Raw genomic sequence first — 57,671 nt, 5'->3', positions numbered from 1 at the left:
TACGGAATTCCGGGTAATATTCGCACTCAATTAGTTTCTTACTTTCCCCTCCACCAACAAGCGAGCCAATCTTTACTCGTCGGCATTGTTACCTACGATATTACCGATCGCAAAAAAGCTGAAGCCTCCCTCGCAGCTAGCGAAGCCCGAAATCGTGCTTTTGTCGAAGCCCTGCCCGATATGATGTTTCGCCTCGATCGCAACGGAACCTTTCTGGATTTTGTCGCGCCGCGCTCCGAACTTCTCATACCGGCAGAAGAATTAATTGGTAGCAATGTCCGTAACTCTCTACCGGAATCGATCGCCGAGCAAACCCTAACTTACGCTCGGCAAGCCCTAGCAACGCGGCAGCTAGAATGTTTTGAATATCAACTGCCCGTCCGAGAGCGCATTGTAGACTACGAAGCCCGCTGTGCTGCGGTCAATGCTGAGGAAGTATTGGTCGTCGTCCGCAATATCAGCGATCGCAAACGAGCCGAGGCCGCCCTAGCCGCCAGCGAAGCCAGGAATCGCGCTTTTATCGAAGCCATCCCCGATCTCATGTTTTGCATCGATCGCGATGGAAACTATCTCGATCTCATCGCTCCGGCCTCGGAACCCATGCTTCTACCCATTGAGGAACTGATCGGTCGTAATGTTCGCACCCTAGTCCCGGAATTTCTAGCAGACCTTACCCTCGCTTATACGGCGCGCGCTCTAGAAACGCGGAAACTGGAATCCTTTGAATATCAACTGACCATCGACGGTGAATTGCTCGATTACGAGGCGCGCTTTTCGGCGGTGAGTTCTGAAGAAGTCATGGTCATCTCTCGTAATATCAGCGATCGCAAACGAGCCGAAGCCGACCGAGACCGATTGAATCAAATTATCGAATCAACATCCGATTTTGTGGGCAACGCCGATCTTCAAGGAAACGCGCTTTATCTAAATGGCGCTTGGCGAAGAATGCTCGGTTTAGCCCCAGAACAAGAGCTTGCTGGACTGACTGTTGCCTCCTCTCACCCGCAATGGGCGCTCGATATCGTGCAAGAGGAAGGCATTCCGAGCGCAATGCGGGATGGAATTTGGCAGGGAGAAACGGCGTTCCTCGATGTCGAAGGTCGAGAAATTCCGGTCTCGCAGGTGATTATCGTTCACAGAACGGAGGATGGTACGCCCAAATCCATTTCAACCATTGTGCGGGATATCAGCAATCTCAAGGCAGCAGAAGTTAAATTGGAAGAAAAGGCAAAGCTTGCAGCCTTTCGCGCTGATGTCGATGCAGCCCTCACCCAAGAAGAGAACATTTCAGGGATGCTGTCTCGCTGTACGGAAGCGGCCGTCCGCCATCTCAACGCTGCCTTTGCGCGAATCTGGACGCTGAATCCTGAAGATCGAGTCTTAGAACTGCAAGCGAGTTCGGGGCTTTATACACATCTCGACGGATCGCACGGTCGCATTCCTCTCGGTCAGTATAAAATTGGTAAAATTGCCGAGCGAGGCGAACCCTATCTGACTAATGATGTTTTCAACGATCCTTTCGTGGATCGCGAATGGGCCGAACGCGAAGGTTTGGTCGCCTTTGCCGGTTATCCTTTGATGGTGGAGGGTAGCGCGATCGGCGTTATCGCGCTCTTTTCAAGACAAGAACTGCCCGAAACAACCATTGAGGCTTTAAATATTGCTTCCGACGAGATTGTCATCGGTCTTCGTCGCAGACAAGCTGAAGATGCTCTGCGCCAGCGAACCCAAGAACTAGAACGTACCCTAAGCGAACTCCAAAGAACTCAAGCCCAACTGATTCAAACCGAAAAAATGTCGAGTTTGGGGCAAATGGTAGCCGGAATCGCTCACGAGATTAATAATCCCATTAACTTTATTCATGGCAATATCAGCCATGCCAAAATTTACATCGGTGGATTGATCGAACTGGTTAAATTGTATCGAAAAACTTATAGCAATCCCACACCCGAAATAGAGGAAAAAATTGAGGAAATCGAACTGGATTTTGCGATGCACGATCTCTGGAAACTTCTCGCTTCGATGAGAGTGGGAAGCGATCGCATTCGCAAGATCGTTCTGTCGCTGCGCAATTTTTCTCGCCTCGACGAATCCGCCATGAAGCCGGTCAACCTTCATGAGGGGATCGACAGTACCTTGTTAGTTTTGCAACACCGACTTCGTAATATTCAAGTGCAGCGAAACTATGGAACGCTCCCCTTAGTAGAATGTTATGCCGGACAGTTCAATCAAGTTTTGCTCAATATTTTGAGTAATGCGATTGAAGCGTTGGAAACGGATAGCAACTGGGATAAACGAGAGAGCGAGACAACCGCTTGCATTAAGATTACCACCGAGCGCCTTTCTGAAGAGTGGGTGGCGGTTTCAATCGCGGATAATGGCCCGGGGATGCCGGAAACCGTTCGCCAAAAACTCTTCGATCCGTTCTTTACCACTAAACCCGTCGGAATGGGAACCGGACTGGGTTTATCGATTAGCTATCAAATTATCGTTGACAAACATCGGGGCAAATTAGACTGCATTTCGGCTCCGGAACAGGGCGCGACTTTAAAAATTGAAATTCCGATTCACCAACCTAAAATGGCGTAATAACCGTATTGGCAGCCTCGGCTAATCGCAGAACGATCGGCGTATAATCGAGAAGTATCAAAGGTTTCAGAACTTTCGCGCGACCTTAATTTATCTCGATTTAGCCCTGATGGAGCGAACCTATAAAGCGACGGGAATCAACTTAAAAACTATGCCTTTGGGGGAAAGCGATCGCCTGCTGACGGTGCTAACCTCAGAATACGGTCTGGTGCGAGCGGTTGCGCCGGGAGCGAGGAAGCCAAAGTCAAGCTTGCGAGGGCGTTCTGAGTTATTTGTGGTTAATGAATTGTTGGTGGTAAAAGGGCGATCGCTCGATAAAATTGTTCAGGCGGAAACGCGCGAGTCTTACCCCGGTTTGAGCAAAGATTTAAGCAAGTTAGCCGCGAGTCAATATTTAGCCGAACTCGCCCTCGGGTTGGGTTTGAGCGAGCAACCCCAAGTCGAGTTGTATGAGTTGCTAAACGAACATTTGCGCCGTATCGAGCGCGTCGTCCTCAGTTCGCCTTGCGATCCCGCCGCGATTCTTTCCCATCTCGCGCAGGGAATTTTCCATTTATTGGCGAATGCTGGTTTTGCGCCGGAAGTGCAAAACTGTCGCGTTAGCGGGCGATCCCTGGTTCCCGATCTCAGCGATCCCCATTGGCGGGTACAATTTAACGTTGAAGCGGGAGGAATTTTTCGAGAGGATGCAGAAGCTGTCGAAGGCGAAGCACCAACGCGCAAATCCTATTTCCTCAACAGTTTAGAACTCTCTCTGCTCCAGCAACTCGCCGCGAGCGATCTCGTGCCGTCGCTCGAGGTGCAAGATGTTCGAGGCGGATGGTTATCGGTCGAGCGAATCCTTCGGGATTATACGCAGTATCATTTGGGTAAATCAATTCGTTCTGCGGTCTTGCTCGATACTTTATTCTTATCTGACTTTTAAAGACATTTCTTGCTGCTTCCCCAAGGCTTTTTAGGAGCGGGTTTACCCAAACCTTTGCGATTAACAACAACATGAATTTTTTGCAACCCGTCCCGACTAAAATTCAGCATCTTCTCCGATAACCCACCCTAGCGATCGTTAACAATGCAACTTTTTGAATCCGAGGAACTTTTACCTCTGCCTAACGATGACGACGAAGCCCGGGAACGCGCGCCCGCCGATCCCCACCTGCCGCCAGAATTGCCAACACCGCCCCCCAAACGCGGATTCGGCCCGGTTTTAAAAAATCGGCGCTTTCTGGTTCTCTGGAGCGGACAAATTTTCTCGCAACTGGCAGATAAAGTCTATTTGGTGCTAATGATTGCCCTGATTGCCAGTCATTTTCAAGCCGAAAATCAGACGATTAGCGGTTGGGTTTCGGCGATTATGGTAGCGTTTACGATTCCGGCGGTTCTGTTTGGTTCGCTAGCTGGGGCGTTTGTAGACCGCTGGTTGAAGCGAGAAGTTTTGGTTCTTTCTAATCTATTGCGCGGTGCGTTGGTGCTATCGCTTCCGTTGCTGTTTGGGATTTCGCAACAAGCCAAACCGTTTCTCAATTTGCCTGTGGGTTTTTGGATGCTGCTGGGGGTGACGTTCCTGGTTTCGACGCTGACGCAATTTTTCTCCCCCGCCGAACAGTCAGCCCTACCGTTAATTGTCGATCGCGAACATCTCCTCCCCGCTAACTCCCTCTATACAACCACGATGATGGCGTTGCTAATTGTCGGCTTTGCGGTCGGAGAACCGCTTTTGGGGTTGACAGGGGACGCATTTCATGCAGTCGGGTTTCCGAGGGATTTCGGAAAAGAATTGGTGGTTGGGGGGGCTTACGCGATCGCGGGAGCGATCCTGCTGCTTTTGAACACGGGCGAAAAGCGGGAAATGTTGGAACGAGAACGTCCCCACGTTTTTGAGGATATTCGCGACGGACTGCGCTACTTGGGTAAAAATCGCCGCGTCCGCAATGCTCTGATTCAACTGACGATATTATTCTCGATCTTCGCCGCCCTCGCCGTTCTCGCCGTGCGTTTAGCGGAAATGCTCCCCGGAATGAAAGCAGAGCAATTCGGCTTCCTGCTGGCGGTAGCTGGTTTGGGGATGGGTTGCGGTGCGTTTGTCCTCGGACATTGGGGACAGCAATTCTCTCACACGCTTCTGAGTCGTTGGGGAGCGTTTGGGGTGGCGGGATCGCTGGCGATGCTGTCGCTGTCTACCCACAGCCTCGGTCTGACTTTAGTGGCGATCGCGTTTTTGGGCGTATTTGCTGCCTTCGTTGGCGTGCCGATGCAAACCACTATTCAAGCGGAAACTCCCGAAGAAATGCGCGGCAAAGTCTTTGGGTTGCAAAATAATGCTGTTAATATTGCCTTGAGTCTCCCCTTAGCGCTGGCGGGGGCAGCCGAAACCTTTTTCGGGTTATCCTGGGTTTTGCTCGGTTTAGCGGCTATTGCTCTAGCTGGCGGACTCTTAACCTGGTATATTTCCCGTACAGGAGCAGCAAAATCGCGATCGACCAGCAGTGGCTCGATTTAAAGTACAGTTAAGGCTGCATTCCTCTTTTAAGATATACCCTTTAATAACGCTGCCTTTTAAATCGAATGCACATCGCCTGGTTAGGAAAAAAATCGCCATTCTGCGGCAATGTTACCTACGGTCGAGAAATCACCAACGCTCTGCTCGAGCGGGACTATCAGGTGAGTTTTCTTCATTTCGCCCAAGAAGAAACAACCCCAGAACAGCGTCCCGACTGCCCCGAAGTGGCTTTGCCGTTTTTGTACAAATCGCAAGTTTATACGATCCCGACGCTGCGATCGAGTCGAGTCTTCGTGCGATCGCTGCAAAAACTCAAGCCCGATCTCGTTCACGCTTCCCTCACCCTCTCAACGCTGGATTTTCGCCTTCCCGAAATTTGCGAAGAACTGAATTTGCCCTTGGTGGCAACCTTTCACCCTCCCTTCGATAGCAAACTGCGGAATCTTAAATCCAGCACCCAATTTTTAACTTACCAACTTTACGCTCCTTTCCTGGCGAATTACGATAGCACCATCGTCTTTTCTCAACTTCAGCGCGACTTACTCGTGCGCTTGGGTGTACCGCGCGATCGCGTTGCTGTCATTCCTAACGGCGTAGACGTACAAAAATACTCCCCCGGTTTCTCGAGCTTTAAAAGCGAAATTGGTGCCGAACGCCTGTTTGTTTACCAAGGGCGCATCGCCCCAGAAAAAAACATTGAGGCGCTGTTGCGGGGCTGGGTGGCTTCGGAAATGGGCGATCGCTGCAAACTCGCGATCGTTGGCGATGGTCCGCTGACTTCCTCTCTAATGCCCTTCTACGGCGAAGATCGGGGGATTATTTGGCTCGGATTTGAAGCCGACGAAAACCGCCGCATCGACATCTTGCGCGCCGCTGATGTCTTTATTTTGCCCTCCCTCGTCGAAGGCTTATCCCTGTCTCTCCTCGAAGCAATGGCGTGCGGTGTCGCTTGCGTCGCGACTGATGCGGGGGCGGATGCGGAAGCGATTGAAGATGGGGCGGGGATCGTCCTCGATACCCAGGGGGTTGCGACGCAACTCAAAACGCTGCTGCCCGTGCTGCGGGATCAACCCGAATTCACCGCTATTTTAGGGCGCAAAGCCCGCCAGCGCGCTTTAGAACGGTATACGCTTAGCCGTAATATTTCCCGCGTTGAAGCCCTTTATGCGGAAACGATTCAAGCGCGCGATCGGCGTTTTACGGCGCTGAGTTCGTAACACCTATAATCCTAAATTTCCCCGTAGGGACGTTATATATTGCTATATCCTGTAGGGACGTTATATATAACGTCCCTACCTTTGAAGAATTCAAAAATATAGCTGCCCTCGGAAAGGTTGCGCCACTACCAGATGGACTGGCAAAAGCTTTCACATCATTTTTGCCGCAACCTCAATTGCCGTTGTCAATTATCCGTTATCGAATGGCACTGACTTAAGAAAGAACAAATTGCCTGTAGAGACGTTGTATACAACGTCTCTACGATAATTTTATAGGGTGGGCAGCGCCCACCAGCCTTAAATCAGGGCCATTCATCCGTTATCAATTATCCATTGTCAATTATCAATTATCCATCATTTCTTCTGTGCTTCTAGTTTTTCCAAACGACTCTTTAGGTCTTGATTTTCCTGTTTGAGGCGTTCGAGATCGTCGCGCAGTTGCTTTAAGTTTTTGTCCTCGCTGAGGTTCTTTTGAACTCTCGAAATTGCTTCTTCGGCAATACGGCGAACTCGTCCATCGGGGGTTTGTTCGGCGAGGGAATGAAGAATATCGATCGCGCCGGGAACTTGCATTTGTCCGAGGGCGCTGCTAACAGAGACTTGAGTTAAATAAAAGGTTTCTGCGGCTAAAGCATCGAGTTGTTCTAAAATCTCCTCGACTTTTTCGGGCGTTTGTCCGCTTGCGACTGCCCCCAAAGCGCGAATGGCAGCGAGACGAAGGGGCTGAGGAACGCCGAGTTGGGTATATTCAACGATGGTGTCGGCGGCGACGGGCGAAGTTTTCATTTGGCTTAATCCCGCGATCGCACCGCAGCGAATAACTTCATTCCACCCCGCCCGTTCTTGCAATACGGTTTGATAAAATTGCAGAACTTCTTCTTGTTTATCCTTCAAGTTTCCCGCGATCGTACTGCCTAAGATGCGAATTGCTGCGGCTTCAACGTAATAACTGGGATCGCCTTTCTGTGCGACTTTTTTAACCGCTTTATAGCTTTCTTCTCGCTTGAATTTGCCGAGGGATTCTACTACCGCTCGCCGCACCCGTGCATCCTCATCTTTTAATCCGGAAATCAAGGCTTTCAGGGCGCGATCGAGTTTCAATTTAGCTAATTGTTTGGCAACTTCAACGCGCACGCCCCAGAACGGATCGTGGGTTAAGGCTTCGGCTAGCGCTTTCGTTACTTCTAAGCCACCTTTTTTGGCAAGCGCGATCGCAGCATAAATTCGACCGATCGCGTCGGGATCGTGCTTGAGTTGGGCTTTTAGCTCCGGCATTCCATAGTCGAGCGACACGGTTTTTAAGAAGGCATTGCCCGTATCGAAGCTGAAAAATTGCGGCTTTTCTTTGAGCGGGAAGTAGAAGCTTTGTTCGATGCGATCGAGGCGAATCGAAAATTCTTCGATCTGCGGCTGCTTGACTTTTTTGCCCTTTTCTGAAACATATCCAAAGCCGATCGGAATTGTTAGCTCGAATAAGTCTTCAACTTTTCCTTCATTCTCTTTCGCTTGGGTTTGTTTGACTGTTACCTTGGCGAGTTTGTTTTCGCTATCCCAAGCGTAGGATACTTTAAAATCGGGATGACCGCCACGGAACACATATTGATCGAATAAAAAGGCTAAATTTCTTCCCGTTGATTTTTCAATCGCGCGCAATAAATCGATCGTCTCTACCGTTTTATGGGCGTTATCGTGCAGGAAAGTTTTAATAGTTTTATCGAAGAGTTCGTTGCCGAGAATGGCACGGATCATGTGGTAGACACAAGCACCTTTTTCGTACAGATGGCGATCGTAAAGTTCGATCGCTTCTCGATAAATGTGAGTTACCATCGGACGGCGATAGCGGGAGCGATCTTCTGATAGATAGCTGCGCGCTTCATTGAGGAGGTAATACGCGCCGTCATCTTTTCCGTAAGCGAATTCCGTCCATTGAACTTCTGAATAAGATGCCGCACCTTCTTTTAGCCAAGCGTGCGACCAATGCTTAATTACAACGAGATCGCCAAACCATTGATGGGCGAGTTCGTGGACGACTAAACTTTCGGTTCGATCGTTATCGATTGCCGCGCGCTCGTCTAATAAACAGCGATCGGTTAAAATGGTCGTGGAGGTATTTTCCATCCCCCCAAAAATGAAGTCATCGACGCAAATCTGCGCGTATTTTGGGAAGGGATAGGGATAGCCGTATTTTGCGCTCAAAAAGCTCATCATTTCCGGCGTTCTGCCCATACTGAGCTTGGCTTCTTTTTCCCACCCTTTTTCAACGTAATAGGTGACTGGTATTTTTTTCCATTTATCTTGAATCTCGGCAAAGTTACCAACGGCTAAAGTTATCAAATAACTGGGATGAACTTGTTCTTGCTTCCAGTGATAAATGGTATCTTTTTGTCCCGTTTCCGTGGCGATAAGTTTGCCGTTAGAAATAGCCAGATAGGGCTGAGGAACGCGGATGCGAATTTCGGAAGTTGCCAATTGCCCGGGATAGTCAAAGCAGGGAAACCAGAAGCGAGAATCTTCATCTTCTCCTTGAGTCCAAACTTGCGTTGGTTTGTTAGGATAGTGTTCGTCGGGCTGGATGAAATAAATACCGCGTTGGGGTTGTTCGAGGGAATAAGCGATCGCGAGATTGAATGTTTTGTCTCCCGGCGGTTCGAGCAGTTCGATCTGCAAGTATTCGCCGTCATATTCAAAAGGCTGGGCGATACTTCCCACTGTAACCGATTTAATATTCAGATCGACGGCATCTAACGTTAAATGTCGAAGGTTAGCACGAACGGGCTTGAGAGAAATCGTACAAGTTCCTTGAAGAATTTGTTGGGGAAGATCGAGGGTTAAATCGAGAAAAATATGCTCGACTTGTCCGGGGCGATCGGGATTATAATGCGGTTTTGCCCCGGGAAGTTCAAAGGATCTGCGGCCGTTACTTGCGTCGTCAAAATAATAGTTTGTCATTGAATGGTGATTCACGCCTCTTGAAATAAGGTGACGGGGTAGGTAGCGGATTGCATGGATGCAAGCTCGAAGGTTTCAGCAGGCGCTTTCTCGCTCGCACGCCCTCGATTCTAACGCTTCTGTTGGGACTGCTGTCCCCACTCCGTTAGAGTAGTTGATGGGAAGTGCTGCGGCAGTGAAGAAAAATTCCTGCGATCGCGCTTTAGTCAACTCTCGAAACGATTATTTTAAAGCCAATTTACCCGCGATCGCTCTTTTTACTACCAGGTCTCTCGTGCTTCAATATTCTTAATATCTCCCACCTCAAATCTTTGTGAAACGCCGTCAATTTTTACTCTCTTCTGCCGCACTCTCGGGACTTGCACTTTCGGGATGCGGTTGGACGCTTGCGAGCGTTAGCGCCCAGCCTGTCGCTCAAACATCTGGGAACGAATTGTACATTTACACTTGGGCGGGGTATATCGATGACGATTTGCTCGCTCGCTTCGAGCAGCAAACGGGAATTCGCGCCATTGCCGATGTTTTTGATTCTAACGAAGCGATGCTCGCGCGCATCCAAGCCAGCGGCGGCGGTGCTTACAGTATTATCTACCCCTCGGACTACATGGTGCAAAAAATGGCGACTTTGGGGTTATTGACGGAGTTGGAGCGATCGCGTATCGTGGGGTTCGATCGCTTGTTCGAGCGTTTTATCAACCCGATTTACGATCCTGAAAATCGCTACAGCATTCCTTTAAGTTGGGGAACGACGGGGTTAATTTACAATCGCGCTAAGTTGAAGGAATTACCCCAAGATTGGGATTTTTTCTGGGAATACCAAGACTTGCTCTCGAAGCGCATCACGCTCCTCAATGACGTGCGCGAAGTGATGGGCGCGGTGTTGCGCTCTTTGGGATATTCCTACAATTCCACCAACCCGGAGGAAATTGGGCAAGCTTACGAAAAACTAAGACGTTTGAAACCCGCGATCGCGTCCTTTACTTCGGACGCATGGCGCAATCCCATGTTAACCGGAGATCTGCTCGTTGCGATGTGTTACTCCTCCGATGCGAACGAATTAATGCCAGAAAATCCCGATCTCGCCTACGTTCTCCCCTTAAGCGGTTCCTCCCTCTTCACCGATACCCTTGTCATTCCCCGCACCGCACCCAATCTTGAAGGGGCTTATGCTTGGATAAACTTTATGCTGCAACCAGAGATTGCCGCCCAAATCTGCGAGCGTTTGAGCTTTGCCACGCCCAACCGCGAAGCATTTGAACTACTGCCGTCGGAAATTCAAAATAACGTCAGCTTGTTTCCCCCCAATCCCGCCCTCAGACGCTGTGAAGGAATTGCCCCTGTCGGTAATGAGATTGACGAAGTTTACGAGCGCTACTGGACGCTCTTAACCAGCGGTTGATGCTAACAACGGGTTCTAGATGGCCAAAAAAAAGAGAGCCACCTGAGTGACTCCCCCAATCATCAGGGTGCATCTACTAAATGCAATATAACACGAGGGGGTGAGGGGTGTCACCCCCCAAGAAAAAAATCATGGAAATTCCCTCTCAAACCCTGTTATCAGTTGGCTTGAGTTTTGGGGAGGGCAACTTTAGCGGGGGGAGTTTCCTCACAAAGCAATCCCCCTCAAACGTCAGTGTAACCATTGAGTACAGTCAAACTCGCTTTTACCTCGAACGACCTCTCTCGGTAATTGACACAATCCCTATTTACTTTAAATGACAAAAAATTTCTCTCAGCCTATAAATAAAAAAGGAGAGCCACCTTGGCGACTCCCCCAATTATCAGGGTGCATCTACTTATCAAAATGTAGCATTGATGGGTGAGGGGCAATTCCCCTCATTGTATTGTTTTGATGAAGATTGCAGGATTTCGCGTGAAGATTATGTAAAGAATTTTTCTCTCAGCATTTTTTATTTAAAGTAAAAATGCTTAATCTTCCTCAAAAGAATAAAACATTGGGGTATTTTGCCTCCCCAAACTACCCCTTTAACTTGCGTCCTAACAGTTGGTTCGTCAATTTCGGATCGGCGCGTCCGCTGGTTTTCTTCATCACCTGTCCCACAAAAAATCCTTGCAATTTAGTTTTGCCGTTGCGGAATTGTTCGACTTCTTGGGGATGGGCAGCGATAATTTCATCGACGATTTTTTCTAACTCGCCCGCGTCGGACATTTGGATTAAACCGCGATCGCTAATAAACTTCTCAACAGACTCTACGGGATTTGTCAAGAGTTCGGGTAGAATTTCTTTGGCGATTTTGCCGCTAATCGTTCCCTTTTCGATTAAATTAACCAATTCAGCTAACCCCTCGGGTTTTAAGGCTAAATCGCTGAGGCTATTGAGTTTAGCGCTGTTAACATAGGCAGCTAAATCGCCCATTACCCAGTTCGCAACTTGTTTGGCATTTGCCCCCTTTTTTAAGGCGGCTTCAAAGTATTCTGCTGTCGAACCTTCTTCGGTGAGAACGCGCGCATCGTAAGCCGAGAGTTCTAACTCGCTTTCGTAGCGGTGGCGCTTAGCTGCCGGAAGTTCGGGAAGTTGCGAATGCCATTCTTCTTTCTGGGCTGGCGATACTTCAATCGGCGGTAAATCTGGTTCGGGAAAATATCGATAGTCGCTCGAACCTTCCTTACTGCGCATACTAATCGTGCGTTGGCTGCCTTCTTCCCAAAGGCGCGTTTCTTGGCGGATGGGTTCGCCATTCGCAATGGCTTTAATTTGGCGATCGATTTCGTAGTCTATCGCTTTTTCAATGGCATTAAAGGAGTTCATATTCTTAATTTCTACCTTAACGCCAAACTCTTTTTGTCCCACCGGACGCACGGAAATATTCACATCGCAGCGCAGCGAACCTTCTTGCATATTGCCATCGCTAATGCCGAGGTAGCGCACGATGCGGCGTAATTCTCTACCGTATTCTGCTGCTTCTTTTCCCGATCGCAAATCGGGTTCGGAGACGATTTCAAGCAACGGTATACCCGCGCGATTAAAATCGACGAGGGAGTGCGTCGAACCCGCAAGGCGATCGCTTCCGCCATGTACTAATTTTCCCGCATCTTCTTCCATATGCAAGCGGGTGATACCAATTTTTTTGCGCGTGACTTCGCTGCTTTGTTTATCGACGAGTTCGATTTCTAACCAGCCATGTTCGGCGATGGGTAAATCGTACTGAGAAATTTGATAATTTTTGGGCAGATCGGGATAAAAATACTGTTTGCGATCGAATTTACTATAAGGCGCAATTGTGCAGTTGAGAGCGAGTCCCGCTTTAACGGCATATTCGAGGACTTTTTCGTTGAGTACGGGCAGTACGCCGGGGTATCCGAGGCAAATCGGAGAAATATTTGCGTTCGGCGGCGCGCCGAATTCGGTAGAAACGGGGCTAAAGATTTTGGTGTTGGTGTTGAGTTGGCAGTGCGTTTCTAAACCGATGACAGCTTCGTAGTCTGTTTTGGGCTTAGCGGGGGCGGTTGTAGTCATAGGGCAGCAAGTGTCATTTTTCTATGCGTTCCGATGCTCTATTGTATCTTGTACGTTCGGACAATAGAGGGTGAGGGGGTGAGGGGGGGACTGGGTGAGGGGGTGAGGGGGAGACTGGGTGAGGGGGTGAGGGGGTGAGGGGGTGAGGGGGGGACGGGGTGACGGGGTGACGGGGTGATGGGGAGACGGGGTGACGGGGTGACGGGGTGATGGGGTGATGGGGTGATGGGGTGACGGGGTGAGGGGGGGACGGGGTGAGAGAAATTCTAACAGTCGTTTAAGTATTCATTATTCACCCTTCCCCATTCATTATTCACTATTCATTATTCATTATTCACCCTTCCCCATTCATTATTCACTATTCATTATTAGTAGGGTGTGTTAGCGAAGCGTAACGCACCATTATTTTAGCCAAAAATGAAGGAGAGTCGATTCTGCGCCAGGTCATCTTCAATTGGTACTAGCTTGAATGGCACTGATTCAAGGCTGGTGGGCGCTGCCCACCCTACAAAATATCAATAACGACGTTGTATACAACGTCTCTACGGGCGATTTTTCAACTCTTATTTCAGTGCCATTCGGTACGAGCTTAACTCCTCACTCATCATTCATAATTTATTGCGTTAAATGCTCGATTAGAATTTTAAAGCCGATCGCGATTAAAACAACCCCGCCACAAATTTCGACTTTATCCCGACAAAAGTTTCCAAAGCGATGCCCGATCGCAACACCAAATCCAGACAAGAAAAAAGTAATTGTTCCAATAATGCTAGCTGCCATAAGAACAGGCGTTTTTACAACGGCTAAACTAATTCCGGCGGCTAAAGCATCGATACTGGTAGCGATCGAAAGCGTTAATAAGGTATAAGTATCGAGAGGGTTGAATTTTTTATCCTTCTCTTCTTCTTGAAAGGCTTCGCGAATCATTTTACCGCCGATCGCGAGCAGCAAGCCAAACGCAATCCAATGATCGATATCGGCAATTAAACCCCTGAAACCATAACCTAATGCCCAACCGATAAGAGGCATGATGGCTTGGAACCCGCCAAAGAAAAGCGCAATTTTGAGGATTTTATTGAGGGTGAGGTGCTTAATGGCTAAGCCGCTGGAAAGAGAAACCGCAAACGCATCGGCAGACAGTCCGATTCCGAGCAAAATGGGAGTGATGAAGTCGTACATTCAGGAGTAACGAATAAGAGTTTGGAGAGATTTTGTTAGGCAGCGACGGAGTGTTTATAGAATTGAATCATTATTTTTTCAAAATTGATTCATTATTGATAAAAACTCTAGACAAAGCCATTAAACCTTGCTATTGTAATTATAAACTAAGCTATTTTAACACCCATTAAAATGTCGCCTGCTCGCCTTTATCAACCGCTCTTGCTGCGAATCTTACACGGCTTAAATGCTGCGATCGCGCTGCTGGCGATCGCGACTTCCTTTTGGGTATACAATACCTACGATGGGCGCTTAATCCGCCTACCCCTGCCCAAAATTGGCGATATCATCGGCATTCACGGCACTTTCGGCGTAGCATTTTTCCTCCTCATGCCCCTGTTTGCCCTCTACAGCTTTCATTTAGGGGCAAAACGTTTAATTCAGCCCGATACGTGGGGGAAGTTGGGGCAACTCAATAAACCGATTGGCTGGTATAGCTGGCATCGCGTCGTTAATACCATTATGCTCCTGGCGGCGACTTTCGCGATCGCGACAGGACGAATGATGAAAGAAGAATGGCTTCCCGCCGGACAACTCGATTCTCCCTGGTATCGCGCCCATCTTTGGGGCTGGGTGATTCTAAGCGTTTGCCTGGGAATCCATATGGTTATGGGGTTAAAAGTTGGGGGTGTAGCGTTGGTGCGATCGATGTATTCTACAGAGTATCGCCCCGAAGATTCGCCCCGCGTTTGGTGGCAACAAATTCAAGACCAGTGGCAGCGATTAAGAGACAAATGAAATCGAGCAATATCGGATTGAGAATCGTCGAAGTTCTCGTGCTATCGGGACTCATTTTTGCCACCGTTGCGCCTCTATTTTCAAAAGAGGAGGGGGAAAAAAATAGTAGGGTAGGGACGTTGTATACAACGTCCCTACTCTTCAAACCAGGTTCCTACAAAACTGAGTAAAACTATCAACCGACGAATCGGTATTAAATCCAAAAATAGGACATTGGGTAGGGTGGGCAGCGCCCACCAGCCAAAGCTTTTGTGCGCTTATAAACATACAGTCATACCAGATTGATGTGAAGCTGCATAGAAGTAGGGTGCGGAGTGCGAAGCGTAACGCACCATTTAACCCAAAATAGAGGGGAGTCGATTCTGTGCAACCTCATATTCAATTGGTATTACAAGCAAGTAGCGTTTATCAAGCGGGCATTGTTGTTTTAAGTTTAAGCCCCAAAATAGTAGGGGCGAATGCCATTCGCCCCCAAAAGAATTAGATTACAATCGTTCGGCGAACAGACATTCACCCTCAAAAAGAATCAGATTACAACCGTTCGGCAACGCGAGTCAAAAGTTGATTCGAGCGCGTCACGAAATCCTTCATACTCTCCGCCGTAAATCCCTTTTGGGAGAACAGCGCTAAATCGTAAACGTGCTGGCACATCGCATCAGCTAACTCGCCAGAACTCGAAGTTCCGCCGCCTTGAATAATTCCACCTTGCCCGATTTCAACTAACTTTTGAATCATCGGATGGGCAGTATTAACTAACAGCGTGTGTTCGTCGGGGAAGCGTACCGCTTGTTGTTGCAGCAGCGCTGTCATTTCCTGGAGGCGGCGCATCTGTTCGGGTAAAATTACCATCGCAGGCGGCGCAGTTTCTGGCGTATCCGATTTCAGCGACTCGGTACGAATCGTGACTTTAGGATTATTCAAGGCTTTCTCGAACAGTTCCTTAACGAGTTCGCTGCGAGTTTTATTGGTCTTGGGATCGACAATTTCGCTAGCTTGATTTTCATCGAATAGTGTTTGCTCGAGTTCGGCATCGACGCGGGAGAAATTGACATCGTTATATTCCCGTTCTAGGAAGGGAATAAAGTAGTTCGTGTCGATGAAGGAGTCCATATAGAGGACTTCTAAACCTTGGTTTTTGTAAAGCTCGACGTAGGTTGATTGCGTTCCCGAATCGGTGCAGTAATAAACGCGATTTTCGTGACGTTCCTTGTTGCGATCGAGGTATTCTTTCAAAGTAGTATAACCCTCGCCCGCCGTCGATTTTTCTTCAGGCGTTGCATCTTGCCAAATATCGCCTTCTGCGGCTTGGACTTCTACTTTCGGTTGCTCTTCTGAGACAGCAGCGCCTTCATGCGTCGTGCGGAAGATAATAATATCTTCGACTTGCTTTTTAAACTTATCGTCTTTAAGCGAGCCGAACTTGACAAAAGTGCCAACATCTTCCCAAGAGCGAACATATTCGGCGCGATCTTCGCTGTAGAGAGATTTAAGGCGATCGCCGATCTTCTTCGCGATATAATCGGTAATGCGGCGCACGGTGCGATCGTTCGTAAGCGCGCTGCGAGAGACATTGAGAGGAATATCGGTACTGTCGATTACACCGCGCAACGGCATCAAAAAGTCGGGGATAATCTCTTCGCAATGGTCGCTCACAAAGACTTGATTGCAGAAAAGTTTAATCTGACCTTTATTAATATCGACATCCGGCTTCAGCTTCGGGAAATAGAGAATTCCGTTCAACAGAAACGGATAGTCGGTGTTGAGGTGAACCCAAAGTAAAGGTTCGTCTTGGAAAGGATAGAGGTAGCGATAGAATTCGAGGTAATCTTCTTTAGTGAGGTTTTGCGGCGACTCCTTCCATAAAGCGCGCTGTTTGTTGATGACTTCGCCGTCGAGTTTAATCGGGAACGGCATAAAGTCGCAATAGGTTTTCACCAGTTGCTTGATGCGCGAGGGTTCTGCGTATTCTGTTTCCTCATCCATCAGGGTGAGGGTAATTGTCGTTCCCGGTGTCGTCCGATCGCTATTGGTTAATTCAAACTCCGGCGAACCGTCGCAACTCCAGTGGATCGCTTGCGAACCCGAACGGTGAGAAAGGGTGTCAATCTCAACGTGCTTAGCGACCATGAAGCTGGAGTAGAACCCTAAGCCAAAGTGACCGATAATTTGTTGGTCGGCGCTTTTTTGATACTTTTGAATAAATTCTTCAGCGCTGGAGAAGGCAACCTGATTAATATATTTCTTAATTTCCTCCGCCGTCATCCCGATACCGTTGTCGGAGACAGAGAGGGTTTTGTTGTCTTTATCGATGCGAATCTCGATTTCTGGTTCGGGTAAGGTGCCGTCAATTTCTCCAGAATAGGAGATCATTTTCAGCTTATTGATGGCATCAACGCTATTAGAGATTAATTCCCGCAAGAAGATCTCGTGGTCGGTGTAGAGAGATTTCTTGATAATCGGAAATATATTCTCAGTGTGGATCGTAATGTTTCCTTTTTCCAGTACAGTCATCGTTCGCGCTATGTGTAGACGATCTAGAAACTTAATAATTTAAATTGTGCCTTATCGCGTCTGGATTTTGGCGTAGGGATTGCTAGCTAAGGGGATACGGATTACCCTACCTAATGAGTCGAACTTCGTATTACTCAAGGTTGGCTAATTAAGGATAAGGGGGCGAACTTTGTAACAAGTACGCCCCCGAGATGCACCCATTGAGGGACAATTAGGGAAGTCCCTCCTTCACTTTACCAGCCTAGGATGCAGCTTCGACTGGGGTGGCATAGACACTAATTTTCTGACGGCGGCGGTCAACGCGCTCGAACTTCACCACGCCATCAATCAACGCGAACAGCGTATCGTCGCCGCCGCGCCCGACATTGTGACCCGGGTGAAATTTGGTTCCGCGTTGGCGCACGAGGATATTCCCCGCTCTGACGACTTGACCGCCGTAGCGCTTCACGCCTAAAAATTTAGGGTTAGAATCGCGACCGTTTCGGGTACTGCCCGTTCCTTTCTTATGAGCCATGATTTCTTCTCTCTAGCCTTAGCTTAGCGTTCAAAATGTCTTTACTATTGTACCGAGCGATATCGAGCCTATTCTTCCTCGCCCGACTCATCCTCGCTGTCATCCGAGACTGATTCTGCTCTAGCCTCCGCTTTCGACAGAACCGTACCGCTTAGGGAAATCGAATCAATCATCAAGCGGCTCAACTCTTGGCGGTGTCCTCGTTTTTTGCGGGTTTTCTTCTTCGGTTTCATTTTGTAAACGAGAACCTTACGACCGCGCAGTTCCGAAAGCACCGTACCTTCTACGGTCGCCCCTTCAATTGTGGGTTGACCGACGGTAATTTCACCGTCATGATTGATTAATAGCACTTTATCGATGACATATTTGCCATCATCGCCCGCTGTCAGACGGTTGATGTCATAAAAACGACCGGGTTCGACGCGAAGTTGCGTTCCACCGGCTTCAATAATCGCGTAAGTCATGAGCTTGTCCTAGTGTCATAATTGCCGTACAGGTGGCGCAAAAAGCTTCTCGAAGACTTTTTGGCACTTTATTCGAGCGATCGACCCGATCCGAGCAGGGTTTGGATGCACGATCTCCTACTATACGCAATTTAATTATTTTTTGTCAATAAAATCTTATGAAACCTACAGCTTCTCAATCTTTTCCACAACCGGACTTTCAGCGAGAACTACGCCTCGGACTGGTAGTCTATGGCGGCGTATCGCTTGCTGTCTATATGAACGGGGTTTGTCGAGAATTTTATAATGCGGTGCGGGGGCGCGGCGTTTACAAACTCGTTAAGGCGCTGACGGATTCCGATATCGTCGTCGATATTGTTTCGGGAACCTCAGCCGGAGGCATTAACGGTATTCTGTTGAGTTACGCGCTGGCTAATAGTAATGCTGAGGAAGTGGTAGAATTCAGCACTTTTGGGCGCGTTTGGCGCGAGAGTGGCAATATTCGTAAGTTGCTGCACCAACCCAATGAGGCGGAAGGGCGCGAATCGTTATTCGATGGGGAAGGGTACTATCAAGGCGAGTTAGAAGAGGCTTTGCGTTTAGCAGAAGAACGACGAAAATCAGCACCAGCGGATGACTGGCATTCGGAGTTTAATGAGTTAGATTTATTCGTGACGGGAACGGATTGGTTGGGACGAGTATATTCGGTTTTTGACGATACGGGGGCGGCGATTGAAGTTAAGGAACATCGCGCTTTGTTTCATCTCAAACATCGCCAAGGTAGAAAAACGCCGTTTGCCGCGCTCGGAAAAAATGCCAATCTGACTTATCAAGCGCTGGCAAAATTATGCCGAATTACTTCTTGTTTTCCGGTTGCTTTTCCGACGGTGACAGTCAAGTTACAGGAGCGTGAAGAAACAGCAGATTCTTATTTAGTGGAGTGGGGCGCTCTCAATAATCGTTTGCTCCCCAAAGCTTCCCCGGAGAAAGGGTATCAGTTACATTTTGTCGATGGGGGCGTTTTGGATAATCGTCCTTTCAGCCATACGATTAAAGAGATTTATTATCGCACGGCAAATCGTCCGGTAGAGCGCAAACTATTGTATATCGATCCGAGTCCCGATCGCTTTTCCGACGGACAGAGATTTAAACAAATGAACCGTCCCAATGTTTTGCAGGTGGTGGAAGATTCTTTGGTGGGGATGCCGAGGTATGAAAGCATCACCAATGACATCGAGTTAATTAAGGAACGGAACGAAAAAGTGAAGCGCTATAATTCCCTGCTGGCCAATGCGGAAGCGGATGCGGTGGTTCCGTCTCGGGATGCGTCCCTCCAAGACTCTACGCTACCGCCATCAGACGAGGAACAGAATCGAGAAGGAATTTACTTATTGAGTCAGTTAATCGGATTGCGCGATCGCGTCCTTCCTCTTATTTTAGGGATGGATGGCTCCCAGAGCTTAACCTCAATCGAAGAATTTTCCCAACGGCAAGCGCTGCTTGAAAAAGTTTCCGAACTTTTAATTCAACCGCTTTCCCCAAAAGTAACCTCGAGCGCCTATAAAACTTTACTCGCCGCGAGCCAGCAAATTCGCTACCTCGATGTCGAATATCCACTTCGCCAACATTTTTATCTACTCGAAAAACTGCATTCTCTGCTCGAACGAGTTCGCAATGTTAGCGAATCTCAAAAAATTCGTATTCTGATCGAACGATTGAACCGCCAAATCAAATTGCTAGAAGTTGTTCGGGCGGGATTAGAACAGTTGCTGAGTCATCCTGCTATAGCCACTTATTTCAATAGCTTAATCCCCGCCGAGTGGCCGCCACAAAATGAAGATGAGTTGCGGAATCGTATTTACTACTTGCTGATCTATCTCCATCGTCTCTTTTTGGATGCGGATGGTAGCGAGTTAAACTTTTTGCGGCAAACCTCGGCAGAAGACGGCTACAATTTACCTTTTATCTTTCAAGATTTACCCGAACGGGCTAAAACCTTGGTCGTTCCCGATAAATATTGCCGCCTCACGCCGCAAGTTGTTGGCTGGTTGCCTCAGCAACAACTCTCGCACCTCTTAACTCAATGCGAACAAAAAATCGCTCGCATTGTTGCAAGAGTTAGCGAAATGGACTCGATATCACTTTCTTTTACAACACTCAATAATGACCAGAGCTTCCTTAAAAAAATCGAAGAAGCTTCCCAGATTATTATTCAGAATAGCGGGTTAAAGAATGCCGATTATCTCAGCTACTCGTTCGATAAGTTTCAGGAGTTTGACGAGGTTCTATATCCGTTTGAGTATCTGGCGAATATTAATGAAAAGCAGCCGATTAAAACGATTCGAGTGAGTCCCGGCGATGCCCAAATGGGTTTAGGAAAAGGCAAAGGTTTGGATGAGAAACTCGCGGGGAATACGCTATCTGCTTTTGGAGGATTTTTTAAGAAGTCTTGGCGCTCTAATGATATTCTATGGGGACGATTAGATGGTCTGAATCGTTTGCTAGAAGCAAGTTTAACTGCCGATGCTGTGGATCGGTTTCCGCGTTTTTTACGCCGACAAGCAAGGGAGTTCGGGATTGATGTGGAGGAAAATCCTGCTGAATTTGAAGCGTTTGTAAAAGATTATATTCAATTTTTGCTGAATGTTTCTTTCTCCGATTTAAGCCAGAGCGATCGCGAAAAACTGTCCTCTTATTTAGAACGGCTCGCAACGCCGGGACTCAATCTCTCGAATGCTGAGTTGCAGGAAATTATAGAAGGCTTTGTGCTTCAGGGACAGCGGGAGATTATCAATTCCGATCTACTCACCGTTGTCGAAGATGAAATTTCCGAACAAGTTGATTGGAACTATCAATCGAGCGCGCCTAGTAATGTCCCAACTAACGATGAAGCTAAAGCTGAATTTTTGCAAACTTATTTTAACAAAAATCCCCGGCCCAGCTATAATTTAGAACGGGGATATTTTGAAAAAAATGTTGGCGCGATCGCAGCCGCCGCGATCGCGCAAGAATCCTTAGCTAAATTTTCTCAGACGCAGCAAGAAAAGGAAGATTTTTTCCGAACGAGATACCGCGTCGGAAAAGAAACCTTAAACGATAACATTCCGCCTCTCGTCCTCACCAATATTACGACTCGATCCGCTCTCGTGTTCCGAGATTTGCTCAATACCCTTTTAGGGAAAAATGCCAACCGCTTCCGTCGAAGCGTACCTTACAAATTTATCAATAGCGGTTTGCAAGTCTTTTACTACTGGCTGCAATTCAAAGGCCCTTTAGCGCTTGAAAGTCCGAATTTTCGCAGCCAATCGAAATTTCGAGTAGTCCTGCAACTCGTCCAATTTCTTCTCTTTTTAGGAGCGATTATCCTGGTGATTCTCATCGTTATGAGTTCTCCTCGCTTAGCGATCGCAGCGGGAATTTGTGTTGCAGTTGGGGTACTGTTGGGGCTGAGAGATTAAGCAAACTAGCCGGTAAATCGGTATCGGTACTGGATAAGGAGCGAGGCATGAAAAGTTTAAGAAATGTAAGGGAATTCTCCGGAAACCCGCTCCATTTCGGCTAAAATTAAACGTCATAAAAAATATTCTTTCAACCCGATAAAAAGATGGTGAATTCTACACCGAGATTGTCGGATATTCAGAATCATTGGGCGCGTCCGTTCGTCGAAGCATTAGTCAGACAGGGAATTATTAGCGGTTTTCCTGACGGGTCGTTTCGCCCCGATCTTTCGATGACTCGCGCGCAGTATGCAGCGGTTCTCAAACAGGCTTTTTCGTTACCGGCAAAGCGACAATATACCCCGTTTGTCGATGTTCCCAGCAATCATTGGGCATTACCCGCGATTCAAAAAGCCTATGAAATGGGATTTTTATCGGGGATTGGCGGCAACCGATTTCAACCGAACGATCGCCTTTCTCGCTTGCAAATTTTATTATCGCTGACGAGTGGTTTGAATTTGGGTTCGACTCGCTTGGCAGAAATACGAGAGGCGTTACCGAGTTTGTATCAAGATGTGGCGCAAATCCCCGGTTATGCAATGGATAAAGTCGCGATCGCGACAGAGAAGAAGTTGGTTGTTAATTACCCCAACTTAAAGATTTTAAACCCCAATTTGGCAGCCACGCGCGCTGATGTCGCGGTTTCGATCTACCAAGCGCTACTTTTAGGGGGACGAGTGCCGGAAATTGAGTCCGTCTTCGTTATCGTACCGCCGGTGTCGCAAGTTCCACTGCCACCACCGCCACCACCACCACCGCCACCACCGCCGCCACCACCGCCACCACCGCCACCGCCACCACCTACTCCTCCCATTGTCCCGCCGCCGCCACCACCACCACCACCGCCACCCCCACCACCACCACCCCCACCACCGCCGGTAGGAGTACCGCAAACGGTTAAAGTAGGACACGCGCGCGAATTCCGAGGACTGTGGATTGCGACGGTGTGGAATACGGATTGGCCCTCGAATAGCAGTCTTTCTGCGGCACAAGAACAACAGGAATTGGTTAAAATTCTCGATCGCGCCCAAAGTGCTAATCTCAATGCGGTTATCCTGCAAGTCCGTCCGGAAGGCGATGCGGTATATGCCTCGACTTTGGAACCGTGGAGTGCGTGGCTGACGGGAACGCAGGGGAAAGCGCCCGATCCGCTGTACGATCCGTTAGAGTTGGCGATCGCGGAAGCGCACAAACGCAACCTGGAACTGCACGTATGGCTGAATCCTTGCCGCGCCTCGGTTCGCGCCCCAGAAACCGCACCTCTGGCCGCGCCGCATATTGGCGTAACCAACCCCGAAGCCGTGTATCCTTGGAGCCAAGGGAAACGACGCTGGATGGATCCGAGTGTCAATGCGGTACGCGATCGCCTTTTTAACGTTGTCACCGATCTCGTGCGCCGCTACGATCTCGATGGACTCCAGCTTGATGACTCCTTCTATCCCTATCCGATTGCTGGCGAACCCTTCCCGGACGATAAAACCTATGCCGCTTACCGCGCGGGCGGCGGACAACTCAGCCTTGCCGACTGGCGGCGAGATAACGTCAACACCCTGGTGCAGCGTCTTTCTACGGGGATTAAAGCACTCAAACCCCAAGTCAAGTTCGGCGCGAGTGTCTTCGGGATTTGGAAGTCGGAGAATCCGCCACAAATTCGGGGGATGAGTGCCTGCGACGAAATTTATGCCGACTCGAAGAAATGGTTAGAACAGGGGTGGGTGGATTATTTATCACCGCAACTGTATTGGCCTATCGATCAAACGGCGCAAAGTTATACGGCACTGTTGAAATGGTGGACGGAGAATAATCCCCAAAACCGTCATATTTACGCCGCGAATAACTTAAGCAATCTCACGGATAAAAATTGGGAACTGTCAGAAATCGAACGCCAGGTGGAGGTTTCTCGCAGTATGCGCGATCGCTTATCCTTGGGCAATATCTTCTTTAGCGCCAACCTCTTGATGGCGAATACTAAGGATGTTGCCAGTAAGTTTACTTCAACGACTTTCGCGCGTCCGGCTTTAGTTCCCGCGATCGACGGAATAAGCAGCGAAATCCCGCCGCTACCGAAAAATGTAACGGGGAGAAGCGGTCAAATTTCCTGGGATGCTGCCACCGCTTCCAACCTTCGGGCTTGGACGTTATACAAGCAAGACGGGAGTAATTGGAACTTGCACAAAATTGTTCCCATTACAACAACAACTGTTACCGTTGAAGCGGGAACTTACGCGCTTTGTTCGGTGAATAAAACTGCGAAAGAAAGCGATGGGGTTGTTGTGAGCGTAACTTAAGGTTCGGCGTTATATTAATTTCCGATCGCGATCCTCTAAATTTTTCGCTCTCCGGGGCGCAAATTTAGAGGAAACCTCGAAATTAAACCCCACTCCGTAGGGGCATAGCACTGCTATGCCCTCTTGCAATTTTGTTCGATTAACTCGCTTAAAAAAGTTGGATTGACACAACGACGTTCGGAACAATAAGTCATTAAATTGACTCCGTTCAATATCTTAACCGTGCTGACTCGAACGCGAAAATTGTCATTCACAAACCAGCATTTTTCTTGTCCTTGGTTCTTTTCATACTCCGTCTCAATTGTCAAGACTCCATCGTCGGAAAAGTGATAAACGCCGATAACCGGAATCCCTTCCACATAGCCTTTATTTCGTAGAAATTTTCCTTGTTGGCGATTATCGGGATTGGGAATATCGACTAAAATTGCTTCATAGTTAGGGTCGGGTTCCTTCTCGCTTAAATTCCCCTGCCATTGAAAACTAGCACCGCCGCTAATCCAAATCGGATCGACTCCCTGTTCGCCACAAATCGCCAATACCTTGGGGTCATCTTTTTCCAAAACGCCAATAATTAAATTCGATTCCCCCGATTCATCTCCCGCTGAATCAAAGCGATGAACGCTCCGTTGAGAAAACCAAACTCCCTCGCTTTTGCGAAAGAAATCCATCATCGTTATGGGGGGTGATAAAAGCATCGATTTTTTTAACTGCGATCGCGAGTTAATTTAAGTTAACAACATTCGTAAAGAAAGATTAAAAGTCATGGGAATGACTGATTAAATTTTACGATGATGGGTAACTCTTTTGTAACGATTGCCATGAATTCCCTTGCCGCTCGCCTCAGCTTTATTTCTCTTTCTGCCGATCGCGTCCGAACTGCATTGCAAACCGGAGAAAGCCTCAACTCAGCGAATTTAGAAGGTGCAAATTTAAGCGGGATGAATTTAGCGGGGGGCGATTTCAGCGGTGCAATTTTTGTGGGCGCGAATTTGAGCCAGAGCAATCTTGAAGGTGCAAACTTACAAGGAGCAGATTTACGAAGAGCCAACTTACAAGGAAGCTGCACAATCAAGGCAAATTTGCAAGATAGTGCCTTATATCGCGCGATTTTGTGCGGTTGCGACTTCAGGGGCGCAAATTTGACGGGGGCAAAGCTGCAACTGGCGCTGTATGATGCGAAGACGATTTGGCCGGAAGGCTATGACTATCGTAACTCCGGCGCGATCGGTCCGAAGGCGAATTTGGCGGGTGCTTATCTCAATACGGCGAATCTGCGCGGGGCGGATTTAACGGGCGCGAATCTGCGGGGCGCTTACTTAAGCGGAGCGGACTTAACTGGGGCGAATTTGGAGGGAGCGGCGTTAAGTGGGGCGAACTTACGAAGAGTTTCTTTAGTGGGTGCTTACCTCCGCAATGCTCGATTGGTGGGCGTGGAATTGCAGTTTGCCGACTTGCGTGGAGCGGATTTAACGGACGCAACGTTGGAACAGGTTCAAAATTTGGAGGGGGCGGATTTTAGTCAGGTGGAGGGGTTGAAGGATGAGGAACGGGCTTATTTGTGCAGTCGTTCTTCTGTGGAGTTGGGAACTTGGAATCCTTATACGCGATCGAATACGGCTCAAAGTTTAGGATGTTTTCCCCGCAATCCTTAAAGGAAAAGGGAGAATCGGCGCTCGGTTATTCTGCAAGCGTTGTTAACAGAATGGGTTCGGGAGCCATTCGTTAAAGCTTCAAAGATTGGGTGAAGAAATTATCGTTAAATCTCGGCTTTGCGTGCGATCGCGTAAAGTACGTCTACTTCTAAAGAACCGATCTGGTTTTGCCGCAAAAATTCAAGATTTCCTTGCCGAATTCTCTCTCTAACGGCGGGTTTTAACTGGTCGATAATCCCTCTAATTCCTCCACCTAAAACCATTGTCCACCAATCTTCAGCAGCGGTAAGTTCGTGCGTGCAAGATTCCGGAAATACTTCGACTTGGGTTGCGCCGCTACTTTCGAGTAATGCTTTTAGCTCAGCGCTCGTACTAATACGATCCCAAGGTGTAAAACTTTTATACAAATCGGGACGTTCTGTTTGTATCGCCGACCAAAATTCGCCGTTTGCAGGCTCAAATACTTTTTGTCCCCAAGAGGTAATTGCGAGCTTACCTCCAGGACGCAACATTCGTAAAAGTTCTTGCAATGCGGCGCTCATGTCAGGAACAAAAAAGATGCCAAAGACACAAACGATCGCGTCAAAACTCTCATCCGGAAATCCTAAGTTTTCAAAATCAGCACAGCGAAACTCGATATTTTCTAAACCTTGCTGTTTTGCCTTGTTGCGTCCTAATTCTAATAAGGATTCTGCCAGATCGACTCCCACAACAGAACCGCTCGTACCAACCGCGCGAGCAGCAGGGAGGGCAGAAGCTCCGCTCCCGCAACAAACATCTAAAACGCTTTCGCCTCCTTGGAATGAGAGTTTATCGATCGTTGCTTGTCCGAAACGCCCCCAGAAGGATAAGGCGGGAGCATCAAAATAATCGGATGCTGCGTTAAAAACTGCTTTTGTTTTGAATATTACTTCGGCTTTATCGCTCATTGTTGTAGATTCTGGATCGCTCGATCTTCATGACTTTAGTCTATCCATATCTCATAAGGCAGTCTCGTTTTCGACCTCCACAATTATAGTTGAGAATAACTTGTAGGAGCAAAGTTAGGAGCAAATTTATTCTCTCTACGCTCGCGCGGCTTTATCCCGAATCAAGGGTTCCGGATCGTCAAAAAGCATCGATTTTGCTTGTGTGTCGCCCAATTGTTCTAAGGCAAGCAAACAGGCATACTTAAGATCGAAAATTGGACTGTTTAAGGCTTCTTTTAAGAGGGGAATGGCTCGTTCGTCTCCTAAATTTCCAAAGGCAATAGCAGCGGCGGCGCGGGATTTTTGGAACTGAGGTGAGGTATTATGTAAGGCTTCAACGATTAAATCCCAAGCGGGGGCGTGTTGGAGCCAGCCAAAGAGCTTAATAACGTGGTAGTGCGCGCCGTAGTCGTTATGAGCTTCTTTTTCCCAAGTTTGGAAGAGGGCGGCGGGTGCTTCTTGGGGATAAACTTCGAGCAGCGTTTTGCTAGCAAGATAGCAGCGTCCGAAGTCGGTGTGATATAACTCGTTAATCACAAATTCTAAGCTCGGTTTTTGGTCGTATTCGTGGACGAGTTCGAGGTCGTTGGGATGGTCTGAAATAACGCGATCGAGGTGGGGTTCGATGAAGTTAAAATTAATTTTTTTTGTGGCTAATCCCGACTCTGCAAGCAGTCGAATTCCGCGCAGGCGGAAGACAATCGACACCGGACAGCAGGCGATCGCGGGAATAGCATCGCAGTAGCGCGCATCGATTAAATCTTGAATGCAAGCTCGCCGGACGTTAACATTATCGTCTTGGAGAAAAGCGACAACCTGCGAAAGTTGGCGGTTGTCTCCCGTTAAACGATAAAGCGCAGAAATCGCCGCCGACGCGATCGCTTTATCCTCAGCAGCAACAAACTTTTCAATGCGTCCGGCAGCCGGTTGATAGTTTAATTTAGCGAGGGTTTGAATAATCGTTCTGTAAGCCCGTTCGGGAGTGTCTAAGAGTTGAGCGATCTCCTCTAAAATTTCGCGATCTTCGGTGCCGATTTCTCCGACAGCCCAAACCGCATTTTCGACGGTATAGCAATCTTCATCCTGAAAACAAGTGCGAATAATCGGTAAGGCAACCTCAGCCTGCAAGCGCCCTAAACTTTCGACGGCTTTGCGTCGGGTGATGCGATCGTAAAGATCGGGGGCGGGATTTTGGACGACTTCAATTAGGGCATTAATCGAGCGTTCTGTCGGGAAATTAATGAGGTGAGAAACGGCAACATAATGCTCGGTGGGAGCGGCTAATTGTTCGAGGGGAGTTTGGAGTAGGGCGAGTGCTTGGTCTTCGGTCAACCCAAACATATTGAAAAAACGTTTATCCATCGCACGATTTCTCTTATTTTTAGCAACGATTCAGTCTCCGAAGCGCGCGCGATCGCCCAATCGTTGGTCGATGCCGATCTCGATTGTAATCTTAACATTGAGCGGGTTCGTTTTGCGATAAACTATTGTAGAAAATTTTAATCTTAGTTCGGTCGCTCGATGCCCGAGATTGAGAACCGCAGAAGAAAAATGACAGAAGATTTAAAATCCTCAGAAACCCAAAATTTAGTAACCCCAGAAGAATTAGCCGAAGTCATTCAAGAGTTTGAGAAATATCGACAGCGTTTGATCGACGAAATGACAACGGCAGCGAAAAAAGCAAAGCTTCCGAAGTCGAAAGTGATGACGAAGTTAGAACCGCAACTGGCTGAGATTGACGCGAAGCTGGAAAATCTCCGCAGCCAACACGCGATGTTAACCGGGAGTTAAATGAATGAACGATCGCAGTCCTTCTCTCTCCATGTCGCAAGCGGAAGTGGATGAGTTTCTGGCGGCGGCAAGAACCGAAGTTGCGGAACAAACCTTCGATCCTCGCGATCGCGATCGCCTCGAACGCATGGTTGAATGTATGGGCGATACGCGGGGGATGGTGCGTTTGGGTTTTGCCGACACCCTCGGACGGATTGGCAAACCCGCCGTCCCTTTTCTCGTTGCTGCCCTCTCCCACCATCCCAATCCCGTCGTGCGGCGCGCCAGCGCGAAAACCCTCACCCTAATTGCCGATCCCGAAACCATCGATCCCTTAGTGGTGGCACTCCTCAACGACGAAGACACGGTGGTGAAAGGTTCGGCAGTCGGCGCGCTGGCGCGGATTGGCGAAGCCGCAGTGCCGGTGTTACTGGAGATTTTAGCCTCGCCGGAACACCCCGAAAGCACCCTCGGCCATGCGGCTTGGGCTTTAGCGTTCATCGGCCCGGAAGCGCGGGAATACTTGTATCGGGAGATTGCCTCGGAATCGGAATCGGTACGCGCTGCGGTGGTTGGCGCGATCGCGAAATTAGCCGCCGATAGCAATGAGATAGAAGCCTTCGATCTCCTGATTCGCGCCCTCAACGATACCTCAGAAGACGTTCGCTGCGAAGCGGCTGCGGTTCTAGGGAATTTAACCCATAAACCCGCCGTTCCTTCTCTGCTGGAGTTATTGCACCATCCAAGCGGGGAAACGCGCAAGGCGGCGGCACTCTCCTTGATGAAAATCAAAGATACCAGCGCGATCGCGCCTTTACAAGCCGCCTTAGAACGGGAAACCGAAACCTCAATTCAACCGGCTTTGAAATTAGCCGTAACGCAACTCGAACGCGAAACGGAGGAAGACGACTGGGATTGAGCTTTTCGATCGTCTTACCTCGATACAATAAAAATGCTGAAGATGGCTGAAGGCGACTGTCATGACTCAACCTCCCCGTCTCGATTCCCCAGAACGCGCGCCGCGAAGCGGAACCCTGCAAGATCGCGCGATCGTCTACTCCCACATTCCCTGGCAACAATTCAAACTCATTCAGGCAGGATTTAACAACGCTCCGGGAATCAAACTCGCCTACTATGACAACACCATCGAAATTCTCATGCCGGGACGCGAACATGAATTTTTTAGTCGGTTTATCGGCTTTTTAATTGGAATGTTTTGCTGGGAAAAAGGGATTGAGTTTGAACCGATGGGTTCGATGACTCAAGAAAAAGAAGGAATCGTTTCGCTTCAAGCCGATGAATCCTATTGTTTCGGCACTTCTAAGCCAATTCCCGATCTCGCGATCGAGATTATCTTCAGCAGTGGGAATGCCAATAAACTCCAAAAGTATCGAGCCTTAGAAGTTCCCGAAGTTTGGTTTTGGCAAGATGGTCTTTTGAGACTTTATCATCTCTACGATACCGATTATCGGAAAATAGCTCGCAGCCAACTTCCCGAACTCTCTACCCTCGATATTGAATTACTAACTCGCTGCGTGTTAATGGCGCAAACATCTCGTTTAGAAGCCATTCAAGCATTTCGCAACGGTTGTGTGTAATACCATTTCCTACAAGTTTTGCACTAAATTTGTCGCTGTAGGGGTATAACACCGTTCATGGGTGTCAACTTAAGCACAAGTGGTTGTTATAGCGTCATCCTGGCCCTCACCCCCCCAACCCCCCTCTCCCAATTTTGGGCGAGGGGGGAGAAGAATTCTCTCTTGCTCCCCTCTCCCAGAGTTGGGAGAGGGGCTGGGGGTGAGGGCGATTCAACTTTCTGAGGGGGGTTTCACGTTAAGTTGACACTAATGAACACCGTTATGCCCTCTTAGGGATTCGTGCAAAATCAATGAGAATTGGTATAAGGTGATTGTGAGATTCTCGATAAGAGCGATCGGAATTCTTGAAGTTTAGTTTTGGGCAAGATGAGCTTTTTAACCTTTTCAATCTACGCTCTAACTCTCCAACGAATTCACCGTTAAACTAGATTTTACAAAATCCAATCGCGAAAGCGCGCTATTCGCCATTTCTCGCACGTAACTATCGGCAGACTCATCGTTGACTAACTTGGTTAAAACCTCCCGCGAGCGATCGCTCTTAATTGAACTAATCGCATTCACAATTGCCACCGCTAAGCCCAAATTATCCGTTTTCTCCAATACCTCGAGCAAACTCTCCAATCCCGGCAAACCAACAACCCCCAAAGCCATCGCCGAAGCAATATGAACCACCGGATTGGGGTCGTTTAGCGCGGTTTTCAGTCCTTCAATTCCCTCGGTTGGGAAAGGGACTTTAGGATAATACACGGCAACTTGCGCCAACGCTTTCGCCGCACTACCCCGCACCGTTCCATTCTCGCTATCGAGCAATGCTTTAACCAGAAAAGGAACCGTATCCACTCCAATTGCGCCCAAAGTTTTCACGGCGGCGCGTCGATAGGTTGTATCTTCCTCATCCAAAACTGCCATTAAGTTGGGAATGGTGGTTTCATCGCGAGTTTCAACCAATTCCAACGTCGCGCGATCGCGCAAATGCGGATTGGGATGTTTTAATTGTTCTAATAAAGCAGATTGTGTCATTTTAATTATGAGTTATGAGTTACGCCTAATGTGCATTAGAAGCCGAAAATCCCATTTTACTGTTCTTTCTCCCCTCTCCCAGAGTTGGGAGAGGGGCTGGGGGTGAGGGCAGTTAATGCTTTTGGATAATTCACATCAGACGTGAGTTATGAAGTTAGAATTGGCAACGATCCATTATTCATTATCCATTATCCATTATTCATTAAAAAAAAGGACTCTCGCTCTTTGCATTGCAATTGAGAGTCCTCTAATTTTAACCTTTTATCCTGACAATGGAATCAACGCGTATCCTAGGACAAAGAGTTGATTACATAGTCGAGCAGAGCGTTGTATTCGGTTAAAGCTTGAGTTGACATATCGCGAGGAGCGCAACCGCGAGTGCGAGCGAAGCTGAGGGCTTCGACGTAAGGAGCGGTGGGCAGTCCCAGAGCGCGATAAACTTCGCGTTGTCCGGCAATTCCCCACTCATCGAGAGGACCCGTTCCGCCGACGACTAAGCAATAGTTGATCAAGCGCATATAGTGCTTGATATCGCGAAGGCACTTTTCTTTGAAAGTATCGGTGGAGTTTGCTTGACCCTTATCGTTCAGGTAGGGGTATTTTTTGATGCAAGCATCGTAAGCTTCTTTAGCAACGTTGTCGAGGTTGCCAGCCAGCTTTTCAGCCGCTTCTAAACGAGCCGTCGCGCGTTGGATGGAACCTTGTACGGATTCGAGATCGGAGGTGCTGGGGAAACGTCCGGCAGCGTCGGCAGCAGCGATCGCGGTGGTAACAACTGATTTCATATCTTTTATTATTCTTTCAGACTTGACTGGATTGAACTTAGATTTTGGGGGGTTTAACCGCATTGGCAAAACCCGAAACAGCTTGGGTTAGAACCCTCGCATCCCTTAGCTGAGGGCTGCAATCACGCGATCGAAATAGCTACCGGCTTCTGCCACTAAGCTAGCGCAACGATCTTCAACAACCGGGCTTCCCATGAAGCGGAGTTTATCGCCTGCAAACTCTTCGCTCGGAGTATCCTTGATGTGAGCGGAAGCTTGAGCTTTCATAATCGCGACAGCGCGAGCGGTAGATTGAAGGGGAACGCCCAGAGCGGTATAGGTTTCTTTAAGGCCATTCAAGCAACGATCTTCGAGAACCGAAGCATCTCCAGCCATCAGAGCGTAGGTAACGTAGCGCAGGATGATTTCTGCATCGCGCAAGCAAGCAGCCATGCGACGGTTGGGGTAGCAGTTGCCGCCCGCTTGAATCAGTCCGGTATTTTCGCAAATCATCCCAGCGACAGCATCGGAAACCATGCAGCTTGCATTGCTCGCGATCGCGTTGACTGCATCTAAGCGACGGTTGCCAGAATTGATGAATTCGCGCAGTTTTGCTAACTCATCTCCACCGATTGCTGCGGTTTTGCTGTCGGCACTAACGACCGATCTGGAAAAAGCGTCAAGCATCGAGCTCTCCTTAAACTAAATTGATTACGACAAAAGGGTCTTGTTATCGGGTCGGTCGCGCCTCTCTGCGTCCAACCGAACCGTTCTTACAAAAGATAGGAAGGAACGCTTCATTTCGTCCCTTTTGTGAAAAAGAAAGTTACATTTCTTAATATTTTGCCCTTGACGCTCGGCTCGGAAGGCTCATAGCTACGAAAAAACGAGCATTCTGACTCCTCCGCTACAAATTGCTCGCCTTCCAACCCTTAATTATTACGAATTATTTCGTTCTAAATGAGAAACGAGACAGCCGCAAAAACTTTCCCTTATGCTCCCCCATTAAGACCCCATCTTCCCCGAAAAGCCTATGTTTCAGCCTTTTCTACACCACCTCGAACAAGAACTGTTCCGTCGCTTCGAGTTACGGGGTCGCCCGATTCTCCCAGAATTGGAATATCAAGTCAGTCAGCGGGGCAAAAATCCAGCCATGATTGAAAGCTGGTGCTATCAATGCCCTCAACTCCGCAAAATTCGCTACACCTACATCAACGCTGGCGAAACCGCCCAAATTTTTAACAGCGTTCTTTATCCCAGCCATCAGTACGACCTGCCCTTATTGGGAATTGACTTTTTAGCATTCGGCAAAAAGAAAATTTTAGTTGTTTTAGATTTTCAACCCCTATTTCGGGACGAAGCTTACCTCAAAAAATACATCGAACCGATGCGAAGCTTGCGCGATAAATACAGCGAACTCGCCCAAGACTTACCCATGAAGTTCTACGATGCAAATCAATACTTTTCCCCTTATCTGCTGTTTGCAAAAACAGATTCCGATACCGTCGTTAACCGACTACTTCCGGCTTATAAAGAATACATTCAACTCTACTGGCAACTGCTCGAACGAGCCGAACCCCTAACTCAACCGGACGCGATCGCGCGAGTTGCCAAAGCGCAGAAAGACTACGACCAATACAGCGCCGAACGCGACCCCGCATCTGGATTATTTAGCAGCTATTTCGGTCATGAATGGTCTGAAAAATTCCTGCATGAATTTTTATTTGAAGATGCCGTTCCCCTTGCCGTTCCGAGCTAAATAATGTCGCTCTACCAACCCTTTTTAGAAACAGCCCTCGCCTTACTCAAAGAGTGCCTCCCTCTCGAACCTTACCCCATCCCAGAAGGGTTCGATCGCAAAGAAGCAACCATCGGAAAAGGCAAGCGAGAAGAAACCGTTCTCACCACCAGCTATGGCTTTCAATCGCCCAAACTGAGGCAAATTCGCGCCGCCCACGTCCAAGGCGGAAATTCCCTGCAAGTTCTCAATTTCGTCATCTTCCCGCAACTCAACTACGAATTGCCCTTTTTCGGGGCAGATCTCGTCACCCTCCCGGGCGGACACCTGATTGCTCTCGATATGCAGCCCCTCTTTCACAATGCCGCTTATCAGGAGAAATACAGTAACCCGATTCTACCGATTTTTGAATCTTATCGGCAGTTTCTTCCTTGGGGCGGCGATTTCCCGGAGGAAGCAAAACCGTTCTTTTCCCCCGCGTTTCTCTGGACTCGCCCCCAAGAAACCGCCGTCGTCCAAACCTACGTTTACAAAGCGTTTAAGGACTACTTACAAGCTTATTTAGATTTCGTCGCTGCCGCAGAACCCGTCACCAAGCCACAAGCCTTAGATGCCATTCAAGCTGCTCAACTGCGTTATATTAGGTATCGAGCAGAAAAAGACCCCGCCCGGGGAATGTTTACCCGGTTTTATGGGGAAGAATGGACCGAGGAATATATTCACGGTTTTTTGTTCGATTTAGAACGGTACTTGCAGTATCGACAGTAAAACTAATTAAGCAAAAAGCTTATGATTAGCAGACGAGCGAAAGAATTAATTCCTGAAGCTCGCACCTTAGACGTGCAAACTTGGAAAGGAAATTATAACCCTGAAATTATTGAAATTATTGGTCGGGCGGATGATGAAAAGCGCTATTTAACCGACGAAGATTTAGCGAAATTAAAAACCCTCTCAATTCATTCAAGTTTAGCTTTAGAAAGCGTCCGATTTTTGAGAGATAATGCGGCTGATGCAATCAGTACGGCGCGGCAGGCAGTTTTAGAAAACTTCCCGAAAATCACGGCTCCGGAAGGCGATCTTTACCCTCCAGAACGGGCTGAGGCTTGCTGGCGAGATTTTTGGCATTTTTTGCGCTGTATTACCTATGGAATTGCGGCAAAGAATCCGCAGTTTACAAGTCCGGATGGGTTAGAAAAAATGCGCTTGCTTTATGAGGAAATGCGGGTTCCTCTGCCCGCCATGCTCTGTGGCTTAAAGCGTTTGAAATCCGCAGCATTAGATGCTCTTCCAGCAGAACAAAAAAATATAGGGGAGCCTTACTTCGACCATTTAATCGAACAAATGGCTGAATTTATCAAGAATGGATAGATGTACTAAAGTTTAAGGAAAGAGAGAGCTTTTATGAACTAAGGCACGTTGAAATGAGAAAATAAAAGTTCTCCCCCTCTCCCCATCAGCCCTAATCAATGATGCAGGCAAGTCTACTGCCCATTGTCAGTGCTTTCATTCCCCTCACGATCGCGGCCTTTAGCGTTCCTTGCCTGCTGCGACAGATTGCCCAGCGCCGCCGAGCCGAGTTAAACCTGCGACAGCAAACCGAACGAGAACGACTGGTCAATCAAATCGCGCATCATATTCGCCAATCCTTGGACTTGGAGGAAGTGCTGACGAGAACGGTGGCCGATGTCCGGCAATTTCTGGTCGTCGATCGCGTCTTAATCTATCGTCTTTGGGGAGATGAGACGGGAACGGCAATTACCGAGTCCGTGCTGCCCGAGTACGAAGCAATTTTAGGGCGTACCTTTCCGCCGGAAGTTTTTCCGTCCGAGTATCACGAAGCTTACGCACGAGGAAAAGTCGGTACGATCGCGGATATCGACAGCGATGACGTAGAAGACTGTCTGACAGAATTTCTCTCTGAATTTGGAGTCCGCGCCAAATTAGTCGTCCCCATCCTCCAACAACTGCGAGAACTCGATAGCAGAGAAGCCGGAGAAACCCCTCCTCCCCACCTCTGGGGACTCCTCATCGCTCACCAATGCAGCGCCCCTCGCACCTGGCAGCCCCTCGAAATCGACTTGATGAAGCAACTCGCCACCCAAGTCGCGATCGCGATTCAACAATCCGAACTCTACGAACAACTGCGCCAACTCAACGCCGAACTCGAACTCCGAGTCCAGCAGCGTACCGAAGAACTTGCCAAAACCAACGAAGCCTTACACCACACCAATCAAACCCTACTCTCCTTAATTTCTGCCTCGCCCCGCGCCATTTTTACCCTCGACTTACAAGGGCGAGTCAAAGTCTGGAATCCAGCCGCCGAACGGATGTTTGGCTGGACGGAAGCCGAAGTGTGCGATCGCGCCAACCCCGTCCTCGCCGAAACCGATCTCGACTATCAAAGCATCTGGCAGAACATTTTAGCGGGGATTACGCCGCCCAGCTTAGAAGTCCGCCGCACCAAAAAAGACGGCAGCGCGATCGATATCGTCTTTTCCGCCGCCCCCCTCACCGATAGCGAAGATAACATTAACGGTTTAGTCGCCGTCGTCGCCGACATCACCGAACAAAAGCGCCAAGCCGAACAAGTGCGCCTGCTGCAATCCGTCGTCGTCAATACCAACGATGCCGTCATTGTCACCGAAGCACGCCCCGTAACCGCTCCCGGACCGCCGATTGTTTACGTCAACCAAGCTTTTATCACCCTCACCGGCTATCGACTCGAAGAAACCCTCGGCAAAACTCTCGATCTGCTCTGGGGAAAATGCACCGATCGCGCCGCCATCGCTCGCGTCCAAGCCGCCCTCTCCTCATGGGAAACCGCCAGCATCGAAGTCCTCCACTACCGCAAAGATGGCAGCGAGTTTTGGGCAGAATTCAGCATCGTTCCCGTTGCCGATCGCCAGGGACGCTATACTCACTGGATTTCCGTGCAGCGAGACATCAGCGAGCGCAAACGTACCGAAGCCGCCCTGCGCGAAAGCGAAGAACGCTTCCGTTCTTTGATTGAAAATGCCCTAGATATCATCACTATCCTCGCCCCCGACGGCACGATTCACTACGAAAACCCCTCGGTCGAGAAGATTTTGGGTTACGCCCCCCCAGAATTAATCGGTACAAACTTTTTTACTTACATCCACCCCGACGATTTAGCGCATCTATGTCCGATTCTCAGCCAAACGCTCTACAATGCCGAAGTTACCGGCCCGATCGAGTTTCGCCGCCGCGATCGCTCCGGACAGTGGCGCACTTTTGAAGCATTACCCAAAGCGATCGACGCATTCCCCACCGGACAGCCCCTTGTCGAAGGCGCACCCTCTCCTAAAATCGTCGTCAATTCTCGCGATATCACCGAACGCAAGCGGCTTGATGAAGTGCGGTTGGCCTTAGAGAGAGAAAAAGAATTGAGTGCTGTGAAGACTCGTTTTTTTTCGATGGTGTCTCACGAATTTCGCACGCCCTTAAGTACCGTTTTAGCCGCGGCCCAATTGCTGGAAACTTCTGCCAGCGCTTGGGAAAACTTGGAAAAACGCGATCGCAACCTGCATCGCATCCAAGATTCCGTTAAAAATATGGTGCAACTTCTCGACGATATTCTCACGATTAATCGCGCTGAAACCGGCAAATTAGAATTTCTACCTCAATGGATCGACCTCGAAAAATTTTGCCGCCATTTCGTCGAAGAAATGCAACTGAGTGCGGGCGCTCAGCATTCCCTGCACTTTATCTGTTGGGGGAATCATACCAGGGCTTACGTCGATAAAAAATTACTGCGCTCGATTTTGGCAAATTTACTCTCCAACGCCATTAAATATTCGCCCGCTGGCGGTCAAATTCAATGTTCCCTCACCTGCACGAGCGAAAGTTGCCAATTGAGCGTGCGCGATCGCGGATTGGGAATTCCGAGCAGCGATCGCCAACAACTTTTTCAAGCTTTTCATCGCGGTAAAAATGTCCGCCACCTCGCCGGAACCGGACTGGGTTTAGTCGTGGTTAAAAAGTGCGTCGATTTACACGGCGGCACGATTGAAATTGATAGCGAAACGGGGAACGGAACCACCGTTACGATAACCCTTACTCATAATTCGTAATTCGTAATTCGTAATTCGTAATTCGTAATTCGTAGTTCGTAATTCGTAATTCGTAATTCGTAGTTCGTAATTCACCACTCACCACTCACTACTCATAACTCATAATTCATCACTCATCACTCATAACTCATAACTCATAATTCATCACTCATCACTCATCACTCATCATTCATAATTCAAAAAGTCGATAACCGCGACTGTGAACTGTTTCAATTAAATTCTCCGGCGCGCCCGCCCCTTTCAACTTCTGACGCAAACTTCTGACATGAACTTTGACCGTATCTTCTTCGACAGTATCTTCGTTCTGCCAAATATTTTGGATGATGGCACGACGACTGAGGAGGCGACGACCGTGACGCATTAACAATTCCAGAATGCAAAATTCTTTGGGCGTAAGATAGATGGAGGTTTGGGCATAGCGAACTTCGCCAACGCTCGGATCGAGGCGTAACTTTCCCCACTCTAAGACGGGCGGTAAAGCTGTATTGCCTCGACGCAATAAAGCGCGAATGCGAGCGAAGAGTTCCCCCAAATCGACGGGTTTAACGATGTAATCGTCTGCCCCCGCATCTAGCCCGGAAATCTTATCGCTGACCGTATCGCGCGCCGTTACCATCAGGATCGGCATTTGATAGCCCTGCGCGCGCAACAGCGAGCAAAAACTAATGCCATCGAGTTCGGGCAACATGACATCGAGCAACAGGAGATCGTAGTCGCTAGTCTTGATATGTTTTAAAGCCGACTCTGCCTCTAAAGCCATATCCACGACATAGAATTGGTCGGTTAGGGCTTCTACTAAGATTTCTGCCAAGCGGCGATCGTCTTCAACTACAAGAATCCTCATCCAACCCTCTCTTCCCATCGTTTACCCCTCAATTCCAACTTATCAAAGAAGGGTTCGTTCTTGAAGAAAACTCGGAAAGAAAGTGAGGTTCACCCCCCTTGACAACAATTTGTAAAGTTATGTTTCAGAGATCTCATTTGAGGTTCCGTTAAATTAGATATTTATTCCCGAGCTTGCTGTCTAGAATTAGTCATTTTTCCCTTTTCTTTCAGTTATCTTTCCGATTTCTTTCCGATTTCTTTCCCCTTTTCTTAACTAATAACTAGATTCAAGCAAAAAATTGTCCCTCAGTTCTTTTTTGGAGATTCTTTTTTTATGACTTTTGGACCTGCCTCACAACTCGGCGTTGCTTTATTTGAAGAAACGCCGCCCTTAGAAGCTGTCCCCGGTCAATCGACAGAAGCAACCGAAAGCCTAATTAGCGCTGTCTACCGACAAATTCTCGGCAATGCTTACGTGATGGAGAGCGAACGCGCTGTCGTTCCTGAATCCCAGTTTAAACGCGGCGAATTTAGCGTCCGCGAGTTTGCACGCGCGATCGCAAAATCCGACCTCTATCGCTCCCGTACCTTCGATACCTGCCCCCGCTATCGATTCATCGAACTCAACTTCAAACGCCTGCTTGGACGCGCCCCCGACGGCTTAGAAGAAATGCGCGCCCACAGCACCCTTCTAGATACCCAAGGTTTTGAAGCAGAAATCGACTCCTACTTCGACAGCGATGAATATCAAAGCGCCTACGGAGAAAACATCGTCCCCTACTACCGGGGCTACAAAACCAAGCCCGGTCAAAACATGGTGGGCTTTACGCATATGTTTGCCCTGTTGCGCGGTGCATCCAGCAGCGACCTCAAAGGCAGCATCTCCGGAAAAAAACCCGTCCTCAACAAATACGTCATCCAAGAAACGCCCCTGCCTGTTATTCCTCCCTCGGGCGGTAGTGTTGGCAACGGTTGGTCGTTCCGCGATCCGGCCACCACTGCACCCTCGCGCTTGGGAACGGGCGTTGGCGAAAGCGGCAAAGTCTACCGCATCGAAGTTACCGGCTATGGTTCTCCCGGTAAAGTCAGTCGCGTTTCCCGCTTCCGTCGCAGCAACCAGGTGTATTTTGTCCCCTTCGACCGACTCAGCCAAGAGTACCAACGCATCCATGCTTCCGGCGGCACCATCGCCAGCATCACCCCGGTTTAAGAAAACTAAAATTTTAAGGAGAAGGTTAAATGAGTGTAGTGTTAGAGAATCCCGTCGAACTCCGCGTTTCAAGAAGTGCTGATGAAGTGTCTGGCACGATTCGCGCCGTTTACAAGCAAGTTTTGGGCAACCCTCACGTGATGGAAAGCGAGCGGTTAACGACGGCAGAATCGCAGTTAGCCAACGGCGATTTAACAGTACGGGAGTTTGTCCGCGCCGTCGCCAAATCTGACTTTTATCGCCGCCGTTACTTTGAATCCTGCGCTCCCTATCGCTTTGTCGAACTCAACTTCAAGCATTTATTAGGGCGCGCTCCCCGCGACCAAGCCGAACTTTCCGAGCACGTTCGCCGCTGCATTGAAGAAGGCTACGAAGCCGAAATTGATTCTTATTTGGATAGCGACGAGTATCAAACTCAATTTGGCGAAAATGTCGTGCCTTTCTATCAAGGCGCTAAAACGCAAATCGGACAGAAGAATGTCGGTTACAATCGCACGCTTTCTCTTTATCAGGGTTATGCCGGAGTCGATAGTGCTTTTACGTCGGCGCGCTTGGTTTCTGACTTAGCAACTAACGGCGCAACGAAGGTTTCTTTACCTTCTAAAGGCGGTCGTTCGAGCGGTTACAAAGATGCAACGGCGAAAATGTTCAAGATTCGGGCAAAAGGCTTCAAATTTGACAGTCCGCGCCGAGTCAGTACGACGGAATATCTCGTTCCTGGCGATCGCATGAGTTCGCAAATTCAGCGCATTCAGCGATCGGGCGGAACGATTATTAGCATCACTGAGGTCGCTTAAGGACTTTCGGTAATTTGCAGGAATAAAGGCACGCCCATCTATGGAGTCTTGGGTTGTTTGATTCCGCGATCGAGCAATTAAAAAGCAACCCAAGTGTTTTGGCAAAGGCAAGTTTTGAGAATTGATGCTTTAGTTGTGGGAGTGCTGGTTTTTTGGAGCGACTGACCGTAGCAGTTGCTATAGCGAGTATGTAGGGTTTTTATCTCATAAAAACTCTGCTTCTTTCCTCCAAAAAAGCGATTTTTATCCTGGACTTCTGCATATTTTCATGATAAAATAACCCTATCTCCTAGCTGAAATAGCTGTTACTTAAAATATCTCCTACTTAACTTATAGAGCGGATTAGGGGTTAATTCGCTCTACTTTTTAAATAGACGAGATAGCTTTTAGACTCTTTCCCGATTTTTGCAATGGATATTCGTGAATTTGTAGAGCTTTCTCTAGGATGTTGGAAATCTCAACGTAGCGCCCATCATCTCGCGTTTAGTCACTTCGAGCAAGTCACTTCAACCATAGAAATCGTGCCGTTAGCTGAAGACGATGCCGAAGTAGTGGAGTTGTGTCAAGCTTACAAAATCGAACCGCAAATGGCGAGCAACCCTTTTCGCATGAGTTGGCAAGGAGAATCGGATTGGGATGACGCTGAAACCTTCGAGGGAACGACAATTTTAGTGCCAATTCCGAGTCCTAATAATTTGCGGTCTGGAAGATTGCTGCGCGATCGCGGTTATGCTGAAACAATTCCTTCGATTGGCAACTACGAAATTGGGGACGATGGCACATTTATTCTGCTCACAGAATATGAAAGAGCGGCAGCAGAAGAACGGATTTGGTTTGTTAATCCCAACTTTCGCCTGCGAGTTTCCTTAATTAAGACTAGCGAAGGAAATGGCGTTGTTACTGCTTCTTTCTCTTCGGAAATCCGTTTATTATCGGCTTAAGATAAGACTTAATAAATCTCAATTTTATATCAATTTAACTTTATCGAAGAAAAGATTTTCGTGTTGACATTTATGAATAAAAAAAGATCTATAGATACTTCTAGTCAAAGCGATCTGATGTTCGAGTTAGCTTGCTGGCTTGCAGGAGATTTTAGCAATCAAAAACAAGCCTTTGCTGATTCTAAAAATTATGCTCATATTCGCGTCTTTTTTAGACCCCTTCCTTGGGGCTTCTTTTCGGGCATTGGGTTTTATTCCGAGCAGGTCTATAATCACGATCTTTGGACTCCGTATCGACAAGCCGTTCATCGGTTTGTAGAACAGAATGGCGAAATTTATATTGAAAACTACAGCTTGCGAGATCGAATTCGCTACGCCGGAGCGGGACGAGATTTAGAGATATTAAAAACTATCGCACCGGATTGTATCGAGCGTCGCTATCATTGCTCGATGATTTTTCATAAGGAAAACAATTTATTCCGAGGCAGAGTTGAAGGGAAAAACTGTTTGTTTGAAAAATACGGAAAGCAGACTTATCTCGTTAGCGATGTTGAGCTTACAGAAACAACTTTTAACAGTTTAGATAGAGGTTTTGATATTAATACCCACGAACAAGTCTGGGGTTCGACTGTTGGTTCTTTGAATTTTGAAAAATTGCAAAGTTATGCTTCGGAAGTCCCAGAATTGCGGGCGCAGTCATAATCAGTTCGATCTTTAAATCTGTATTAATGCTCGCTGGGAGAGTAGAAGAATTTCTATTGCCCTAATTTAAATGCGTCTTAGCTCAATCCCCCATTAACACGCTATGCTTCCGCCAATTGCTCGTCAAAAAATGCAAGCTTGGATTCGCAGCCGCCATTTAATTTGTACTGGCAACTTCTTTATTTTTGAAACGTTAGATTATTCGGCAGTAGAGCGTTTCGAGCAATGCGTAAAAAGTCTAGGAGGAACGCTGATTTCGGTAGAACCGATCAAGCGAGTCTGGATTGGAACGCATCGAAAAATTCTGCTATATCAAGCTAAAGCGAGTTTGCTGACTCCCCACCACGATCTGAAACAATATTGGTTTAAGTATGGTAGTTTTCAGACAAAATTCGATGAAAATCTTTAGAAGGTATTGAGAGAACTCATCTTAAATTTAATGAAGCGATAGAAGAATGGCACTGACTTAAAGCTGGTGGGCGCTGCCCACCCTACAAAATTATCTGTAGAGACGTTGCAAGTCAACGTCTCTACAGGCGGTTTTTTAACTCTTATTTCAGTACCATTGAGGCGATAGAAGCGTGTTAGCGATCGCGCTGCTGGGCTTCTTAACGGAATTTTTGGCGCGGTGCGCGCGAGGAGGGGGGTTTCAATCCACTCAACTCAGAGATTACCCCGATCTCACAAACCGGATTTCTACTCAAAATTCAATATTTTCGACTAGGTGCGATCGCGGAATCGCAGCCGCTCTCTACAAGGGTATATTAGATTCAAGGAAACAGCGGGGTTTTTTTAAGCGTGCTGCCCGTAAAACCCACCCCACAGCTTTCAAAACTGGAACTTGAGAGAAAAATGCTAAAAGCAGTTGTCGGACATAGTAACGATCCAAACACCCAAAGTGCGATCGCGGAAGTTTTAACTCGGTGCAAAACCGCCTTAGCTGGTTTAAGCCCCCAAGCTGGGATGTTATTCGCTGCTATGGATTTCGAGCATTCTGAAATTTTGGCAGCGATTCATCAAACCTTCCCCAATCTTCAACTCATCGGCGGAACCAGTTGCGGGGAACTCTCTTCCGTTTTGGGGTTTCAGCAAGACTCTTTAGTCTTAATTTTATTCTGCTCTGACGAGATCGAATTTCAAGCAGCGATCGGTCGCAATGTATCCTCAGATCCCGTCGGAATTGCCCGACAAACCGTGCAATCAGCCACCGCTAGCGCCCAGCATCCTCCCGTCCTCTGTCTGACTACACCCGAAAGCCTGACGGTTAGCGGCGTTTCCATCGTCAAAGGCTTACAAGAAGCCCTCGGTAAAGAAGTTCCGATTGTGGGCGGTTCAACGAGCGATCAATGGGATTTCAAACAAACCTACCAATTTTTCGGCACAGAAGTTTTGAGCGATGCCCTGCCGATTCTGATTCTATCCGGACCGGTGCTAGTCGGACATGGAGTTGCGACGGGTTGGGAGCCTATCGGTAGAACCGGAGTTGCAACCAAAATCGAAAATAATGTCCTTTACGAGATCGACGGACGACCGGCAGTAGAATTTTATCAGGACTGCGTGGGGGAAGTTCGCCTCGCTCCTCCTTACCGATTAGCGGTGTTTGAATCGAATCGGGAGAGTTGGTACATGAGAACCTCGAATGCAGACAATGATTCCATCGGCGGTACGATTACTTTTTTTGCCGATATTCCTTCCCAAGCGCGGGTTCGAGCCGCCCGAGGGGATCGCGATGAAATTTTAAATTCAGTACGCGCTTCTCTCCAACAAGCGCTCGAGCATTATCCAGGAACTCAACCCGCGATCGCTCTTTTATTTTCTTGCAGCGGCCGCTTCCAAATCTTAGGAACGCGAACGCAGGAAGAATATCAACTCCTGCAACCGGAACTTCCGGCTGGTATGGTTTGTGCGGGCTTTTATACCTACGGTGAAATTGCCCCTTTACGGCTTGAAGGTGAAACGCAATTGCATCATGAAACTTTTGTCACCTTATTATTGGGTGTGGAGTAATGGAGAATGGAGAATTTATCGATTAAGCAACTACAACAGCAAGTGCAGCAGTTAGAACGACAGAACCGCGTACTGCACAAAAAACTCGAGCGCGCGGAATCCAATCGGATGTTATTAGAAGACTCCTATGAAATTCAATCCCAGCAAACTAAGAAAATTATCCACGATTTGAAGGTAATGCAAGCCAAGCTGGTAGAGTCGGAAAAGATGTCTGCATTGGGCGTGCTAGTCGCTGGAATTGCCCATGAAATCAATAACCCCATGAATTTCATTCATGTCAATATCGGTCATACGGGCAGCTACGTGCAGAGTTTAATCGAGCTACTGCATCTTTATCAAAAGTATTACCCCGAACCGGTTAGCGAGATTATTGAGGTGAGTCAAGACTTAGATTTGGAGTTTGTCGTTGACGATTTGTTTAAACTTTTGAAGTCAATGCAAGTTGGCAGCCATCGCATTCGCAATATTGTGTTAGGATTGCGGACTTTTGCACGTTTGGACGAAGCTGAGTATAAAGAAGTCGATTTGCATGAGGGGCTTGAGAGTACGTTGATGATTTTGCAGCATCGGCTCATGGCTAATGCTAACCCGCAAGGAATTTCAATTGTCAAGCAGTACGAGCCGTTACCCAATATTGCTTGCTATGCAGGAAAATTGAATCAGGTTTTTATGGCATTGCTCGTTAATGCGATCGATGCGATTGAAGAACGTCAGTCCCAACAGAGAAAATCGGGAAATGAGAGTGAGGAAGGTTGCATTACGCTGCGGACATCGGCAAGTGAGGGTTGGGTTGAGGTCGCGATCGCGGATAATGGGATCGGGATGTCTGAGGAAGTGCAGCAGCAGATTTTTAATCCTTTTTTCACCACAAAATCCGTTGGGAAGGGAACGGGGATGGGTTTAGCGATCGCGTATCAGATTATTGTCGAGCTACACCAAGGGCAATTAAGTTGTTATTCCGAACTGGGTAAGGGAACTGAATTTACGATCGAGATTCCGATTAAGTAAAAGGAATATGAATAGAGAACGACTCCAGCAACAAATTCAATTTATTGTCGAAATAGACAAATTAAAAAGTATTCTGCGGAGGACATATCTTGTCAACAATTCTCGGAGAGAAAACACCGCAGAACATAGTTGGCATTTAACGGTTATGGCAGTTTTGCTGGCAGAACACGCTAACGAGCAATTGGATTTACTGCGAGTATTGAAAATGCTTATTGTCCACGACATTGTTGAGATTGATGCAGACGATACGTTTTGCTACGACGATATAGGAGCTTTGACTAAAGCAGACCGAGAGAATAGAGCCGCTGACAGAATTTTTAACTTGCTGCCAACAGACCAAGCAATCGAACTGCGTAATTTGTGGACGGAGTTTGAACAGCGGGATACGAGCGAGGCTAAATTCGCAGCAGCTTTAGACCGGCTCATTCCTTTGTTGCACAATTATCACACAGAAGGAAGAAGCTGGCGCGAGCATAACATTACGAGTTCTCAAGTAATGCAACGCAATCGTTATATCGGCGAAGGCTCAGATTTACTCTGGGAATTTGCTCAAAACATTATCACTGAAGCCATTGAGAGAAAATATTTGTCCGTCGGCTGAATAACACTGGGCTAACCCAGGATTTAGCTTGAGCTTGACACTGAGAGTCTTCAGAGCGCAACTCTCTAAACAACATAAATACCGCGATCGCCTTACCCTTCCGACTTTCAATTTATTTTAATTCTTATACCAATTCTTATTGATTTTGCACGATTCCCGAAGAGGGCATAACAATGTTATGCCCCTACGACGAAACATTTAGTGCATCGTAACTGAGAAGTGGGATTACAATTTTCTCTTCTTTAACTCATTTTCTCGCAGCGCCGCAATAATCTGGCTATTCGCTTTCGGAAAGGGAAACTCATCGATTTCTTCTAACGTTACCCAGCGAATTTCTTGACACTCAATCGCTTGCGGTTCGCCCCCAATATGGCAGCAATAATGAACGTGCAAAGTAACGCGAAAATGAGTGTAAGCGTGTTCGAGGCTCATTAAATGTTCCCCGACTTCAATATCAATACCGAGTTCTTCTTTAATTTCGCGCTTGATGCAATCCGGTATGGTTTCCCCCGCTTCGATTTTACCGCCGGGAAATTCCCACAACCCCCCGAGCAATCCATTTTCGGGGCGGCGATCGATTAAAATTTGTCCTTGTGGGTTTTGGATGACGGCTACGCCGATTTGTTTGTGCGGTAGCGGGGCAGACTGTTCTTTCATGGGGATTTGGGCTTGAATGCCTTTATTGTACGCCTGACAGTGAGTTTGCCAAGGGCAAAGCAAGCAAGCGGGTTTTTTGGGCGTGCAGAGGGTTGCGCCTAAATCCATTAACGCTTGGTTGAAGTCGCGCGGATGCTTGGTATCGAGAAGAACATCGGAGAGATTCCACAAGTCCGATATTGCTTTAGCGGGGGGAACGTCTAACGCTACCAGTCGTGCTAGAACTCGTTTGACGTTGCCATCTAAGATCGAAACGGGGAGATTGAAAGCGGCGCTGAGAATGCCTCCGGCGGTGGTGCGTCCGATTCCGGGTAAAGTTAAGAGGGTTTCGAGGTTGCGGGGAATTTCTCCATTGTGCTGGGCGATAATTTGACGGGCGGCTTTGTGGAGGTTGCGCCCGCGCGCGTAATAACCCAAACCTTCCCACGCTTTGAGAACGGTTTGTAAGTCGGCGGCGGCTAAGTCAGGGAGGGTTGGGAATTTATCGAGCCAGCGTTGGTAGTAGGGGATAACGGTTTTAACCTGGGTTTGCTGGAGCATAATCTCCGAAATCCAGATTTTGTAAGAATCTTGGTCTTCGCGCCAAGGTAGGGATCGTCCTTGTGCTTTGTACCACGATCGCAGCGATTTCTGCAATTGCGCGATTTCTTCGGGTACGGGAGGTTCTATTCGTTTGTGCCTCACTCTAAATCGGCAATCGGGTGTTCGACGTTTTGCCAAGATTGCTCGAATTGCATTCGCTGTTCTGCATTCCGCAAGAAATAACCACTCATTAAGGCGGAAGCAAGCAAGCGCCCGAGATGTTCGCGACTGGTGTTGATTTGTACGTCGAATTGCTCGGACGGTAAGTTACCCAGCATTCCAATAATGTTACGTTCCATCACGTTGAGAACTTCTGGAGATTGCGGGCGCGACAGTTGCGCGATAATTTCCGGGCTGAGATTTTGAACGTACTGCCACAGATAGTTTACTGAGTCAGACACATTAATAAATTCTGAGTTATTGTTTGTTTCGCGGTTCATAATTAAATCTCCTAATTTTACGGCTTTGCCTCTATCGTAATGGCTCTATTGCTAACCCCCCTGGTTCTGTATTTTCCTTGTAGAGAGGTTATCAATAACCTCCCTACAAGTTAGTTTTATCGATAACGATTTGCGTCTAGTGCTGGCAATTAGAACCCCTACAATTCAACCGCTCGCGATTAACTGGCGATGTATTCTTGAACGGAGGATTTACGCTTGCGGAGTTTGTTAAGCGCTTCGCGTTCGAGTTGGCGCACCCGTTCTCGACTGATGTTGAGACGCACGCCGATTTTAGCCAGTGTCAAGGGTTGTCCGTCTTCGAGTCCGTAGCGCAGGGCGATGACTTCGCGCTGCTGCGGGGTTAACTCGGACATTAGTTTATGCAAGTCGCCTTGCAAGGAAGAGTGGGTGGCGAAGTCTTCGGGAGACAAGCCATCGTCTTCTAGGAGTTCTCCGAGTTCGGTGTCTTGGTTGTCGCCAACTCGCAAGTCGAGGGAAAGCGGATGCCGCGCTTTTTCGAGGTACTCGCGCACTTGTTTGGGAGTGAGATCGAGTTCTCGTCCGAGTTCGGCAACGGTAGCGGCGCGTCCGAGTTCTTGGGATAATTGACGCTGCGCTTTTTTGATTTTATTGAGTTTTTCGGTGATGTGGATGGGCAGACGAATGGTACGGCTTTTTTCTGCGATCGCGCGCGTAATGGCTTGACGGATCCACCAATAAGCATACGTCGAAAAGCGATACCCTTTAGTCGGATCGAATTTTTCAACCCCACGCTGCATTCCGATGGTTCCTTCTTGGATTAAATCGAGCAAGTCGAGGTTGCGTTTGATATATTTTTTCGCAACGGAAACCACTAGGCGCAGGTTCGCTTCTACCATTTTGCGCTTGGCGCGCTCGCCGTTTGCGATCGATTTTTCTAACTCGTTAGGAGTCAGATTCGCAGCAGTCGCCCATTCGCTGAGGCTGACTTCCTGGCCTTGCTTTTGTTCGAGCTTTTCTTTAAGGTGTTGTAAGGCGATCGCGCGCTGAACCTGCTTGGCGTAGAGGATCTCTTCCTCATGAGTCAATAGCGGTACGCGACCGATTTCTTTGAGGTAAGTACGGACGGGATCCGTTGAGATTTGAGGGGTTTTCATCGCGCCTTTGGGGTGGGGTAAAAAGTAGACGGTCAACCTGAAAATTAAAGAAGATGGGATACAACAAATCCCCATCTCGCTACAGGACAATAATTTCTAGAGGGTGAGTCGATCCAGTTAACTAATATCGAGCAAACCTATCATATTAGCATAACTTGACCCAACTCTGTTGGAGTTTCCCAGCCGCGAGGAGATTCAAAATCTCTGCTTAGCGCTTGATTTGAAGTCTCTGGACTTTTCTGAATTTGTTTAACTATTGTAACATTTTCCTTCGCTTTGCGATCGCTCGGGAGATAGAGAGGGCATTTTAGTTATCCGTTATCCGCTAGGAGAGAGGAGGGACGGGAGCTTGAGTTTTAATGCACATTTTGGGCAATTTTTTAAGCTTCCCTGGGGGCGATGGAGGGAAATCTCGTCAATGATGCGTGTAACACACAATAGCACATACAAGTGTTCGCTGTCACCCCCAATCCCTTAAATTAATTATTCCCGGAACCTTTGATGTAAATTAAGGCAGGAACGCGCTTATAAGCTGGAATACCGCAGTGCGGATCGATTCGCGCCTTCAGGATGGCGTTAACTTCGGGATAAAACATCAACGCCGCCCCTTCACGCACGTCGCCATAGATAATCTCAATGTTATCCAATTCTCCGGCATCGGCGCGGACGGTAACGCGCTGGTGTTCGGAAAATCCGGCGCGATCGCAGTCTTCAGGATTCATTAAAATACAATGGCGATGGGGCATCTTTCGGTAGCGATCGCCTTCTTTGTACACCACCGTATTATGCTGGGAGTAGCTGCGCCCGGTGGTCAGCGCCACAACCTTACCCCGTACCTCGCCTGCCCCAAAACTGGCAATATCTGGCAAGTCTAACTGCGGTAGCGGCGTAACCGACATTTTCGCCTTACCTGAAGCCGTTTTAAACTTCGGTTGCGTGAAGATGCGCCCGCCGATGGTAAATTCTTCCTCAGTGCGATCGATTTCCCCAATCTTCTCGTAACCGGGGATCGTTTTCGCAATCAGTTCTCGCACGTACTGCGTATCCTGAAGTTTGCGCCAATTCACCGGATAATCCCCCAACAGGCGATGCGCCATCTCCGTCAAAAATTCCACCTCAGAAATTAACTCGCCCTCCTGAATGTGCGTACTCCCCGTATCATTCAGCCGTACAAAGTTATTTCCCGATTCCGTCGTTGTTTTGTGAGGATTCTCGAAGCGGTTGAAAACGGGGACGATAATCGTATTTTTCCCCGCAAGGCCGTGAAAATGTCCCAAATTCGGCTTTGTTGACAGGTAAATAATTGTATCTATGCTTGACAAAGCGCGTCGAGCTTGTTCGGAATCGGGATTCGCCGCAAAGAGATTGCCGCCCACGCAAAGTAACGCATCGATTTTCTGGGCTTCCGCAGCATCGATAAGGGCGCGCGCGTTGTAGCCAGGAACGCGACTCAGAGAGCGTCCGAACAATTTTTCCAGAGCCGTAAGAATTTCCTCTTTAATTAGAGAGGTAACGCCCATCGAACCAAACCCTTGGACGTTAGAATGGCCGCGAATCGGCATCGTTCCCGCCCCTTCTTTCCCCGCATTACCCGTAAGCAGGGCAGTGTTCGCGATACTATAAACGTTGTCAACGCCGTTGACGTGCTGAGTAATGCCCATTGCCCAGGCAAAAACAACCCCTTTCGAGGCGCTAATTATCGCAGCGGCGGCTTCAATATCCGCTCGGGCTACGCCGCAGGTGGCGGTAATCGTTTCCCAAGGGGTGTTGCGAGCGTAATCGAGAACGGCTTCCCAGTTTTCAGTGTAGGATTGCAGGAAGTCGGTTTTAACCGTTCCCGCTTCAAGGGCGGCTTTTTGGAGGCCGACAAACAGCGCTACATCGCTTCCGGGGATGGGCTGGAGGTAGAGGGAAGCGATATCGGAACCGGTGAAAAGGGATTTAACCGGGAAAGCGGGAGAACCGAAGCGCACCATACCGATTTCGCGAATCGGGTTAATGACAATGACTTTACCACCGCGATCGCGCAATTTAATCAACTCGTTCATCAACCGAGGATGGTTGTAAGCGGCGTTAGAACCGGCAATCACAACGCAATCGGCTTTCTTCAACCCTTCCAAACTCACCATCGAAGTTCCCGAACCGAAAATTTCTGTCAGTCCGACAGTAGAAGCAACGTGGCAGAGATCCGAACAATCGGCGAGATTATTAGAACCGAGAGCGCGTATCATTAATTGGAGCAAATAGGCCGCTTCGTTAGACGAACGCCCGGAACTATAAGAAGCGACGCGCTCCGGTTCGCTGCGAAACGTGGTTTCGGCGAGGCGATAGATCTCGCGGTAAGAAATGCGTTCGTAGTGAGAACTTCCGGCACGATGGATAACGGGAAAACTAAAACGGCCGAGGCGATCGCACTGATAAGAGGTAAGCTGTTGGAGTTCCGAAAGACTGTGCGTATCAAAAAAGTGAGGCTCGACAGGCGGTTGTAACTCTGAAACAATGGACTCGACGCTCTTCATGCAGCGCTGCAAGCTTTCATCGGCTTCATTGTGAAAACCACCCTTTTGCCCGCCCGTTCCCCAAGCACAAGAGAGACAAGCGCTTTTATGGAGTAACGTTTTCCACAATTGCGGGCCATCAGGCGAGAGGGTTTTATCTGCCCAATACTTAATAATGTAAGGGCCGCCGCCCATGCTAGGCGTGTGGGAGTGTTGTGAGGAGTCGGAAGTCATACAATTAGCAATAACCACTGCTTTCACGATAACCCGACTCCAGCGTTCTAAACCTCCTTCTTCCGAAGGCCTTCCATCTGACGTTCGTACCAATTCATTAACGGCGTAGCGCTAATCCCGTGGATGACGACTGAGAGCATAATTACCGAAAGCGTTATCCATACAATTTGCTCGGCAATTTCGCCCTCAATCCCCTTCCCGAGCGCGTAGCTGAGGTAGTAAATCGATCCGATACCGCGCACGCCAAACCAACCGAGAAGCCAGCGCATCGGTTTAGGCAAGCGAGAACCCATAAAACTCAGCCAAACGCTGGCAGGGCGAATGACAAATAATACTAAAGCTGCAATGATTAAGGCGGGCGTACTGTACTTTGCGATCGGTTCGAGAAGTAAGAGCGAACCGATTAATAAAATTGCCCCGATTTCCAAGAGTTTTTCGATCTGTTCGATAAATTCTAGCTGAGCGTGCCGCCTTTCTTGGTCGCTGTAATAAAAACTTTGGACGGTGTAACCGGCAACGAAAACGGCAAGAAAACCATAACCGTTGACAACTTCCGTGAGACTGTAGGTTAGGAGAATCGTACTTAAGGCGATGAAGTCTTCGATGACTCCATCCATAGGTCGCCGATTCGTTACCTTTCGTTCTAACCAAACGATCGCGCGCGCTACAATAACACCCATTGCAATTCCGGCCCCAATTGCCCAAATCACATCAATCGCCACCCATTCCTTAAACCATTTATCCAAACTTCCTTTTTCAAGCCAATAAATGCCGAAATAAACGAAGGGAAAAGCGAGAGCATCATTTAGCCCGCCTTCCGAAGTCAGTCCAAATCGCAATTCGTCTTTATCTTCAACATGAGACAGTTGAACTTCTGAAGCCAGAACGGGGTCGGTCGGCGAGAGAATTGCACCCAGCAGGACGGATTCGGGCCAGTTCCAGCCTAGCAGCCAATGACAAGCGGCCGCGATCGCAATAATGGTCAGTGGCATCGCAAATCCTATCAAGCGCGCTGTCGTTCTCCAAGCCCAAGATTTGAGCGGACGATTCATTTTCATGCCACAGCCAAAAACCGAAACGAGGACAACAAATTCACAAGCACGCTCTAGAAACTCTGCACTCGGACGGATCTTAATCAGCCCTAAGACGTAGGGGCCGAGGCAAAAACCGACAATTAAGTAAATCAATGCGAAGGAGAAAGGTAAGCGCTCTATCCAAGCCGAACCTAAAGTCACAAACAGCAGTAAAAGACCAATGACTAGAAGGTCTAGAATATATACACTCATTCTTTTCAGGCGCGGAGATTGCGCAAGCAATTATATTTATCGATTTTAACACTTGCATCTACTTTAAGATAGATGTTTTGTTAAAAAAGGAAGGTCGTTTTTGTAGTTGTTATAGAATTTCTGCTGTTCTTTCTTTAGGCAGACACTAAGCTCTCAATGATTTTGTTATTCTCAGATTTAGTTAAGCTAAAGCGTTCTTGTTAAGACGGACAGCTTAGTCATAACTTATGCGTTTAAAACAATTAGCAGTATTCTGATTTCAAAAGTATTACTTTTGAGGAAGCACGCGCAAAAAATTAATTGTTTATAAGGCAAAAACAAAAAAGTAATTGGGAGGGAATACGATGAATTTCTGGGAAAAAAGCCGTAAATTAGTAGCGGCATTAGTTATCGTTTTGACAGTGACTCTGGCGACCGCTTGTACGAGTGCACCGCCGAAAGCACAAGCGACTCAAATGCCTTCAACTCAAACTCAATTACCATCGGCAAATAGGAATTTATACTCCCAGTTAGAGCGCGGCAATACGAGCGCGGGTCAAAAATATGGTGATTGGGTCGTGCAGACAAGTCGCGGCTTAATTAAAGATGCTTACGTGCGGGACAACAATAAGTTAGGAGTCGTAATTTCGCCGCAAGTTAGTCCTAATGATGTTCGTCCTTTAGCTAAGTCGCTGGTACAAGGATTTCAACGCAATTTCTCAAAACAGGACGTTAGCATTCTTGTCTATGCACCGGATAAGAAGTTGATCTTAACGGCTCAGTACGACGCAAAAACTAACCAGGTTCGGTATCAATAGCAAGCAATAATATCTTTCTTTGAAGCCTGCTCAACGATAATAAGAATAAGGAGAAAAATCGATGTATAACAGTGACGAATACAAGCGCCAAATTATGAACGATTTGGCTCGTGGAAATGTTGAATCTTTGGGGGATACGACAGAGCGCACGCCGGAGCAAGAGTACGAAAACTTTGACGATTTTGCCCAGCGTTCTTCGCGTTCCGAACGCCGTAGCTTGTTCGGACGGTTAATGCACCACGATAGCGTTCCGCCCGCACAAATGGCACCGGAATTGCAGCGCGCGATCGCACAAATCAAGCCAAACGAACGCGACGACGTAGCACGGGAGTTCTTCAAACAACTGAAACAACGGGGATTGAGCGATCGCCAACTCGAACAGCAACTCGGTCTTTCCACCCACAATCCCAATCATATGACGGAAAACGATCTGAGTCTGTTAGCTAACTTTGTTTATAACAGTCACCCAGACATTTTCCAAGAAGTGATGGCAGACCAACCCGCGCTGTTAAAGTTCCTTAGCAATCCCGTTCTGGGCGCGCTGCTTGGCGTTGCAGCTTCCAAATGGTTGGGACGTAAGTAATCTTAGTCATCTGAGGTCGCGATCGCAAATTTTAACTTAGGCTAAAACTCACACGAGAGCTAGGGAATTTAATTTCCTAGCTCTTTACTTTTTCACCCTATCGCTAAAGTCACGAGTGATATAGCGCTACGCAGATCGGTTAAGACATTAAGTAGGGTGGGCAGCGCCCACCAGCCAATGCTTTCAGCTTTAGAGAGCGTTCATTCTTCGGTGAGTAGCGCTATAACAATCAAACTTATAATGCTCGTTTTTGAGAAAACAAGCCATCGTGCAACAAAACATAAAAACACGGCACAACAAACAGCGTTAATAACGTCGCCAGCGCCAAACCCGAAAATACCACAACTCCTAAAGGTTGCAAAAACTCCGAACCTTCCCCAATCCCCAAAGCCAGCGGAAATAACCCTAAAACCGTCGTAATCGTCGTCATTAAAATCGGGCGCAAACGTTGGGCAGCGGCTTTCTGAATAGCGGCAACGCGATTGAGTTTAAATTCAGCGTGTAATTGATTGGCAAATTCCACCATAATAATCGCATTATTCACCACAATTCCTACCAACAGAACCGCACCCACTAGCACGGTTACACCAACTGCGGTTTCAGTCACAAACAGCCCAAAGATACCTCCCGCAAGCGCTAGCGGGACAGTGAGGATAATTGCAAACGGATCGATAATCGAATTGTATTGTACTGCCATCGTTACGAAAACGAGAAAAATTGCCAACCCTCCTAAGAGTTTTAGGGCGTTTTGTAACTCTTTGTTAGCGCTCGAAGTTGCACTCGGTAAAAGGGTTATGCCTTGAGGAAGTTTGAGGTCTTTAAAAGCCGTATCAACTTCTGCCATTGCTTGACTCAAGCTCGCGCCTTCCGCTAAGTTTCCCGTAATGATAAAAACTTCCCGTTGATTGATGCGTTGAATTTCGCCAGGAGCTTTATTTTTATCGAGAGTCGCAACTTCCCGCAAAGTAATCGTGCGATCGTTGAGAGATAATAGGGGTAATTGTTCCAATTGAGAAATGCGCTGGCGAGAGTCGCTTGAGAGACGAACGCGCACGTCAATCAGGCGATTTCCGCGTTGTAATTGCGTTGGAACCGAACCTTGAATCGCCGTTTGAATCGTGCGTCCGAGATCCGCTACCGTCAGCCCTAACGATTCCAAACGCTGCCAATCGGGGAAAATTTGCACCTCATTTTGTTGGGGATCGGCTTCCGGGCGAAAACGCGCCGATTGCACTTTTTCATCTAACAATTTTAAAACGCTGCGTCCGGTGGCTTGTAAAGTTTCTAGGTTTGTCCCTTGCAGAATTAAATCGAGGTCGCCGCGCGTAGGAGAATTGGTGAGGATAATGCCGCGAACTTGTCCGGCGGAAAGGCGCACGCGCGTATCGACTAAATTTAAGCGATCGAATTCTTTAGAAGTCCGTTCGACAAAAGCTTCAATATCGGTTCCCGGTTTGACTGCAATCGTACTCGAACTGCGTAGCAAATTCTCCGAAGTTGTATTGCCAAACAAAGAACCGCCGGACGTTGTGAAGGCATACTCGGTTTCCGGTTGTTCGAGTAAAATTTCATCCACCGCTGCCATAATTTTACGATTCGATTCCAGCGTCGTACCGGGAGGAAATTGTACGAAAAGATTGGCTTGTCCGGTGTTAATTTTCGGAATCAATTCTTGAGGCAATTGTCCGGCCATCCAATAACTGCCGCTGCCGAGGAGGAGAATGAGTAACAGGAGAATTGGCAAGCGCCAGCCCAATACGAACCCTAACAGCCTCCCGTAAGCTTGCGTTGCAGCTTCAAAACGCGATTGAAATTGCCGCAAAATCCACCAATTGGCAACCCCACTCGATCGCCGCACCACCAGCAAGCGAGAGGCCAGCATGGGAACCACTGTCAGGGCGACGGCGAGGGAAGCCGCGACGGAAAAACTAATCGTTAAAATCAGTTCGTTAAAAAGGAGGGAAACGAAACCGCCGATGAGGAGGAATGGCAGCACGGAGACAAGGTTCGTAGCGGTGGAAGCGATGAGGGCGGATTCGACTTCTTTGCCTTTTTCTTGGGCGGTTTCGAGGAACTGGGCGTTGCGATCGCGCGATGCTTCTGCGCCTAATGCAATATTCTCTAACATCACGATCGAATTATCCACCACAATTCCGACACCCAACGCCAAACCGCCCAAACTAAACACATTGAGCGATAAGCCAAACAGTTTCATTAAAATAATTGCGGCTAACGTTGCTAGGGGAATCGCAATGACAATAATGAACGTTTGACGCAGCGAACCGAGGAAGATAAACACGGCGAGGGCGGCTAAAAGCGTCCCACTTAAGCCCGAAGAGACGACGTTACTAATCGAATTTTGGATGAAGCGAGATTCATCGAGGGTGACAACGAGTTGCAAATCGGCTGGAAATACGCCCGATTGTCGCAAAAACTCTAACCGTTCCTTTACGCCTTCGATAACGCTTATCGTGTTGGCATCCGGTTGTTTTTGCAGGCTGACTTTAATCGCCGGTTTGCCGTTCAGGGAGACAAAAACGCGCTGTTCTGCCGTACCGTCGATAATTTCAGCGACATCGCGCAGATAGATGCGACGCTGTAGGTTAGAACCAGGAACGACGAGGGATAAATTGCGTAATTCCTCCACCGATTGGAAGCGCCCCACCGTGCGGGTGAGAGGTTCGCCCGCTTCTCCCTGCAAGCGCCCGCCGGAGATGTCCTGGTTGCGATCGCGCAGTGCATCTAAAACATTTTGCACCCCCGCCCCCAATCCTTGCAAGCGTGCCAGGTCGATTTCTACCCGCACTTCTTCTTCCCCACCGCCAGATACACTTGCCGAAGCTACGCCGGGAATAACGCCCAGTTCTCGAGCGAGTTCTTCTTCGGCAAAGATGCGTAACTGAGTTGGGGTTAAACTGGATGACTCCAAGGCAAACTCATAAATCGGCAGTTGCGAAGGATCGACTTTAAATAAACGCGGTTCCTCGACAACATCCGGCAGGCTACTGCGCGCGCGGTTTAAACTGGCAGCAGCATCATTCAGCGCTTGGTCGATATCCCCTCCCGGCTGAAAAAACAAATCCAAACTCACCCGCCCCTCTCGCGTCTGAGAATACACCTGAACGACCCCTTCCGTCGCGCTGAGGGCCTCTTCTAAGGGCTTCGTAATCTCCTCTACTGCCACATCGGGAGATACTCCCGGCGCGTCCAAACGCAAGCCAATGCGGGGATAGGTAATCGCCGGCAACAAGTCTACTTGCAAGCGGAAGATAAAAAACACGCCAACGACGATAACCGCGAGGGTTAGCATCAGCACGCCGATATGACGGCGGATGGAAAGGGCGCTTAGCCCCGAGGCATTTTGGGGTTCTGGGGTAGGGTCAAACATTGGAAAGCGATTCTCGGCTATCTCCGAAATTTTAGTGCAGCTTTCTGAAGATGGTTCAACTTCAGCGAAAGTTCTTCCTTGATGGAGATCGCTAAAAAACTGTAGGAGTTAAGATATTGCTAGGAGGGAATTCTAATGGCGATCGATTCATGAAAGTTCGAGACGTGGTTAAGAGATTAGAGCGAGATGGATGGTATCAGGCTCGAATGCGAGGAAGCCATCGCGTCTTTAAGCATTCTCAAAAACCGGGGATTGTCGTTGTTCCAGGGAGTTATTCAGATGAAGTTGCGATTGGAACTTTAAAAAGTATTTGGAAACAAGCAAAACTGGAGGAGATTTAATGAAAGAGTACCTAGTAATTTTTGAATTTGCAGGTAATAATTACTCAGCTTATGTTCCGGACTTACCGGGTTGTATTTCCACGGGAAAAACCCTTGAA

At 48.2% G+C, this 57,671-nt stretch carries 48 protein-coding genes (2 of these 48 cut by a window edge); 28 read left to right on the top strand and 20 right to left on the bottom strand.

Annotated features, from left to right (window positions below):
* From H6G50_RS17165 to H6G50_RS17150, 4 genes are all read left to right on the top strand, one after another.
* Positions 1-2,589 carry the 3' portion of a PAS domain S-box protein gene (locus tag H6G50_RS17165; protein WP_190718813.1) on the top strand. 768 nt of this gene lie to the left of the window's left edge, so 2,589 of the gene's 3,357 nt are visible here — the last part of the coding sequence; the start codon falls outside the window, past its left edge; the stop codon is at positions 2,587-2,589.
* Positions 2,590-2,698: 109 nt separating this feature from the next.
* On the top strand, positions 2,699-3,514 hold the full coding sequence (gene recO, locus H6G50_RS17160) for a DNA repair protein RecO (protein WP_190718810.1): 816 nt from the start codon (positions 2,699-2,701) through the stop codon (positions 3,512-3,514).
* Positions 3,515-3,658: 144 nt separating this feature from the next.
* Positions 3,659-5,086: an MFS transporter gene (locus H6G50_RS17155; protein ID WP_190718807.1), complete on the top strand. Its 1,428-nt coding sequence runs from the start codon at positions 3,659-3,661 to the stop codon at positions 5,084-5,086.
* Positions 5,087-5,151: 65 nt separating this feature from the next.
* The gene (locus tag H6G50_RS17150) at positions 5,152-6,303 is read left to right on the top strand and encodes a glycosyltransferase family 4 protein (RefSeq protein ID WP_190718804.1); all 1,152 of its coding nucleotides are present in this window, start codon (positions 5,152-5,154) and stop codon (positions 6,301-6,303) included.
* A 354-nt stretch (positions 6,304-6,657) separates the two neighbouring features.
* Here the strand turns inward: H6G50_RS17150 and H6G50_RS17145 are convergent, their stop codons facing one another.
* Together H6G50_RS17145 and H6G50_RS24470 are read right to left on the bottom strand one after the other, a co-directional pair.
* Positions 6,658-9,252 carry a M1 family metallopeptidase gene (locus H6G50_RS17145; RefSeq protein WP_190718801.1) on the bottom strand — a complete coding sequence of 865 codons (2,595 nt, stop codon included), beginning with the start codon at positions 9,250-9,252 and terminating at the stop codon, positions 6,658-6,660.
* A 75-nt stretch (positions 9,253-9,327) separates the two neighbouring features.
* Positions 9,328-9,462, bottom strand: a complete 135-nt coding sequence (locus H6G50_RS24470; RefSeq protein WP_277882702.1) for a hypothetical protein — start codon at positions 9,460-9,462, stop codon at positions 9,328-9,330.
* Positions 9,463-9,565: 103 nt separating this feature from the next.
* Here H6G50_RS24470 and H6G50_RS17140 point away from each other — a divergent pair, with 103 nt between their 5' ends.
* Complete coding sequence (locus H6G50_RS17140) at positions 9,566-10,651, top strand: spermidine/putrescine ABC transporter substrate-binding protein (RefSeq protein ID WP_347239953.1); 1,086 nt, start codon at positions 9,566-9,568, stop codon at positions 10,649-10,651.
* A 579-nt stretch (positions 10,652-11,230) separates the two neighbouring features.
* Here the strand turns inward: H6G50_RS17140 and gatB are convergent.
* A complete protein-coding gene (gene gatB, locus H6G50_RS17135) occupies positions 11,231-12,730 on the bottom strand; it encodes an Asp-tRNA(Asn)/Glu-tRNA(Gln) amidotransferase subunit GatB (protein WP_190718799.1) in 1,500 nt (499 codons plus the stop codon).
* Between the two features lie 615 nt (positions 12,731-13,345).
* Positions 13,346-13,909, bottom strand: coding sequence for a manganese efflux pump MntP family protein (locus H6G50_RS17130; protein WP_190718796.1), 564 nt, complete (start codon positions 13,907-13,909; stop codon positions 13,346-13,348).
* 171 nt (positions 13,910-14,080) lie between these two features.
* Between H6G50_RS17130 and H6G50_RS17125 the strand changes: the two genes are divergently transcribed.
* Entirely contained in the window at positions 14,081-14,686 is a 606-nt protein-coding gene (locus H6G50_RS17125; RefSeq protein ID WP_190718793.1) for a cytochrome b/b6 domain-containing protein, read from the top strand.
* A 531-nt stretch (positions 14,687-15,217) separates the two neighbouring features.
* Here H6G50_RS17125 and htpG read toward each other — a convergent pair.
* The 3 genes from htpG to rplU form a co-directional block, all read right to left on the bottom strand.
* Positions 15,218-17,197, bottom strand: a complete 1,980-nt coding sequence (gene htpG / locus H6G50_RS17120; RefSeq protein WP_190718790.1) for a molecular chaperone HtpG — start codon at positions 17,195-17,197, stop codon at positions 15,218-15,220.
* Between the two features lie 241 nt (positions 17,198-17,438).
* The gene (gene rpmA / locus H6G50_RS17115; RefSeq protein ID WP_190718787.1) at positions 17,439-17,711 is read right to left on the bottom strand and encodes a 50S ribosomal protein L27; all 273 of its coding nucleotides are present in this window, start codon (positions 17,709-17,711) and stop codon (positions 17,439-17,441) included.
* A gap of 68 nt (positions 17,712-17,779) precedes the next feature.
* Positions 17,780-18,175 carry a 50S ribosomal protein L21 gene (rplU, locus tag H6G50_RS17110; protein WP_190718785.1) on the bottom strand — a complete coding sequence of 132 codons (396 nt, stop codon included), beginning with the start codon at positions 18,173-18,175 and terminating at the stop codon, positions 17,780-17,782.
* A gap of 158 nt (positions 18,176-18,333) precedes the next feature.
* Here rplU and H6G50_RS17105 point away from each other — a divergent pair, with 158 nt between their 5' ends.
* Complete coding sequence (locus tag H6G50_RS17105; protein WP_190718782.1) at positions 18,334-21,612, top strand: patatin-like protein; 3,279 nt, start codon at positions 18,334-18,336, stop codon at positions 21,610-21,612.
* Between the two features lie 146 nt (positions 21,613-21,758).
* Complete coding sequence (locus tag H6G50_RS17100; protein ID WP_190718779.1) at positions 21,759-23,939, top strand: family 10 glycosylhydrolase; 2,181 nt, start codon at positions 21,759-21,761, stop codon at positions 23,937-23,939.
* A gap of 113 nt (positions 23,940-24,052) precedes the next feature.
* Here the strand turns inward: H6G50_RS17100 and H6G50_RS17095 are convergent, their stop codons facing one another.
* Entirely contained in the window at positions 24,053-24,610 is a 558-nt protein-coding gene (locus tag H6G50_RS17095; RefSeq protein ID WP_242032865.1) for a phycobiliprotein lyase, read from the bottom strand.
* 117 nt (positions 24,611-24,727) lie between these two features.
* On the opposite strand from H6G50_RS17095, the gene H6G50_RS17090 reads away from it, so the two are divergent.
* Positions 24,728-25,591 (top strand): pentapeptide repeat-containing protein, encoded by an 864-nt coding sequence (locus tag H6G50_RS17090; RefSeq protein WP_242032864.1) that lies wholly within the window; start codon positions 24,728-24,730, stop codon positions 25,589-25,591.
* 104 nt (positions 25,592-25,695) lie between these two features.
* Here the strand turns inward: H6G50_RS17090 and H6G50_RS17085 are convergent, their stop codons facing one another.
* Together H6G50_RS17085 and H6G50_RS17080 are read right to left on the bottom strand one after the other, a co-directional pair.
* Positions 25,696-26,520 carry a class I SAM-dependent methyltransferase gene (locus H6G50_RS17085; RefSeq protein ID WP_190718773.1) on the bottom strand — a complete coding sequence of 275 codons (825 nt, stop codon included), beginning with the start codon at positions 26,518-26,520 and terminating at the stop codon, positions 25,696-25,698.
* A 135-nt stretch (positions 26,521-26,655) separates the two neighbouring features.
* Complete coding sequence (locus H6G50_RS17080) at positions 26,656-27,921, bottom strand: HEAT repeat domain-containing protein (RefSeq protein ID WP_190718770.1); 1,266 nt, start codon at positions 27,919-27,921, stop codon at positions 26,656-26,658.
* A 189-nt stretch (positions 27,922-28,110) separates the two neighbouring features.
* On the opposite strand from H6G50_RS17080, the gene H6G50_RS17075 reads away from it, so the two are divergent.
* The 3 genes from H6G50_RS17075 to H6G50_RS17065 all read left to right on the top strand — a co-directional run bounded on the left by H6G50_RS17075 (position 28,111) and on the right by H6G50_RS17065 (position 29,927).
* Entirely contained in the window at positions 28,111-28,350 is a 240-nt protein-coding gene (locus H6G50_RS17075) for a hypothetical protein (protein ID WP_190718768.1), read from the top strand.
* Between the two features lie 4 nt (positions 28,351-28,354).
* Entirely contained in the window at positions 28,355-29,248 is an 894-nt protein-coding gene (locus H6G50_RS17070) for a HEAT repeat domain-containing protein (RefSeq protein WP_190718765.1), read from the top strand.
* A 61-nt stretch (positions 29,249-29,309) separates the two neighbouring features.
* Positions 29,310-29,927 carry a Uma2 family endonuclease gene (locus H6G50_RS17065; protein ID WP_190718764.1) on the top strand — a complete coding sequence of 206 codons (618 nt, stop codon included), beginning with the start codon at positions 29,310-29,312 and terminating at the stop codon, positions 29,925-29,927.
* Positions 29,928-30,323: 396 nt separating this feature from the next.
* Here H6G50_RS17065 and H6G50_RS17060 read toward each other — a convergent pair whose 3' ends face one another.
* The 3 genes from H6G50_RS17060 to cpeB form a co-directional block, all read right to left on the bottom strand.
* A complete protein-coding gene (locus H6G50_RS17060; protein WP_190718761.1) occupies positions 30,324-30,947 on the bottom strand; it encodes a HEAT repeat domain-containing protein in 624 nt (207 codons plus the stop codon).
* A gap of 290 nt (positions 30,948-31,237) precedes the next feature.
* Positions 31,238-31,732, bottom strand: a complete 495-nt coding sequence (locus tag H6G50_RS17055) for a bleomycin hydrolase (protein ID WP_190718758.1) — start codon at positions 31,730-31,732, stop codon at positions 31,238-31,240.
* A 105-nt stretch (positions 31,733-31,837) separates the two neighbouring features.
* A complete protein-coding gene (gene cpeB / locus H6G50_RS17050; RefSeq protein WP_190718755.1) occupies positions 31,838-32,398 on the bottom strand; it encodes a C-phycoerythrin subunit beta in 561 nt (186 codons plus the stop codon).
* A 346-nt stretch (positions 32,399-32,744) separates the two neighbouring features.
* Here cpeB and H6G50_RS17045 point away from each other — a divergent pair, with 346 nt between their 5' ends.
* From H6G50_RS17045 to H6G50_RS17030, 4 genes are all read left to right on the top strand, one after another.
* On the top strand, positions 32,745-33,470 hold the full coding sequence (locus H6G50_RS17045; RefSeq protein WP_190718753.1) for a 15,16-dihydrobiliverdin:ferredoxin oxidoreductase: 726 nt from the start codon (positions 32,745-32,747) through the stop codon (positions 33,468-33,470).
* 3 nt (positions 33,471-33,473) lie between these two features.
* Positions 33,474-34,217, top strand: a complete 744-nt coding sequence (locus H6G50_RS17040) for a phycoerythrobilin:ferredoxin oxidoreductase (protein ID WP_190718751.1) — start codon at positions 33,474-33,476, stop codon at positions 34,215-34,217.
* Positions 34,218-34,238: 21 nt separating this feature from the next.
* On the top strand, positions 34,239-34,817 hold the full coding sequence (locus tag H6G50_RS17035) for a phycobilisome protein (protein ID WP_190718748.1): 579 nt from the start codon (positions 34,239-34,241) through the stop codon (positions 34,815-34,817).
* A 98-nt stretch (positions 34,818-34,915) separates the two neighbouring features.
* Positions 34,916-37,540, top strand: a complete 2,625-nt coding sequence (locus tag H6G50_RS17030) for a PAS domain S-box protein (protein WP_199303125.1) — start codon at positions 34,916-34,918, stop codon at positions 37,538-37,540.
* A gap of 169 nt (positions 37,541-37,709) precedes the next feature.
* Here the strand turns inward: H6G50_RS17030 and H6G50_RS17025 are convergent, their stop codons facing one another.
* Positions 37,710-38,384, bottom strand: coding sequence for a response regulator transcription factor (locus H6G50_RS17025; protein ID WP_190718745.1), 675 nt, complete (start codon positions 38,382-38,384; stop codon positions 37,710-37,712).
* 315 nt (positions 38,385-38,699) lie between these two features.
* Between H6G50_RS17025 and H6G50_RS17020 the strand changes: the two genes are divergently transcribed.
* The 8 genes from H6G50_RS17020 to H6G50_RS16985 all read left to right on the top strand — a co-directional run bounded on the left by H6G50_RS17020 (position 38,700) and on the right by H6G50_RS16985 (position 45,631).
* Positions 38,700-39,575 carry a phycobilisome linker polypeptide gene (locus H6G50_RS17020; RefSeq protein ID WP_190718742.1) on the top strand — a complete coding sequence of 292 codons (876 nt, stop codon included), beginning with the start codon at positions 38,700-38,702 and terminating at the stop codon, positions 39,573-39,575.
* A gap of 29 nt (positions 39,576-39,604) precedes the next feature.
* Entirely contained in the window at positions 39,605-40,372 is a 768-nt protein-coding gene (locus H6G50_RS17015; RefSeq protein ID WP_190718739.1) for a phycobilisome rod-core linker polypeptide, read from the top strand.
* 410 nt (positions 40,373-40,782) lie between these two features.
* On the top strand, positions 40,783-41,313 hold the full coding sequence (locus H6G50_RS17010; RefSeq protein WP_190718736.1) for a phycobiliprotein lyase: 531 nt from the start codon (positions 40,783-40,785) through the stop codon (positions 41,311-41,313).
* A gap of 72 nt (positions 41,314-41,385) precedes the next feature.
* Complete coding sequence (locus tag H6G50_RS17005; RefSeq protein ID WP_190718734.1) at positions 41,386-42,015, top strand: chromophore lyase CpcT/CpeT; 630 nt, start codon at positions 41,386-41,388, stop codon at positions 42,013-42,015.
* A gap of 103 nt (positions 42,016-42,118) precedes the next feature.
* Positions 42,119-42,424 carry a CpeR family transcriptional regulator gene (locus tag H6G50_RS17000; protein WP_190718730.1) on the top strand — a complete coding sequence of 102 codons (306 nt, stop codon included), beginning with the start codon at positions 42,119-42,121 and terminating at the stop codon, positions 42,422-42,424.
* Between the two features lie 443 nt (positions 42,425-42,867).
* On the top strand, positions 42,868-44,022 hold the full coding sequence (locus H6G50_RS16995) for an FIST N-terminal domain-containing protein (protein ID WP_190718728.1): 1,155 nt from the start codon (positions 42,868-42,870) through the stop codon (positions 44,020-44,022).
* A gap of 6 nt (positions 44,023-44,028) precedes the next feature.
* Positions 44,029-45,030 (top strand): ATP-binding protein, encoded by a 1,002-nt coding sequence (locus H6G50_RS16990; protein ID WP_190718725.1) that lies wholly within the window; start codon positions 44,029-44,031, stop codon positions 45,028-45,030.
* A gap of 7 nt (positions 45,031-45,037) precedes the next feature.
* Positions 45,038-45,631, top strand: coding sequence for an HD domain-containing protein (locus H6G50_RS16985; RefSeq protein ID WP_190718721.1), 594 nt, complete (start codon positions 45,038-45,040; stop codon positions 45,629-45,631).
* 225 nt (positions 45,632-45,856) lie between these two features.
* Here H6G50_RS16985 and mutY read toward each other — a convergent pair whose 3' ends face one another.
* From mutY to H6G50_RS16960, 5 genes are all read right to left on the bottom strand, one after another.
* Entirely contained in the window at positions 45,857-46,972 is a 1,116-nt protein-coding gene (gene mutY, locus H6G50_RS16980; RefSeq protein WP_347239952.1) for an A/G-specific adenine glycosylase, read from the bottom strand.
* A complete protein-coding gene (locus tag H6G50_RS16975) occupies positions 46,969-47,310 on the bottom strand; it encodes a DUF760 domain-containing protein (protein ID WP_190718718.1) in 342 nt (113 codons plus the stop codon). Before H6G50_RS16975 ends, mutY begins: the two co-directional genes overlap by 4 nt.
* Positions 47,311-47,489: 179 nt before the next feature.
* Positions 47,490-48,446, bottom strand: a complete 957-nt coding sequence (locus H6G50_RS16970; RefSeq protein ID WP_190718713.1) for an RNA polymerase sigma factor, RpoD/SigA family — start codon at positions 48,444-48,446, stop codon at positions 47,490-47,492.
* Between the two features lie 479 nt (positions 48,447-48,925).
* Complete coding sequence (locus H6G50_RS16965) at positions 48,926-51,271, bottom strand: FdhF/YdeP family oxidoreductase (RefSeq protein ID WP_242032863.1); 2,346 nt, start codon at positions 51,269-51,271, stop codon at positions 48,926-48,928.
* Entirely contained in the window at positions 51,226-52,464 is a 1,239-nt protein-coding gene (locus tag H6G50_RS16960; protein WP_190718709.1) for a sodium:proton antiporter, read from the bottom strand. The genes H6G50_RS16965 and H6G50_RS16960 overlap by 46 nt, the downstream gene beginning before the upstream one ends.
* Positions 52,465-52,808: 344 nt before the next feature.
* On the opposite strand from H6G50_RS16960, the gene H6G50_RS16955 reads away from it, so the two are divergent.
* Together H6G50_RS16955 and H6G50_RS16950 are read left to right on the top strand one after the other, a co-directional pair.
* Positions 52,809-53,261 carry a hypothetical protein gene (locus H6G50_RS16955; RefSeq protein ID WP_190718707.1) on the top strand — a complete coding sequence of 151 codons (453 nt, stop codon included), beginning with the start codon at positions 52,809-52,811 and terminating at the stop codon, positions 53,259-53,261.
* 61 nt (positions 53,262-53,322) lie between these two features.
* The gene (locus H6G50_RS16950; RefSeq protein WP_190718704.1) at positions 53,323-53,844 is read left to right on the top strand and encodes a hypothetical protein; all 522 of its coding nucleotides are present in this window, start codon (positions 53,323-53,325) and stop codon (positions 53,842-53,844) included.
* 235 nt (positions 53,845-54,079) lie between these two features.
* On the opposite strand, the gene H6G50_RS16945 is transcribed toward H6G50_RS16950, so the two are convergent.
* Positions 54,080-57,232: an efflux RND transporter permease subunit gene (locus H6G50_RS16945; protein ID WP_190718701.1), complete on the bottom strand. Its 3,153-nt coding sequence runs from the start codon at positions 57,230-57,232 to the stop codon at positions 54,080-54,082.
* A 149-nt stretch (positions 57,233-57,381) separates the two neighbouring features.
* On the opposite strand from H6G50_RS16945, the gene H6G50_RS16940 reads away from it, so the two are divergent.
* Both H6G50_RS16940 and H6G50_RS16935 read left to right on the top strand, forming a co-directional pair.
* Positions 57,382-57,573, top strand: a complete 192-nt coding sequence (locus tag H6G50_RS16940; protein WP_190718698.1) for a type II toxin-antitoxin system HicA family toxin — start codon at positions 57,382-57,384, stop codon at positions 57,571-57,573.
* Positions 57,573-57,671: the beginning of a type II toxin-antitoxin system HicB family antitoxin gene (locus H6G50_RS16935; protein ID WP_190718694.1), read on the top strand. It continues 117 nt past the right edge of the window; only the first 99 of its 216 coding nucleotides appear in the window; the start codon lies at positions 57,573-57,575; the stop codon falls past the right edge of the window. The genes H6G50_RS16940 and H6G50_RS16935 overlap by 1 nt, the downstream gene beginning before the upstream one ends.

It is taken from the genome of Oscillatoria sp. FACHB-1406, assembly GCF_014698145.1.
Classification (GTDB): domain Bacteria; phylum Cyanobacteriota; class Cyanobacteriia; order Cyanobacteriales; family Spirulinaceae; genus FACHB-1406.
Note: the sequence above shows the minus strand (reverse complement) of the source record. Positions and strands in the feature narration are given on the sequence as shown.

Excerpts from the sequence above, each read along its gene's own strand:
- H6G50_RS17030 (WP_199303125.1), top strand. The coding sequence starts at position 34,916 with ATGATGCAGGCAAGTCTACTGCCCATTGTCAGTGCTTTCATTCCCCTC.
- H6G50_RS16970 (WP_190718713.1), bottom strand. The coding sequence starts at position 48,446 with ATGAAAACCCCTCAAATCTCAACGGATCCCGTCCGTACTTACCTCAAA.
- H6G50_RS16990 (WP_190718725.1), top strand. The coding sequence starts at position 44,029 with ATGGAGAATTTATCGATTAAGCAACTACAACAGCAAGTGCAGCAGTTA.
- H6G50_RS17055 (WP_190718758.1), bottom strand. The coding sequence starts at position 31,732 with ATGAAATCAGTTGTTACCACCGCGATCGCTGCTGCCGACGCTGCCGGA.
- H6G50_RS17045 (WP_190718753.1), top strand. The coding sequence starts at position 32,745 with ATGTTTCAGCCTTTTCTACACCACCTCGAACAAGAACTGTTCCGTCGC.
- H6G50_RS17095 (WP_242032865.1), bottom strand. The coding sequence starts at position 24,610 with ATGATGGATTTCTTTCGCAAAAGCGAGGGAGTTTGGTTTTCTCAACGG.
- htpG (WP_190718790.1), bottom strand. The coding sequence starts at position 17,197 with ATGACTGTACTGGAAAAAGGAAACATTACGATCCACACTGAGAATATA.
- H6G50_RS16975 (WP_190718718.1), bottom strand. The coding sequence starts at position 47,310 with ATGAACCGCGAAACAAACAATAACTCAGAATTTATTAATGTGTCTGAC.
- H6G50_RS17150 (WP_190718804.1), top strand. The coding sequence starts at position 5,152 with ATGCACATCGCCTGGTTAGGAAAAAAATCGCCATTCTGCGGCAATGTT.
- H6G50_RS17080 (WP_190718770.1), bottom strand. The coding sequence starts at position 27,921 with ATGGATAAACGTTTTTTCAATATGTTTGGGTTGACCGAAGACCAAGCA.
- rpmA (WP_190718787.1), bottom strand. The coding sequence starts at position 17,711 with ATGGCTCATAAGAAAGGAACGGGCAGTACCCGAAACGGTCGCGATTCT.
- H6G50_RS17075 (WP_190718768.1), top strand. The coding sequence starts at position 28,111 with ATGACAGAAGATTTAAAATCCTCAGAAACCCAAAATTTAGTAACCCCA.
- H6G50_RS17005 (WP_190718734.1), top strand. The coding sequence starts at position 41,386 with ATGAATAAAAAAAGATCTATAGATACTTCTAGTCAAAGCGATCTGATG.
- H6G50_RS17105 (WP_190718782.1), top strand. The coding sequence starts at position 18,334 with ATGAAACCTACAGCTTCTCAATCTTTTCCACAACCGGACTTTCAGCGA.
- H6G50_RS17040 (WP_190718751.1), top strand. The coding sequence starts at position 33,474 with ATGTCGCTCTACCAACCCTTTTTAGAAACAGCCCTCGCCTTACTCAAA.
- H6G50_RS17060 (WP_190718761.1), bottom strand. The coding sequence starts at position 30,947 with ATGACACAATCTGCTTTATTAGAACAATTAAAACATCCCAATCCGCAT.
- gatB (WP_190718799.1), bottom strand. The coding sequence starts at position 12,730 with ATGACTACAACCGCCCCCGCTAAGCCCAAAACAGACTACGAAGCTGTC.
- H6G50_RS17020 (WP_190718742.1), top strand. The coding sequence starts at position 38,700 with ATGACTTTTGGACCTGCCTCACAACTCGGCGTTGCTTTATTTGAAGAA.
- H6G50_RS17090 (WP_242032864.1), top strand. The coding sequence starts at position 24,728 with ATGATGGGTAACTCTTTTGTAACGATTGCCATGAATTCCCTTGCCGCT.
- H6G50_RS17145 (WP_190718801.1), bottom strand. The coding sequence starts at position 9,252 with ATGACAAACTATTATTTTGACGACGCAAGTAACGGCCGCAGATCCTTT.
- H6G50_RS17000 (WP_190718730.1), top strand. The coding sequence starts at position 42,119 with ATGCTTCCGCCAATTGCTCGTCAAAAAATGCAAGCTTGGATTCGCAGC.
- H6G50_RS17085 (WP_190718773.1), bottom strand. The coding sequence starts at position 26,520 with ATGAGCGATAAAGCCGAAGTAATATTCAAAACAAAAGCAGTTTTTAAC.
- H6G50_RS17155 (WP_190718807.1), top strand. The coding sequence starts at position 3,659 with ATGCAACTTTTTGAATCCGAGGAACTTTTACCTCTGCCTAACGATGAC.
- cpeB (WP_190718755.1), bottom strand. The coding sequence starts at position 32,398 with ATGCTTGACGCTTTTTCCAGATCGGTCGTTAGTGCCGACAGCAAAACC.
- rplU (WP_190718785.1), bottom strand. The coding sequence starts at position 18,175 with ATGACTTACGCGATTATTGAAGCCGGTGGAACGCAACTTCGCGTCGAA.
- H6G50_RS17015 (WP_190718739.1), top strand. The coding sequence starts at position 39,605 with ATGAGTGTAGTGTTAGAGAATCCCGTCGAACTCCGCGTTTCAAGAAGT.
- H6G50_RS16960 (WP_190718709.1), bottom strand. The coding sequence starts at position 52,464 with ATGAGTGTATATATTCTAGACCTTCTAGTCATTGGTCTTTTACTGCTG.
- H6G50_RS16995 (WP_190718728.1), top strand. The coding sequence starts at position 42,868 with ATGCTAAAAGCAGTTGTCGGACATAGTAACGATCCAAACACCCAAAGT.
- H6G50_RS17010 (WP_190718736.1), top strand. The coding sequence starts at position 40,783 with ATGGATATTCGTGAATTTGTAGAGCTTTCTCTAGGATGTTGGAAATCT.
- recO (WP_190718810.1), top strand. The coding sequence starts at position 2,699 with ATGGAGCGAACCTATAAAGCGACGGGAATCAACTTAAAAACTATGCCT.
- H6G50_RS16940 (WP_190718698.1), top strand. The coding sequence starts at position 57,382 with ATGAAAGTTCGAGACGTGGTTAAGAGATTAGAGCGAGATGGATGGTAT.
- H6G50_RS17065 (WP_190718764.1), top strand. The coding sequence starts at position 29,310 with ATGACTCAACCTCCCCGTCTCGATTCCCCAGAACGCGCGCCGCGAAGC.
- H6G50_RS17130 (WP_190718796.1), bottom strand. The coding sequence starts at position 13,909 with ATGTACGACTTCATCACTCCCATTTTGCTCGGAATCGGACTGTCTGCC.
- H6G50_RS16945 (WP_190718701.1), bottom strand. The coding sequence starts at position 57,232 with ATGTTTGACCCTACCCCAGAACCCCAAAATGCCTCGGGGCTAAGCGCC.
- H6G50_RS16955 (WP_190718707.1), top strand. The coding sequence starts at position 52,809 with ATGAATTTCTGGGAAAAAAGCCGTAAATTAGTAGCGGCATTAGTTATC.
- H6G50_RS17100 (WP_190718779.1), top strand. The coding sequence starts at position 21,759 with ATGGTGAATTCTACACCGAGATTGTCGGATATTCAGAATCATTGGGCG.
- H6G50_RS17035 (WP_190718748.1), top strand. The coding sequence starts at position 34,239 with ATGATTAGCAGACGAGCGAAAGAATTAATTCCTGAAGCTCGCACCTTA.
- H6G50_RS16985 (WP_190718721.1), top strand. The coding sequence starts at position 45,038 with ATGAATAGAGAACGACTCCAGCAACAAATTCAATTTATTGTCGAAATA.
- H6G50_RS17125 (WP_190718793.1), top strand. The coding sequence starts at position 14,081 with ATGTCGCCTGCTCGCCTTTATCAACCGCTCTTGCTGCGAATCTTACAC.
- H6G50_RS17025 (WP_190718745.1), bottom strand. The coding sequence starts at position 38,384 with ATGAGGATTCTTGTAGTTGAAGACGATCGCCGCTTGGCAGAAATCTTA.
- H6G50_RS17070 (WP_190718765.1), top strand. The coding sequence starts at position 28,355 with ATGAACGATCGCAGTCCTTCTCTCTCCATGTCGCAAGCGGAAGTGGAT.
- H6G50_RS16950 (WP_190718704.1), top strand. The coding sequence starts at position 53,323 with ATGTATAACAGTGACGAATACAAGCGCCAAATTATGAACGATTTGGCT.